Genomic DNA, 56148 nt, shown 5'->3' with positions numbered 1-56148 from the left:
GGGGGCGGATGGCTCGGGATGACGATCCCGGAAGAGTATGGCGGGCACGGCCTCGGCATCACGGAGGCGACTCTCCTCCTCGAGGAGGTCTCGCGATCGGGGGGCGGCATGAACGCCGCGACCGCGATCCACCTGTCGATCTTCGGGATGCATCCGGTTGTCGTGCACGGTACCGAGGAGCTCAAGCAACGCACGCTGCCCCGCATCGCCAACGGTGATCTGCATGTGTGCTTCGGTGTCACCGAACCCGGTGCAGGTCTGGACACGTCGCGGATCACCACGTTCGCCCGCCGGACGGGGGATGGGTACGTCGTCAACGGTCGCAAGGTGTGGATCTCCAAGGCGATGGAGTCGGAGAAGATCCTGCTGCTCACGCGGACGACACCCTACGACGAGGTCGAGAAGAAGACCGACGGCATGACCCTCTTCCTCACCGACCTCGACCGCGCGCACGTCGACATCCGGCCGATCAAGAAACTCGGCCGCAACGCGGTCACCTCGAACGAGGTGTTCATCGACGACCTCTACGTCCCTGCGGAAGACAGGGTGGGTGAGGAGGGGAAGGGGTTCACCTACCTCCTCGACGGGCTCAACCCGGAGCGCATGCTCATCGCGGCCGAGGCGCTCGGTCTCGGACGGGTGTCGCTCGACCGCGCGGTGACCTACGCCAAGCAGCGTGAGGTGTTCGGCCGGCCCATAGGGATGAATCAGGCGATCCAGTTCCCGCTCGCGGATTCGCTGGCCCACCTCGATGCCGCGGAGTTGGTCTTACGCAAGGCGACCTGGCTCTATGACAACGGCCGCCCGTGCGGTCGCGAGGCCAACACCGCCAAATTTCTCTGCGCCGAAGCAGGTTTCAACGCCGCTGACCGTGCCGTCCAAACGCACGGTGGGATGGGATACGCGGAGGAGTACAACGTCGGGCGCTACTTCCGCGAAGCGCGCGTGATGCGTATCGCGCCGATCAGCCAGGAGATGATCCTCAACTATCTGGGATCGCACACTTTGGGTATGCCGAGGAGTTACTGATGGCCGACAACACGATGTTCGACCTGACCGGCCGAGCGGCCGTCGTCACCGGTGCCGCCGGAGGTATCGGATCCGCGGTCGCCACCGCACTCGCGGCCGCCGGTGCCGTGGTCCTCGTGACCGATGTCGACGCGTCCGCCGCAGCGGAAGTGGCCGAACAGATCTCGCGGTCAGGCGGCAAGGCCGACAGCATGGCCCTCGACGTGAGCGACCGCGAGAGTGCCGACGCCGCGATGAGCCGCGCTGCCGCGTTGGGCGAGGGGGCCGTCCACATCGTCGTCAACAACGCCGGCGTCACCGCACCTGCGATGTTCGCCGACACCACCGCCGACAGCATGTACCGCTTGTTCGACATCCATCTCATGGGCGCGTTCAACTGCTCGCAGGCGGCCCTGCCGTACCTACCGACCGACGGCACCGGACGCATCATCAACGTGACGTCGGCCGCGGGTATCACCGGAACACTCGGGCAGGTGAACTATTCCGCCGCGAAGGCCGGCATCATCGGACTCACGAAATCACTCGCCCGTGAGTTGGCGCGCAAGAGCATTCTGGTCAACGCCCTCGCGCCGCTTGCCGCGACCCCGATGACGGAGACAATCCGCACCGATGAACGATTCGCCCCGACGATGATCAACCGAATTCCGTTGCGGCGCTGGGCAGAGCCCGCCGAGGTGGCCGGCGCATTCGTCTTCCTCGCCTCCGATGCGGCGTCGTTCATCACCGGGCAGGTGCTGCCGGTGGACGGCGGCATGGTGATGTGATGACTGCGTATCCCGACAGACCCGATGCATCCCCTGACGCGCCGGTGCCCGGCCCGCTGGCGGGAATCACCGTGGTCGCGCTCGAGCAGGCCGTGTCCGCGCCCATGTGCACCCGGACGCTCGGCGACCTCGGAGCCCGGGTCATCAAGGTGGAGAACCCGAAGGGCGGTGATTTCGCCCGCCATTACGACGACGCCGTCAAGGGTATGGCCGCCCACTTCGTCTGGGTCAACCGCGGCAAGGAATCGGTGACCCTTGATCTGAAATCTGTTGCGGGTCTCGAGATACTGCATCGGATACTCGAAAAGGCCGATGTCCTGGTTTCGAACCTAGCCCCCGGGTCGACGGCGAAGATGAGCATCACGCCCGCCGATCTGGCCGACCGTCACCCCGATCTGATCGTCGTGGAGATCGATGGCTACGGTCCCGGGGGACCCTTGTCCCACAAGCGTGCCTACGATCTGCTCGCACAGGCCGAATCGGGTGCGTGCGCCATCACCGGGTCGCCGGGCGCACCGGCCAAGCCCGGACCACCGGTGGCGGATGTCTGTTCGGGGTTGTACGCGGCCATCTCCATCCTGTCGCTCCTGGTCGCGCGCGGAGGCGGCGGAGCGCACGGCGGGCGGCGAGGTGGCGCGATCGCGATCAGTCTGTTCGACACCATGGCCGAACTGATGGGGTACGCGCTGAACTACACGCGGTACACGGGGATCGATCAGGAACCGCGCGGGATGGGCTCTCCGGCCGTGGCGCCCTACGGCGCGTACCTCACCGCAGACGGTCAGACCGTGGTCCTCGGCACCACCAACGACCGCGAGTGGCAACGGCTCTCGACCGACATCCTGGGACGCGCCGATCTGGCGGCGGACCCCCGATTCCGGACCAACGCCGGCCGCGTCGACCACCGTGAGCTCCTCGACGGCGCCATCGGCGACTGGTGTGCGCAGCACGATCTCGAGGAGATCCAGAAGTCCGCGGACGCCGCAGGGATCGGCAACGCCCGATTCAACCGGCCGAGTGATGTGATCGCGCATCCGCATCTGGCCGCCCGCGACCGGTGGCGTGAGGTCGACACACCCAACGGTCCGATCACCGCGGTTCTCCCGCCACCGGTGATCGAGGGGATCGAACCGGTCATGGGAGCCATCCCCGGGCTCGGCGAGCACACCGACACCGTCCTCGCCGGACTGGGCTACGACGCATCCGACATCGCCGGACTTCGTGCGCAGGGTGCCGTCGGCCCGGCGTTCGAACGATGACCACGCCGGTCGGCTCCGACGGCGTAGTCGTCGACGACAAGGCCGGCGTCCGCACCATCACGCTCAGTCGCCCGGACCGCAAGAACGCCCTCGACTGGCCGGCTTGGTGTGCGCTGCGTGATGTGCTCGAGGACACCTCCCGCAACTCCGAAGCGCGCGTGGTGATCCTGACCGGGGCCGGCGGATCGTTCTGCGCCGGTGCGGACATCTCGAAGCCGGATGCCCGCCATCCCGCCGCCAAGATGCGCATCCTCACCGACGTTGCGATGGCGCTGCACGATCTGCAGATCCCGACCATCGCGAAAGTTACCGGTGTCGCGGTCGGAGCGGGCTGGAACCTCGCGCTCGGCTGTGACCTCGTCGTGGCAACGCCGGACGCCCGGTTCTCGCAGATCTTCTCCCGCCGCGGTTTGTCGATGGATCTCGGTGGATCGTGGCTACTACCCAAGCTGGTCGGCCTGCAACAGGCAAAACGGTTGGCGCTCTTCGCGGAGATGATCGACGCCGCCGAGGCCCACACGCTGGGCCTGGTCACCTGGGTGGTCTCCGCGGACGAGATCGACGCATTCGTCGTCGAACGGGCACGGCACCTGGCCGACGGGCCGCCGATCGCCCTGGCCCAGATCAAGATGTTGCTGAACGAGGGTGCCTCCGCAACGTTGCGGGATGCGCTCGCCGCCGAATCACTCTCACAGGTGGTCAATTTCGGTACCTCGGACGTTGCCGCCGCGTATGCCGCGTTCGCCCAGAAGAAGGACCCGGTGTTCACCGGCCGGTGGGCGGTCCCACCCCCGGGAGCGGATCGGGAAGAAACGAGATCGGAGAGAAGTGACCATGCGTGATGTCGTGATCGCCGCAGCTGTCCGCACACCGGTGGGCAAGCGAAACGGCGGCCTGTCGCAGATGCACGCGGCCGACCTGTCCGCGATCGTGCTGACCGAACTCGCCCGGCGCACCAACCTCGACCCGAGGGTCGTCGACGACGTGATCTGGGGCTGCGTGTCCCAGGTCGGCGACCAGTCCAGCAACATCGGCCGCTACTCGGTGCTCGCGGCAGAATGGCCGGAGACGATTCCCGGCACGACGATCAATCGCGCCGTGCCCGCGAACTGCGCCTCACGCCGATGGCGCGATACGTCGCCGGCGCGGTGACCGGCGCGGATCCTGTGCTCATGTTGACAGGTCCCATCCCGGCGACCGAGAAGGTGCTCGCCAAGGCCGGAGTGGGTATCGGCGACGTGGGCGCCTTCGAGGTGAACGAAGCGTTCGCGTCGGTGCCGCTGGCATGGCTGGCCGAGACCGGAGCGGACTCCGACCGCCTCAACCCCGTCGGCGGCGCCATCGCGCTCGGGCATCCGCTCGGTGGCTCCGGCGCGATCCTGATGACCAGGATGCTGCACCACATGCGGGACAACGGGATTCACTATGGATTGCAGACGATGTGTGAGGGTGGCGGTACCGCCAACGCGACGCTTGTCGAGCTGATCGGCTGAGAGGGGTACACATGAGACGTTCGGTCTACAACGACGATCACGAGGCCTTCCGCCTGCTCGTCCGAGACTTCATCACCAAGGAGGTCGCCGACGACTACCCGAAGTGGGAAAAGGCCGGACAGATGCCGCGGGAGGTGTTCGCCCGTCTCGGCGAGATCGGTGTCACCGGGATGGCGGTCCCCGAGCAGTACGGCGGTGCCGGGCAGGAGGACTTCCGCTACAACGTGATCCTCCAGGAGGAGGCGGCGCGCGCACTTGTCACGCTGTCGACGGTGCGCACGCAGCTCGACGTGATCCTGCCGTATTTCCTGCGCTACGCCGACACCGAACAGCGGGACCGGTGGTTCCCGGGACTGGCGGAGGGCACCCGCCTGACCGCCATCGCCATGACCGAACCGGGCACCGGTTCCGACCTCGCGGGCGTGACCACCACCGCGGTCCGCGACGGGGACCACTACGTCCTCAACGGTGCGAAGACATTCATCACCGGTGGTCTCCTCGCCGATCTGGTCATCGTCGTCGCCCGGACGTCGACGGATCCGGACAACCGTCGTTCCGGGCTGAGCCTGCTCGTCGTCGAGGACGGGATGGACGGGTTCGAGCGGGGCCGGGTGCTCGACAAGATGGGCTGCAAGGTGCAGGACACGGTGGAACTGTCGTTCACCGATGTGCGGGTGCCGGTGGCAAATCTGTTGGGGGAGGAGGGAGCCGCATTCGGCTACCTCGGACACAATCTCCCGCAGGAACGGATGACCGTCGCGGCCGGCTCGGTCGCGCAGGCGCGGGCGGCGCTCACGACGACCATCGAGTATGTCAAGGAACGGAAGGCGTTCGGACGGCCGGTTTCCGGTTTCCAAAACACGAAGTTCGAGTTGGCATCGATTTCGGCGGAGGTCGAGGCGGCACAGGCGATGCTCGACCGTGCGGTGCTCGACCTGGTCGACGGAGAGCTGTCGGCGGCCGACGCCGCCCGGGTCAAGCTCTTCTGCACCGAGATGCAGGCGCGTGCCGTCGACCGCTGCCTGCAGCTGTTCGGCGGATACGGCTACATGATGGAGTACCCGATCGCGCGTCTCTACACCGATGCCCGGGTGGCGCGGATCTATGCGGGTACGAGCGAGGTGATGAAGTCGATCATCGCGAAGTCCCTCGGGCTCTGACCATGGGCCGGACCACCTGCACCTTGTGAACCATTGCGCACATCAGATTTCCTGAGACCCTTGTCACATTTGGCCAACCTACCTACTATGTGTTTACTAGGTTGGTTCGGGGCAGCCCCCGAAGAGCAGTGACACCATCTGTGGCGGCGAAAAAGTGGAAACTGGTGACTGAACCACGTCCGTACGAAGCGCTTCTCGCCAAGGGAGAGGAACGCAGGCAACGCATCCTTGAGGTGGCGCAGCGTTTGCTCGCCCGGAACGGATGGCGAGCGACGACTGTGGCGCAGATCGCGGCGGAGGCGGGCGTCACGCCCGCAGGTCTCCTGCATCATTTCGAGTCGAAGGCGCAGTTGCTCCACGCGGTACTCGCGCTCCGCGACGCCGACGACGACGAACACGCGGATCGTCAGGGGGACATCATCGAGCAACTCGAGAATGTCGCGGCGCGATTCGAACGGTCACCGGAGCGGGTTCGGATGTTCACCGTGCTGCAGGCGGAGAACCTGGAGCCGGAAGCCCCGCTGCACGACCGCTTGCTGTTCCGCTACCACGCATCCGTGGAGACCGTCGCCGAGGGTATTCGGCGTGGTCAACGTGATGGGCGCTTCCGTTCCGACCTGGACGCGGCCGAGAAGGCCGTGGAAGTCATCGCCTTCATCAATGGAATGGAAACCTCATGGCTGTTAGATCCGTCAATTCCACTGGTAACCGTGTTCCGGGAGTACGTGAGATCTCTCGAGCGCGATCTGACGCGCGACGTCGCCCCCTCCGTTATCGCCTCGCCGTGATCGCGTCGGATCCGCTGGAGGCCATCGAGTACACCGGAGGCTGGCTGTTTGATCAATCGTTGGCCGGTTGGGATGTGACTGTGCACGTGCTGGAGGGTGGGAACACTCGCCCGCTGGGTATTCTCGGTGCCACCGTTTTCGACCTCGGCTGCTCGCTCGAGAACCGGAAGGATGGGCCCTGGCCGCAGGCGCTGGCGATCTCGACGAGCCTTTTCACGGGCGACGAACGGGTCCACAAGCGGACTTTGGCCGCGATCGACAGCGGAAGGGCTGACATCAGGTTCTGGGGACCGGAGGTGACGGAACTGGATACGAGGTATGCCACTGTGCCGCACCGGTTGAGCGCCGCAGCGCAGGCTTTCAAGCGGCGGGCGTGCGCGGCCGCCCACCTGGGTGATGATCGAGTGACGCCGGTCGAGTCCTTCCGGATCGCGAGCACCGCCCGGTGCGAATCGCTGGTGCCGGCCGGCTGAACCCGGGCGGGTCGCGCACAGCGGGTGTCGCCGGCGAACACGCGCCGTCACGCAAATGCGCACGCGTTCACGGGCCGCACCCGCCGACCCGGATCAAGACTTTGCCGATGGCCCGGCCGTCCGCGACCATGCGCAGCGCGGCGGCTGTCTCATCGAGACCGAATTCCGCACCGATGTGTGGCACCACCTGTCCCGAGGTGATGAGGGTGCGGAGCTCTTCTTCGTTGCGGTCGAACTCATCCGGTGCGATGTCACCGAACTGGAAGCCCAGGATCTGAACTCCTTTGACCAGGACCAGATTGAGCGGGATTCGCGGGACCTCGCCGGATGCGAAACCGACCGTCACGAGACGGCCGCCTCGGCCCAGGGCGCGCAGTGCGGGTTCGGTGAGATCTCCACCGACGGGGTCGATCACCGCCGCTGCACCACGGGGCACGATCTCCTTGAGCGCGGAGCGCAGGTCGACCTCGCGGTGATTGACGAGGTGGCGTGCACCGTGTCGCCGGGCGGCCGCGAGCTTGTCCGGGGAGGAGGCCACCGCGATCACCTCTGCCCCGAGGGCGTGGCCGATCGCAACCGCGGCCAGACCGACTCCGCCGCCGGCGCCGAGGACAACCACTGGGTCACCCTTCCGGATCCGGGCGACCGAACGCAGCGAGTGGTGTGCGGTGCGGTAGGCGACCCCCGAGGCGGCCGCCAGCCGCGCGGGGAGACCGTCGGGAATCGGACTCAGCTTGTGCGAATCGGTGACCACTTCCTGTGCGAAGGCACCGAAAAGGCCTGTCCCAGTGACGCGGTCGCCCACAGCGTACTCCTCGACCCGGGCGCCGACCTCGGTCACGAACCCGGCGAACTCGCTTCCGGGGGTGAAGGGGGTCGGCACGCTGATCTGGTAATCGTCGGCGACCACCAGCACGTCGGGGAAATTGACCGCGGCGAACGCGACGGCGACCCGGACTGTGTCGTCGCCGATTTGCTGCCGCGCGGTATCCCGGACCGTCACGGTCTCCGGCGGTCCGTGGTGTTCGCACACCGCGGCGCGAATGCCCACCTCAGCGTCCCTTCCACCGCGGCTGCCGCTTCTGCATGAAGGCGGTCGCGCCTTCGATCGCGTCCTCGCTGGTGAACACCACCGACTGCCAGTGGGACAGGCGTTCAGTGACCTGACTCGGGTCCGTCACCGCGAGCCGGACCAGTTCCTTGCACGCGGCCAGACTCAGCGGAGCGCACGACCCGACCCGACCCGCATAGTCCAGTGCGGTGGCGACGAGATCATCGGCCGCAACGACCGCGTTGACCAGACCGAGATCGAAAGCTCTTTGCGCGCTGAGGAACTCGCCCGTAAGCGTCATCTCCAGCGCGGCGCTGAGCGGGATTCGGGTACCGATGCCGGTGCCCCCACCACCGGGGAAGAGACCCCGTTTCGCCTCGGGGAGACCGAACCGGGCCTCGGCGGTGGCGACGATGAGGTCGCAGCCGAGAAGCAGTTCGAGACCTCCGCCGATCGCGACCCCGTTCACCGCGCCGATGGCCGGCATCGCGGTCTCGCCGCGGGTGAGCCGATAGTAGGCCGTGGTGGCCGGATCGTCGCCGGTGCCGATGTCACCGCCCTCGGCGAAGCTGCGCAGATCCATTCCCGCACAGAACGCCCGATCCCCGCTGGCCGTCAAGACGATGGCACGGATCTCGGGGTCGTTCTCGGCCTCGATCACAGCGTCCCCGATCGCGCGGATCAGATGCCCGGTGAGGGCATTTCGCGCCTCCGGGCGGTTGAGGGTCAGGACCAGGCTGGAACCCTGCCGCCGGCTGAGCAGTTCGTTCGCCCGTGTCGTCATGAGCGGTAGTCCGTCGATTCGGCCAACTCGGCTGCCGACGCCATCAGGGTCGGCACGATCGGGCCGAAGGATAGGAGCTTGTGGTCGTCGCCGGCTCGCTGAAAGCCCTGTTCGAGGACGATGGCCAGTTTCCAATGGGCCAGCACGAGGTAGTAGTCGAGATCATCGACCTGCCGACCGGATACGTTCGCGTAATGCTCGACGACCTCCGGTCGGCTGGGCAGTCCCCGCAGGTCGACATAGCTGGCCTGCGAGGCGGCCTCCGATGAGGTGTCGTCGGGCCAGTTCAGCAGCATCCAGGCGAGGTCGAGCTTCGGATCTCCGACGGTGCCCATCTCCCAGTCGACGACGGCCGCGAGGCGAGCGGGCGCACCGTGACGGAACATGACGTTGGCGAACTGGTAGTCGCCGTGCATGAGTCCGGGGATGTAGTCGATCGGTCGATGGGTCTCCAGCCACCGTGTGGCGACATCCATGCCGTCGAGTTCGCGCCCCTTGATGCGTTCGAAGAATCCGGTCCACCGCTGCACCTGGCGTTCGTGGAATCCGTCCGGTCGACCGAGATCGCCCAGACCCTTCGCACGCCAATCCACCTTGGACAGCAACGCGATACCCTCGGCGAGTTGATAGCCGAGTTCGGGCCGCAGGGTGAGGTCGGTGTCGAAGGGGGCCGGCCACCGTTTGTGGTCCATCGGGGACCAGCCGTCGACGAACCCCATGAGGTAGAACGCCCGGCCGAGGATGGACGTGTCGTCACAGGCTGCGATCGCTTTCGTGTGCGGGACATCCGTACCGTCCAGCGCCTCGATGATGCGCCATTCCCGCAGAATGCCCCGGTCCCGGTCGGCCGGTGCGGTCGCGGGTGGGATGCGGATGACGCAGCGTTCCGCACCGCGAGCGATCTCGTAGATCTCGTTCTGTGTTCCGCCGGAGAGGAATCGCGCCTCGATGGGTTCGCCCTTGCCGGGTAGTCCGGTGCCATCCATCCAGTCGGCGAGTCGGTCGATGTCGATCATTGGATACCCACTTCGTGTTCGAGGAACCTCGCATACTTCTCGCGAGCGGCGGTTTCGAGTTTCGGAATCCAGCGCGTTGGCCACACGTCGTCGGAGGGTGCGTGGCCGCGTAGGACCTGACGGGCCACGGTCATCTTGTGCACCTCGGTGGGTCCGTCGGCGAGCCCCATCACCCCAGCGCCGTGGATCATCGTGAGGAACGGCATCTCATTGGTGACACCGAGTGCTCCGTGGACCTGCATTGCGCGCCACGCGATGTCGTGCAGAACGGTCGGCATGACCACCTTGACAGCGGCGATGTCTTTGCGGACCTTCCGGTAGTCCTGGTACTTGTCGATCTCCCAGGCGGTGTAGAGCACAAGGAGCCGGAACTGTGTGAGCTGCGCGTACGAGTCGGCGATGTAGCCCTGGACGAACTGTTTGTCGGACAGCTTGCTCCCGGCCGTCACCCGACTCAGCGCCCGCTCGCACATCATGTCCAGCGCCTTCTGGGCCAGCCCGATGGTGCGCATCGCGTGGTGGATCCGCCCGCCGCCGAGTCGTGTCTGGGCGATCGCGAACGCTTGTCCCTCACCGCCGAGCAGTGCTTCCGCGGGCACTCGTACTGCGTTGTAACGGATCAGTGCGTGCGAACCGCCGTTCATCGGTTCGCCATAGAGGCCGACGTTGCGGACGATCTCGATGCCCGGTGTGTCGGTCGGCACGAGGAACATCGACATGCCTTGGTAGGCGCTCACTTCGGGATCGGTGACCGCCATGACGATCAGGAAGGATGCGGTCGCGGCGTTGGAGGAGAAGTACTTCCAGCCGTTGATGATCCAGTCGTCGCCGTCGCGGACCGCCCGGGTCTCGAACATCGTCGGATCCGCGCCCGCATGCGGTTCGGTCATCGAGTACGACGAGAAGATCTCCCCGGCGAGCAGCGGCCGCAGATAGCGCTGCTTCTGTGCCTCGGTGCCGAAGTGGGCGATGATCTCCGCGTTCCCGGTGTCCGGTGCCTGACAGCCGAAGACGATGGGCGCCCAGGAAGACCGTCCGAGGATCTCGTTCAGCAGTGCCAGCTTGAGCTGACCATGTCCTTGCCCACCGAGTCCGGGGCCGAGATGAGTGGCCCAGAGCCCACGCTTGCGTACCTCGTCCTTGAGCGGATCGACCGCCTTGCGTCGTGCGCCGTCCAACGGCACGAACTGTTCGTGCGGCCAGATCTGGTCGAGCGGCTCGACCTCGCTGCTGACGAACTCCGCCGCCCAGTCCAGTTGCTCCTGATACTGCGGGTCGGTTTCGAAATCCCATGCCATTTGCGGCTCCTCTCTGCGTATGAGAATATAGTTCTCATGCGACAGAATGCAATTCTGAACTCTCGAAACCGAGTTCGATGGTGACCGTTACCGGGTCGTCGGCGGTGGAGGGATCCGGCGTCGCGCGGCGCATCGCTTCTCGTGCTGTGGCGAATCGCGAGGCCATGTACGCATCGGAGGTCGGCCGCCTGATCGACGCAGGGCGCGCGGTGATGGCAACGACCGGGACATCGGGCAAGCCGCGCGTCGCCGATATCGTCTCTGCCGCAGGGCTCTCGAACGATGCGTTCTACCGCCACTTCCGCTCCAAGGACGAACTCGTAGCGGCCATCCTGGAGGACGGCACCGACCGCCTCCACGATTACATCGCCCACCAAATGGGAAAGGAGGCGACGCCCCGCGACCGTGTCGTGCGCTGGGTCCACGGCGTCCTGTCACAAGCTGAAGCCGAATCGGCGCGGACGACGCGGGCGGTGCTCTGGAATGCCGGGGGTGCCGGCGCCGGGATCACTTCCTCGCCGCCTGCGGTCGGCGCCCGGCTCGCCGAACTCCTTCATCAGCCGTTTGCCGAGTTGGGCAGTGCGGAGCCGTTTCTGGAAGCGCAGCTGGCCGCACACTCGACTCTCGGTATTCTCACCGACCACTTGTGGCGCCAGGTGCAACCGACGTCGGAGGATGCCGAACGAATCGTCGCAGCACTGCTGCGGATGGTGACCGGGGCGGCGCCCAAGGCGTGACGAACCGCGAGGGCTCGGCGCGGATGCATATCGTTTGGCGGTAGGGCTTGTCGATCCACTGTTAGAATGTAATTCTTACAGTGAAAGAACATGATTCTTAGCGCGATAGGGGGTGCTGCTCATGGCCGTCGCGCCGATGACTCTCGCCCACCATGCGCTGAAGACACCGACGAAGACGGCGATCGTGATGGGCGCCGCTGGAGAAACCGCCACCTTCGAAGAGCTCGAGGTCCGATCGCGGACATTGGCCCGCGCCCTGCGGGACGTGATCATTTCCGGCGGGGTCAACATCTATCCGCAGGAGACCGAGAACGCCCTCGCCGCAGAACTGATGGCGCATGCCCGGGCTCGGATCGCCGGCTACAAGTGTCCTCGCGCAGTGGATTTCGTCGACGAGTTGCCACGAGAAACGAGCGGCACTCTCTTCAAACGCAGATTGCGTGAGTAGTACTGGTCGGAGCACGACTCCCTCGTGGGGTAAACCGCGAGACCAACCGAGACGAGTGAGGTAAGCAGGATGGTTGTACAGACGATCGTGGACGAACTCCGCAAGCGGCCGGGATATGGCGACGTCATCCCCGTCATCGATCCGGTCTCCGAGGAGCAGATCGCGGAGTTCACCGATGGTGGGGCCAAGGCGATCGACGAGGCCGTGGCACGGGCGAGGGAGGCCTTCGATGCGGGTGTCTGGCAGGGCAAGGCCCCCGGCGAACGCGCAAAGGTGTTGTGGCGGGTCGGCGACCTGATCGAGGCCCGCGCGGCGGACCTGGCCGCACTGGACTCGGCCAACACCGGAATGCCGCTCGATCAGGCAGAGGCCATCATGGGCACCGCGGCGGAACTGTTCCGCTATTACGCGGGGTGGTGCACGAAGCTCAACGGCATCGCCCACGATATTCAGATGACGGGCGGAATCGCCCAGATGTTCTCCAACATGCACGGGTACACGCTCAAGGAGCCGTATCCCGTGGTGGGCCTGATCTATCCGTGGAACGGCCCGGTGTTCAACTGGGCGGTGAAACTCGCGCCGGCACTCGCGGCTGGATGCAGCTGTGTGGTGAAGGCGCCCGAGGAGACGCCGATGTCCGCAGTTCTGCTGCACAAGATCCTCGACGAGGCGGGTGTGCCCGAGGGCGTTGCCAATCTCGTACAGGGCTATGGTCATACGGCCGGCAAGGCGCTCACCGAGCACCCCGGCGTGGACAAGATCGCGTTCACCGGCTCGACTGAGGTCGGCAAACAGATCGTCGCGGCGGCAGCGGGCAATCTGAAGCGGGTCTCGCTCGAACTCGGGGGCAAGTCCCCGGTGCTGATCTATGAGGACGCCGACATCGACACCGCGGTCTTGATGGCGGCCATGGGCATCTTCATCCACTCCGGGCAGGGCTGCATCTGTGGCTCGCGGATCTTTGTCCAGCGCAGCGTCTACGACCGTGTGGTGGAGGGTATCGCGGGAGTGGCGAACGGCCTGCAACTCGGTGGCCCCAAGGAGGAGGGAGTCCACGTCGGGCCACTGATCAGCGAGAAGCAACTCAAGAGGGTCATGGGCTTCGTCGAGGAAGGCAAGAAGGACGGTGTCGAGGTGGTCACCGGTGGGCACCGCCTGGACCGGCGCGGCTACTTCGTGCATCCCACGGTGGTCACCGACGTCGACCCGGCGATGAGTCTCTACCAGCGTGAGATCTTCGGACCGGTCGTCGCGATGATGCCCTTCGACGACGACGATGAAGTGATCGCGCTGGCCAACAACTCCGACTACGGCCTGGCTGCGACGGCATGGACGAGCAATGTCGAACGTGCGCACAACCTCGCCAAGCGCCTACAGGCCGGAACCGTGACCCTCAACTGCCAGATGGTCTTCGACCAGTCGATGCCCTTCGGCGGCTACAAACAGTCCGGCTGGGGTCACGAGTTCGGACGCGAGGGTATCGAAACCTACCTGCAGACCAAGTCCGTCTACACCAAGATCTGACAGTTCGAGGACTCTGATCGCATGCCCGACAATCATGTCTACCGCGTGGTGCAGTGGACAACCGGCAATGTGGGTCGCAGCTCCGTTGCGGCCGTCGCCGCGAATCCCAACTATGAGCTCGTCGGATGCTATGCCTGGTCGGCGGAGAAGGTGGGACGCGACGTCGGCGAGCTCGCCGGTGTGGGCCCGTTGGGTGTGACCGCTACCGACAGTGTGGCGGACCTGCTGGCGCTTAAACCCGATGTCGTCGTCTACAACCCCATGTGGATCGATGTCGACGAACTCGTGCGGATCCTCGAGGCGGGCATCAACGTCGTCGCAACGGCGTCGTTCATCACCGGGCACAATCTGGGTGACGGGCGCGACCGTATCGAAGATGCCTGTCTCCGCGGCGGATCGAGCATGTTCGGCTCGGGGATCAGCCCGGGGTACGTCAACCAATTGGCGATCGTCGCGGCCGGGATCTGCGACCGCGTCGACCGGATCACCGTGAACGAGGCTGCGGACACCACGTTCTACGACTCACCTGAGACCGAGAAGCCGGTCGGCTTCGGACAGCCGATCGATTCTCCTGACCTGCCGGCAATGACGGCACAGGGTACTGGTGTGTTCGGTGAGGCCGTCCGGATGGTCGCGGATGCTCTCGGGGTCGAACTCGACGACGTGCGTTGCGATGCCGAGTATGCGCAGACGACCGAGGATCTCGACCTCGGCTCGTGGACGATACCCGCGGGCTGTGTGGCCGGCGTGCATGCCTCCTGGAAGGGCATCGCGGGTGGGAAGACCATCGTCGAGATCAACGTGCGCTGGCGTAAAGGTCAGACGCTGCAACCTGATTGGCAGATCGATCAGGACGGCTGGGTCATCGAGGTCGCCGGCCGGCCCACGGTCACGATGAAGGTCGGTTTTCTGCCGCCACCGGATTTCGAGGCGACAACCATGGAAGAGTTCATGGTCATCGGGCACATCATGACGGCGATGCCGACGATCAACGCGATCCCGGCGGTGGTGGCGGCGCCGCCGGGCATCGTCACGTACAACGATCTACAGCTGATTCTGCCGCGCGGCGTCGCATCGGTGCCGGCGTAACACCTTGAGGAAGACCGAAGTCCGGTCGTTGACGGAAGGATGAGAGAGACATGACGGGTCGTTTGGAGGGAAAGGTTGCCTTCATCAGTGGGGCCGCGCGGGGTCAAGGACGCAGTCACGCGGTGCGTATGGCCGAAGAGGGAGCCGACATCATCGCCGTTGATGTCTGCGGGCCGGTCACCGGTGAGACGGCGGTGGCCCCGGCGACCTCCGCGGACCTCGCGGAGACCGTCGACCTCGTGAAGGCAACTAATCGTCGGATCGTCGCGGCCGAGGTGGATGTCCGGGATTTCGATGCGCTCTCCGCGGCCGTCCGAAACGGTGTCGAGCAGTTGGGTCGCCTCGATGTCATCGTGGCGAACGCCGGCATCGGGAACGGTGGCGAGACACTGGACAAGACCAGTGAGGCCGACTGGCAGGACATGATGGATGTGAATCTGTCCGGCGTCTGGAAGACGGTGAAGGCCGGTGTGCCGTATATGCTCTCAGGCGGGTCGGGTGGCTCCATCATCTTGACGAGCTCGGTCGGCGGTGCCAAGGCGTACCCGAACATCGGCCACTACGTCGCGGCCAAGCACGGTGTGATCGGGTTGATGAAGAGCTTCGCCGTCGAACTCGGACAGCATTCGATCCGGGTCAACTCGGTGCTGCCCACCAACGTGAACACGCCGCTGTTCATGAACGAGGGCACGATCAAGGTGTTCCGGCCCGACCTGGAGAACCCGGGACCCGATGACATGAAGGTCGTCGCCGAGATGATGCACGTGCTGCCGATCGGATGGGTGGAACCAGAGGACGTCAGCAATGCGGTGTTGTTCCTGGCCTCCGACGAGTCGCGCTACATCACCGGCGTCGCGTTGCCAGTCGACGGTGGCAGTCTATTGAAATAGGCGAGTAATTCGTCGACCGTGCACCAGATTTCGTCGACCGTGCACCAGAAGTTGACCGATGCGCACGGTCGACGTTCTGGCGTGCACGGTCGACGAATTTTCGTGCACGGTCGACGTTCTGGGGTGCACGGTGGACGGGGGTCGGGTCAGAGGGTCGGTCAGATGCCGATCTGGCTGATCAGATCATCGAGGAGGCCGAGGTCGGTGCCGAGTTCGGCGGTGACCTTGCGTACGACATCGACGTCCTTGCCGACGAACTCCCGCACGCGCTCGGTGAACCCGTCGACCGATCCGTACCTCGAGATGCTCTCCAGAGCACGGCTGTTCGAACTGCCGTTCGGCAGCGCCGACAGCAAGAGTCGCTCGTCGACACCGAGCCGGGCGGCGAGCTCGACTCCGGCGCGTGCCAGGCCGATTTGAGCGGCGAACATCGCGTTGTTGACCAGCTTCACCACCTGGCCGGAACCCGTGGCGCCGACGTAGAGGATGGGTTCGGCGTACGCGCCGAGTATCGGGCGCAGCGAGTCGACCACGCTCTCGTCGCCGCCGGCGAACACGGTGAGATGGCCCGCCGCGATGTCGTGCGGTCCGCCGCTGACGGCGGCGTCGACCACCGCGAGATCCCGTCGCGCAGCCTCTTCCGCGATCTCCAGGGCGGTGCGCGGACTCCCCGTGGTGTGGATGACGATGGTGGCACCCGAGGGCAACTGCTCCATCAGCGGACCCGCCAGGCACACCTCGCGAACCTGCTCGTCGGTGAGCACGGCGACGACGACGATCTCGGTGCCGGTCGTGGTCACGTCGGCGAGCTTGGCGCAGGCCCGCGCGCCCGATGCCGAGAGTGCTTTGCGCACTTCGGGTGTGCGACCCAGGGCCGACACGGCGTGACCGGCGGCGACCAGCCGTGACACCATCGGCATCCCCATGCGACCGACCCCGATCACAGCGACCTCGCTCATGGCCGCGTATCCATCCGGCGGAGAGTGGCGTGCGCGGCGTCGAGGACGACGTCGCCGGATGTGCGGTCGGTGCCCGCGATGTCCTCGACGAGGCCGACATCCTTGCGGAGCAGGTCTCCGGCGTGCGCGGCGATCCGGTCCAGGGTCCCGCCGGCGGACGCGATCCGACCGAGTGCGAAGCTGTCGGCCGTGCCGTGGGTGATCACCTCCGCGAGTCGGCCGGTGTCGACGCCGAGCGACGAGCCGAGTTCCAGTGTGTCGACGGCCGTCGCTAGGTTGGCGGTGAAGAGCAGGTTGTTGAGTAGTTTCGTGGTCTGGCCCGTGCCCAATTCGCCGAGATGGACCACCGGGTCGCCATAGGTGGAGAACACCGGCATGCATCGCGCCACCGCGTCGTCGTCGCCGCCCACCATGACCAGGAGCGATCCCGCCTGCGCCGCGCGACCGCCGCCGCTGACGGGTGCGTCGACGACGGCGACCCCTACCTTGCGTGCCGCGTCGGCCAGGCGTCGGCAGGTGTCGGGATGAACGGTGCTGTGCACCACGATGATTCCGCCCGCATCCATCCCGGACAAGACGCCGCCGGGCCCGGTCGTGACCTCGAGGACGTCGTCGTCGGAGACGACGCAGACGCACACGATGTCACAGGTGGCGCCCATCTCGGCGGGACTGCCGACGACCTTGGCGGCGGTCTCGGCAAACGGAAGCAACGATGCCTCGCGTCGCGCCCACAATGCGACGTCGCGGCCGGATTCGATGATCCGGTGGGCCATGGGGCCGCCCTGGCTTCCCAGTCCTATGAAGCCGGTGTGCATGGGTGCTCCTTGCGTGTCGAGACAATCAGAGAGCCGGCAGGTCGGGGTGGATTCGTGCCACCAGACACTGCTCGAGGAAGGAGAGGATGCGGAAGTGGTACGCCCGCGCCGAATGGCCGAGGCTCAGGTTGTGGCCGCTGCCCGGCATCACGTCGACCGCGACGCGCGGAGCGCCGGTGAAGAGTGCGGCGATGTCGCTCAGGGCCTGCGGATCCTGCCGCCAGACGCGTTCGTGGGCACCGGCCGTGAAGTGCACCGGAATTCGGACCTCGGGGGCGAGGGCGGGGAACACCTCTCCGGGCCACGTCCGCACGGCCCTACCCTCGAACGACGGTGTCGACGAGGCGATCGCGGTTCCGCCGATCACGTCCGACGGATACAGCGATGGCGGCTGCCACAGGAGTTTTCGGACACCAACCGGCGCCGCGTTTCGTTCACTCTCCCCGAGGATCTCGTGGGCGACCGGCTGATGCTGGAGCCCCGTGCCCGCGAGTTCGAGCCCCAGCAGCCGGTCTCCGCGATCGTCGGCCGCCAGGCGGACCGCCAGTTCGCAGCCGATCGAGTGTGACCACACGAAGACGCCGGCCCCGGTGGGCCGACCGCTGAGGTGGCCGGCGATGGCGCCGTACGCGAGGTCCACCCGGCGCTCCGGTCGATGCATCGTCTCCGCGTGATCGGCCGAGCTCCCGTAGCCGGGTCGGTCGAGGGCCAACACGGTGTATCCCGCTGCGCTCGCGCTGCGCAGCAGCGAGTTGGCAGGGTGACCCGGGTAGTCGAAGTAGCCGGCGCGCGTCGCACCGCCGTGGATCGCGACGATCACGCAGCGCGGGTCCGCGGCCTCGGCCAGCAGGCCCGACATCGGGACACCGTCGACGTCGATGACTTGTGGGATCACCGCATCGGCGACACCGTCACTCCATCGGTCCGCGGTCATGCGCCGCTCCGGAGTAGCAGGACACCGCTGGGGGTGAGTCCACCGCTGCTGACCACACCGACTCGGGCATCGGCGACCTGCCGGTCCCCGCCGTCACCGCGCAACTGGATGATCGCCTCATGGAGGAGACCCATCCCGTGGGTACGCCCGTGCGAGAGTTGGCCGCCGTGGGTGTTGATCGGGATCTGTCCCTCGAGCGCGATGTTCTTGCCGCCGTCGAGAAAGTCCTTCGCCTCGCCGATCCCGCAGAATCCGAGCGCCTCGATCCACGACAGACAGTTGACCGTGAACCCGTCGTACAACTCCGCGACGTCGACATCATCCGGAGTCAACGAGGTACGTGACCACAGATGCGCCGCCTGCCCGAGAACCTGCGGCTCATGGGTCAATGTGCTCTGATCCCAGTCCATTCGCTCGATGATCTGTGTTCCGACCGCCTCGACGAGGACGGGCGGATGGGCGAGATCCCCAACGGTGTCGACCGCGGAGACGATCACCGCGACCGCGCCGTCGCAGGGGACATCGCAGTCGTAGAGGCCCAGCGGCGTGGTGATGGGACGCGCCGAGAGATAGTCGTCCATGGTCATCGGGTCGCGGTACACGGCACTGGGATTCAACGCGGCATTCGCCCGCTGGTTCAGGGCGATCCAGCCGAGTGTCTCGCGGGTCGTGCCATAGCGATGGAAGTGTCGTTGGGCATTCTGCGCGAGCGTATGGGCGGCCGACGTGGCACCGAACGGCACCATCCAGCTCGCGGTACGACCCGACGGCGGCGTGATCCGGCCCGACTTCACGAGCTCGTTGTAGGTCGCCTCCCACACGGTGCGGTAGCAGAGCACGTGGCGCGCGAGGCCACTCGCGACCGCGGTCATCGCCGCGATGACCGAACCGCCGGGTCCGAAGGTCTCGATGCCGCCGTTGTGCCAGGTCGGACGGATGCCGAGGGCGGCCTCGACCGGGGTGACCCCGCCCTCGCCGAAGCCGCCGACGTTGCCCCCGCCGGGATAGGTGGCGATGCCGTCGATGTCGGCCATCGTCAGGCCCGCATCGGCGACCGCATCCTGGCAGGCCTCGATGGTGAGGCTCAGCGGGGGAGCCATCAGCCGCCGCCCGATACGCGACATCCCGACCCCGGTGAGCGCGACCTTCTCCTCGAACTTCTCCGACGTCACCATCGGGCGCACATGGCGGGCGAACTCCGTCGGCGGGATCTCGTCGTCGGGCAACCGAGCGGGTTCGGCCGGCTGCTCGGCGGCCGGACGGAATACCGGGAGCCACACGTCGGAGAGTTGTTCGAAGTCCACCTCCACCGACATACCCAGGTACAGGTCCTCCGGATCGCAGTCGATGATGTTGGTGGTCAGTCGGATTCGCGGATCCTCGACCAGTGCCACCTGGGCCACCACATACGGCGGGTTCAGTCCGGGCAGGGCGAAGCGGTGGTTGACGGTGAAGCCGGCCAGGGTACCGCGCCCGGACACCACGCGATGTCCGAGTTCGGTGCCGTGACAGTAGCGGCACACGGGCTGCGGTGGATGCAGGAGTGAGTCGCAGCTCGTGCACTCCTGGATGCGGAGCACTCCGTCGGCGCCGGATGTCCAGTAGAACTCGTTGGCCGCGGTCAGTTGGGGTAGCGGTCGTTGTGGCCCATCGGGCACGGCGTCAGCCCTTCTGCTTCGCTCGGGTCACCGCCAACGGCTCCGCCAGATTCTGCTCCTCGACCATCCGCTGCACCTCGACGAGGGTGTCGGCGAGACTCGCGTGGGTCCGCGGGCCCGGGGTGAAGGTGGCCGGCAGGTGCCGCATCCCCTGGATCACGCCTATCGAGTCGTAGTGCACGGTCGTCTCGGGGTCGCAGCGATAGTCGGGCATCCGATCCATCACCGCGGTGACCATGCGCTTGAACACCGTCCGCGCGACATTCGACCCGATACAGCGATGAACGCCGAGTCCGAAGCTGAAGTGGCGGTTGCCGGTTCGGTCGAGATGGAGCGCGTCGGGGTCGTCGAAGAGTTCCGGATCCCGATTGGCCATGGCCCAGGACAGCCAGAGACGCTCGCCCTCACGGAAGTCGGTGCCGTCGGAGGACTCGAAGTCCTTCGAGACGGTGCGTCCGTCCCCCGGGGCTGGGGTGAAGTAGCGCAGGAACTCCTCGGTCGCCGCGTCGAGCAGGGTGTCCCGGTCGTCACTGAGTCGCTGTCGTTCCTCGGGATGCTCGGACAACCATTCCAGGGCATGCGCGGTGAGTGCGGTGGTGGTGTCGAAGCCGCCGCCGATGACGAGACTGAGGATGCCCAGCAGTTCCATGTCGTCGGGAGCGTCACCCTCGAAGTGTGCGTTGGCCACCGCGTTGATGATCCCGGGTCGCGGGTTCTCTCGGATCTCGAAAAGGTTGGTGATCAGGTCGATGCCGAGCTGCTTGTGGAGTTCGGCCACGCGGGGTGCGTCGGGCGAGTCTGGCGGGGTGTAGACGGCGGCATGGACCGGCTCGTTGTAGATGGTCCATTTCTCGACCGGAATGCCCAACATCGCCAGTGTGAGAACTGCGGGAACGACGTTCGCCAACTCGTCGACGAAGTCGATGTGTCCGGACTCGATCTTCTCGTCGATACACGCATGGATGACCTTGTCGATCAACGGCACCCACCGTGTCACCGCGGCCGGCGACAGATACGGGTTCAGGATGGATCGGTAGTATTTGTGTTCCGGCCCGTCCATCTCCAGGATGCCACCTCGGACTCCCGAAGCGCGCTCGGCCGTCGGGATGGTGATGCCCTTGTAGCCGCGTCTCTGGTTCTTCACATCGTGGTCGTTCGAGATGTACGGGCACCGCGCGAGTTCGAACACGGCCGAACTGCTCGCCGCCACCCAATGGCCGCCGTAGGTGTCGCTCCAAGCGACCGGGCACTTCTCCTGCATCTCGTGGGTGATGTCGAGGAAGCTCTCTCGGTAGTCGGGGGAGTGCCGTTCGAACTGATAACGATGTCTCTTGCGTTGGTCGTCTGCGCTGTCAGTGGTCACCGGGTGTTCCTTCGTGCAGGGGTCGTCGTCGGATCGGGCGCCAGGTCACTCGATGATGGAGATGGCTTGCTCGGGGCAGGAGCGTACGGCCTCACGGACCTGCTTCTCGAGATCGGCCGGGACGTCCTCCGTCGTCGGCGTGGAATGGCCGTCGATCTCGTCGAGCTCGAACGACTCCGGCGCGACCATCGCGCAGATGGTGTGGCCCTGGCATCGGTCGCCGTCCACCTTCACCTTCACGGCTGTCCTCCTGGTTGGTACGGAAAAATGTTGTGTGTCAATCGGTCTGGTATGAGGATCAGATGTGCCAGTCGTACCACTTGAGGTATCCACCGGCGTCCACCCGCATCTGCATGCCGGTGACGTAGCGCGCCTCGTCCGAGGCCAGGAACAGCACGGCGTTGCTGATGTCGCCGGGCTCGACCCAGGGGGTGGGCATTGCCTGCATGACATAGAACGCGGGCGTGGCGTCCTCCTTGGTGGGATGCTCCAGGTCGGGGCGGAAGGACCGGTACATCGGTTCGCTTTGCAGCATGTCGGTGTTGCAATTGGTCGGGTGGATGGCATTGGCGCGGATGCCGCGCGGAGCGAGATGGCATGCCAGCGTGTGAATGTACTGGGACAGGGCTCGTTTGGAGAAGACGTAGGCGACGCCGCCGAGGTCCTTGCCGGGGACGTCGACCTTGCTGACATCCATCAATGCCGCCGTGGAGCCGGTCGCGACGATCGCGGCACCTTCGGCGAGGTGCGGCAGGGCGACCTGGACGGTGTTCATGGTGCCGATCAGATTGGTGTCGATGACATCGCACCAGGCCTGCACGGCCGGCTCGCCCTTCATACCCGCGACGCCGGCCTGGGCGACGACGATGTCGAGTTTGCCGAGCTCGCTGATGCCCTGTTCGACGGCGGCGCGTAACTGTGCGGCCTCCCGGACATCGGCCTGCACGGCGACAACCCGGCGGTCGGCTTTCTCGACCAGATTGGCGGTCTCCTCGAGGTCCTCCGGCGTGGCCATCGGGTAGCCGATGGCGTCGAGGTCCTTGCAGATGTCGACCGCGATGATGTCGGCGCCCTCCTCGGCCAGACGAACCGCGTGGCTGCGGCCCTGGCCTCGTGCGGCGCCGGTGACGAGCGCGACCTTGCCTTCTACGCGACCCATGTGTCTTCCTTTCTCGGATTCGTCGGACGTGATTGTCTGGGTGGTGGTGTTACGGATGACGCTCGTGGACTAGGTATTTCGTCCGCCGTTGACACCGAGGATCTGGCCGGTGATGTACCCGGCGTCCTCGGAGATGAGGAATGCGCAGGCGGCGGCGATGTCCTCGGGGCGTCCGACACGGCGGACCGGGGTGCGCAGGATGTGGTCCTCGACCGTTCCGCCGAGCAACTTCCGACCCTCGGCGGAACGGAGCATAGGTGTGTCGACGAAGCCCGGAGGGACCGCGTTGACGGTGATGCCGCTGGGGCCGAGTTCGAGTGCCAACGACTTGGTGAGTCCGTTGACCGCTGACTTCGCCGCCACGTAGTGCGCCATATAGGGCTGTCCGGAATGCGCGCTCGATGACGAGATGTTCACGATGCGGCCCCATTCGGCATCGATCATGTCGGGCAGTACGGCCTGGATCGTGTGGAACACACCGTTGAGATTGACGTCGATGACCTTTTGCCACTCCTCGAACGTCATCCTGGTGAACTTCTGGAAGCCGTCGATCCCGGCCGCGTTGACCAGAATCGTGATGGGGCCGAGGCTTTCCCGAATCGCGGCGAACGCCGCGTCCACCTGGGCGCGGTCGGTCACATCGGCCGTCTGCGCGAGGGGATCGTCCGGCGCCGGCGCCAGGTCGATCGTCCCGACGTGGTATCCCTCGCTACGCAGGCGCTCGGCGACCGCCAACCCGATCCCGGAACCACCCCCGGTGACGATCGCGTTCTTCACGCCCAGGCCTCATCTCCGGCGATCGTCGTCCGGTGCATGGTGCGTTCGGAGGACGGGTCGTAGGGCAGGGCACGATGCAGCATGCCGGTGTTGTCCCAGATGACCACGTCATCCGGTTCCCAGTCGTGGACGTAGCAGAACCGTTCCTGGGTCGACCATGCCAGCAGCTCATCGAGCAGTTCGCGGCTCTCCTCGGGACGCATGCCGATGATGTGGTCCGCCGTGGCGCCGATGACCAGGGACCGGCGACCGTCACGTCGTTGCCAGACAAGAGAACTCTCGTGCGTCGGCAGCTGGCGCCACATCGCCAGCTGTTCGTCGGTCGGGTCGGGGTGAACGAGCCGTTGTGAGGCCTCGAAGCTGTGGACCACGCGCAGACCGTCGTAATGCTTGCGATCCTGCTCGGGCAGGTTCTCGTAGGCCGCATACGTACTCGCGAACTCGGTACCGCCGCCGACCATCGCCACGTGCCGGGCCGTGAGCATCGTGGCCTTGGCGGGGATGTCATTGGTCGTGTCGTCGATGTGCCAGTTGAAGGTGCCCTTGAGGTACTCCGCCGACCGTGATTTCGCGGGGTCGAGCGAGACGACGAACACCTCTTTGCCCGCAGGTGCGAGTACCGGGCCCAACCTCCTGCTGAACGCCACCTGGGCCTCGTCATCGAGATGCAGTCCCCGGATGAGCAGCACGCCACGCCACTTGAGGGCCTCGAGGCAACGGCCGATCACGACCTCGTCGTCGAGGTTTTCGAGTCCGGTGACCTGCACGCCCATCGCGGGTGTGAGGGCTGTTGTCTCCATCACAAGAATCTCCCTTCCTTTGAATGAGAACCGTACTCTCCCATCTTGCCAATCAGCAAGCGGACTCCCGAATTGACCGTGGTCATCGGGGTGCTTCATCGCCCAGCTGTCTTGGAAATCGCGGGTGTGCGGGTGCCGGAATACTGCTACAGTGCGGATCAAGGGAATGTGTCATTAGTCATAATTGAGAACGTAATTTTCAGTTATCGAGTGTGAGGAGCGACGGTGAGTCAAGGAACAGTGACCCCGGCCGAGACCGACGACGGCTCCGGCCCGGGGGGCGGCGGTATCACCAAGCGCATGTTGATCGGCGGCGTACTTGTCGAGAAGGATCGGACCTTCGAGTCCGTCAATCCGGCGACGGGGGAGGTCCTCGGTCATGCGCCGGATGGGGACGTCGCCGACGTGGAGGCCGCGATCGCCGCGGCCCGCAAGGCATTCGACGAGTCGGGGTGGGCCACCGACAAGGCGTTGCGTGCGCGCTGCCTAGGCCAGCTGCACAGTGCCCTGACCGAACACGTGGAAGAACTGCGTGAGCTCACCATCGCCGATGTCGGCGCCACCCGGATGCTCACGCACGGAAACCAACTCGATGCCCCGATCGAGATCGTGCGGTACTACGCGGATCTTCTTCCCGAGGTGCCGCTGACCGAGGAACTCGATGACGTGGAGATACGGGGCGAGATGCACCGCCGTTGGGTCGAGAAAGAGGCGGCCGGCGTCGTCTCGGCGATCGTGGCGTACAACTACCCGAATCAGCTCGCGCTGGCCAAGCTGGCGCCGGCGTTGGCCGCCGGCTGCACCGTGGTCCTCAAGGCCGCTCCGGACACCCCGCTGGTCACGTTGGCCCTCGGGGAGTTGATCGCCGAGCACACCGACATCCCGGCGGGCGTGGTGAACGTCGTGTCGTCCTCGAGTGTCGAGGCCGGGAAGTTGATGACCACCCATCCCGACGTCGACGTGATCACCTTCACCGGGTCGACGCCGGTCGGTAAGCAGATCATGGCGGCCGCAAGCGATTCGCTCAAGCGTGTGTTCCTCGAGCTCGGTGGGAAGTCTGCGCTCATCGTTCTCGACGACGCCGACCTGGCGACCGCGGCGATGTTCGCCGCCTTCACCATTTGTTCGCACGCCGGCCAGGGTTGCGCTCTGACCACCCGGCTGGTCGTACCGCGTGCCGCGCACGATCAGGTCGTCGAGATGGTCGGCGGGATGCTCGATCGGGTGACGCTGGGCGATCCGAGCGACATGACGACCTACATGGGCCCACTCATCAGCGAACGTCAGCGCGACAAGGTGGACGGCATGGTCAAGCGCGCCGTCGAGGCGGGCGCGCGGCTGGTGCGGGGTGGCAAGCGTGTCGACCCGGGCTTCTTCTACACACCGACGTTGTTGGCGGATGTCGACCCCGACAGCGAGATCGCGCAGGAAGAGGTCTTCGGGCCGGTGCTCGCGGTGATCCCGCACGATGGGGACGATCATGCCGTCGAGATCGCGAACAACTCCCGCTACGGCCTGTCCGGCGGAGTGCTGACCGCCGACGAGGAGCGCGGGATCGCGATCGGGCGCCGCATTCGCACGGGTACCTTCAGCATCAACGGCGGCAACTACTTCACCCCGGACATGCCGTTCGGCGGTTACAAGGAATCCGGCATCGGCCGCGAGCTGGGTATGCCCGGACTGGAAGAGTTCCTGGAGCTCAAGGCCTTCGCGGTGAAGGTTTCGTCGTGAAACCGCTCGACGGTGTCCGCGTCCTCGAGGTGGCCATGTACGGCTTCGTCCCGTCGGCCGGGGCGGTGCTGGCCGAGTGGGGTGCCGAGGTCATCAAGGTCGAGCACGCGGTCACGGGTGATCCGCAGCGAGGGCTGCGGCAGACCGGGATGTTCCGGATCGACGGCGACGTCAATCCCAATGTCGAACACGCCAATCGGGGCAAGCGCAGCATCGGTCTGGACATGTCGACGGAGGGTGGACGAGAGGTCCTCTATGAACTGACCCGCCGAGCCGACGTCTTCCTGACCAGCTTCCTGCCCGCTCCCCGGGCGAAGTTCGGCATCGAGGTCGATGACATCCGTGCGGTCCACCCGCGGATCATTTATGCGCGTGGAAGCGCCCTCGGTCCGCGAGGAGTGGAAGCCGAGCGCGGTGGCTATGACATGACGGCGTTCTGGTCGCGCGGCGGCATCGCGGCGACGATCACCCCGCCCGGCAACGAGGGCATCATCAACCCTCCCGGGCCGGCGTTCGGCGACACCATCTCGGGAACGAACCTCGCCGGGGGCATCGCCGCGGCGCTCTTCCGGCGCGAGCGGACCGGGGAGGCGTCGGTGGTCGACGTCTCGCTGCTCGGCAGCGGGCTCTGGGCGATGGGACACACCGTGGCCCTGTCGCTGTTCCTGGACAAGCCGATGATCGCGCCGAAGCCCGGCGAACACGGGTCACCCCGGAATCCGTTATCAGGACTGTACAAGACCTCCGACGACCGGTATCTGTCGTTCGTCATGCTGCAGCCCGGCAAGTTCTGGCGCGACGTGTGCGAGCACATCGACCGTCCCGACCTCGCCGACGACCCCCGCTTCGCCACCGCGGAAGCGATCGCGGACCACACCGGGGACGCCGTGGCGATCCTGCGCGAGGTGATCAGCCAGCGCACGCTGGCCGAATGGACCAAGCAGTTCGCCACGCTCGCGGGGCCGTGGGCGCCGGTGCAGGATTCCCAGCAGGTCGGGCAGGACGCCCAGATCCGGGCCAACGACTACATCGTCGATGTCGGCGAACTCGAATTGGTCAGCAATCCGGTGCAATTCGACACGACCCGCTCCGAGGTCGGCCCGGCGCCGGAGTTCGCCGCGCAGACCGACGAGATCCTGGTCGAACTGGGACTGGACTGGGACCGCATCATCGAGCTGAAGACTGCCGGCGCGGTCACCTGAGTACGGAGGGTTTGATGCCCAACATCACGTCGATCGGTACCTATCTTCCGATCTGGGGGGACACCGCGCATCGCGAGCCGGGGCATGACGAGGACGCCATCACGATGGCCGTCGAGGCGGGCCGCGCCGCCCTCGGTTCGGGCGCCTCCGTCGAATCGGTGGTCTTGGTGACACGTGACCTTCCGCTGCTCGAGAGCAGCAACGCCGCGGTGCTGCTCGCCGGGCTCGACCTGGACCCGGAACTCGAGGTCACCGAGCGGCTCGGGGGCGCGCCCGCCACACTCGACGCACTCAGTTCGGCGAGATCCCGCACGCTCGTCATCGGCGTGGACCTGGAACCGGCCGGCGCCGCAGCGGTTCTCACCGCCGATCGCGGGCTCAACATTCACACGAGCGCCCGCGTGTCGCGGAGCCTGCCGGTCCGCACCCGCAACGCCGGCGGCACCGTGCACGACTACGGCGATCCCCGGCTGCTGTTCCAGCGCGGCCTGGTCGCGTCGCTCGCGGCATCGTGGTCGGACACGCCGACCGTGGTGGCGGGTGTCAACGGCAGGCATGTTGCCGGCTTGGCCGAGGTCGATGCCACCCTTCCGACCGTCGGGGCCAGCTCGGGCCTCTTCGCCCTCGCGTACATGGCGGAGCACGAACTGAGCGGTACGCTCGTGGCCGTCGAGCAGGCGAGTCTTTCGGGTGTCGCGGTTGCCGGTGGGCGCGTCGCGGTGGAACGCAGAGAACAGTCTGCGCGACCGAAATCCGACGAACCGGTCCCTCCCGGTGACCAACTGCGCATCTCACTGGCCGCCTACGAGCGCGCGTTCGAGGCCAAGGTGCGTTGGGAGGCAGGTAGATTCGCCGACAGTGACGACCTCGACTTCCCGCCCCGCTATCACGTCGCCGCTGATGGTGCATTGCGCACCGACTACGAACTGGTTCCGTTGCCGCGCACCGGGGTCGTCTACTCCGAGGCGACGGTTCATGTCCCGGTGCCCGGCCTGTCGTCGCCGTACTCGCTCGTGCTCGTCGAACTGGACGGTGTCGGCGTGCGCGCCCTGGTCAAGGTGACCGGTGCACACGTCGGATTGGTGGGTATCGGAGACCGCGGCCGCCTGGTACTCCGTCGATTGGCGGTGCGGTCCGGAGTTCCCGACTACGGCTACGCATTCGAACCCGAAGGAGCGGTGGCATGAGGAGGGTCGCGATCGCCGGCGCCGGGATGACGCCGTTCGCAGAGCATTTCGCGCTCGGCGTGAAGGACTTGGTGCCGATGGCGTTTGCCGAATGCGCTGCATCGGTGGACAAGGGCATCAACAAGAACGACATCGAGGCCGCCTGGTTCGGTGCCGTGGGCTCGACCGACGGGTTCGCATCGGGGATGGTGGCGGATTCGCTCGGCATCGCCGGTATGCCCGTGACCCGGGTGGAGAACTCGTGTGCCACCGGCAACGATGCTGTCCGAAATGCGTTGTACGCCATCGCCTCGGGAGCGGTCGACGTCGCCCTGGTGGTGGGTGCGGACAAGTTGCGGGAGATGGCGTCGAAGGATGTTCTGTGGGAGTGGGAGGCCGTATCGCGCGACATGGCCTGGGAGTACCCGCTGGGCCTGATCGCACCGGCCGGGGTGGCTCTGCACGTGAACCGGTATTTGCACGAATCACCCGCCACACGTGAGCATCTGGCGATGATCGCGGTGAAGAACCACCGACACGGCGCCGGAAATCCGAAGGCCCGGCTACGGTTCGAGATCACCGCGGATCAGGCGTTGTGTGCACCCACCGTGGTCGAGCCGTTCAGTGTCTATGACTGTGCGCCGCTCAGCGATGGTGCGGCCGCACTGGTCCTGGTGGCCGAAGACGTCGTCGACCGGTACACGGACCGGCCCGTGTGGGTTGCCGGAGTGGGCCTGGGGCTGGATTCGGTGATGCACCAGCACAAGGCAGACCTGACGACATTCCCTGCGACAGTGCGTGCCGCGCAGCGCGCGTTCGCCATGGCGGGTCTCTCGCCCACCGACGTCGATGTCGCCGAGCTCCACGACTTCTTCACCGGCATCGAACTCATCAGTTACGAGGATCTCGGATTCGCCAACCGGTTCGAGGGCTACAAACTGCTCGAGGCCGGCGAGACCACGATCGGAGGTTCGCTGCCGGTGAACACCAGTGGCGGGCTGAAGTCGAAAGGGCATCCACCCGGCGCGACGGGGATCGCCCAGTGCGTGGAACTGTTCGAGCAGCTGCGTGGCACTGCGCTCAATCAGGTCGATGGAGCGCGGGTCGGGCTGGCGCACAACGTCGGCGGTCCGACGTCGGTTGCCGCGGTCACGATCCTGACGGGTCCGGAGACGGCCTGAGCTGTACCAGCGGAAGGGTGGGAGATCCCGATTCGGCGCCGGCGATCTCGAGCAGTGCGTCCGTGACCGCGCCGGGCTCGGTGATCATGAGGTCATGGCCGGTGTCGATGTCCCAGAGGCGGCCTGCGGAACGCGCGGACGCGACGAGTTCGGGGTCGCGGGTGGCCAGGGTCGAGGTACACACGATGTGGAATTGCGGCAATGCCCAGAGCTCGGTCTCGTTGTGCAGCGCCAGCTTCTCCTCAAAACACCGCCAGGGGTGGGCGGTCAAGCGAGCCTGCATCCAGTCCGCATCGACGGGATCGGTCACCCCGTAGAAGGCAGCGTCCTGACCGGTGGGGACGAGCACGAGTTCCACGCCGTCGACCGTCTGGCCCAGGGGGCGGATGGCCTCGATGATCGGCCCCGCCACGTCGACGAGAGATTGTCCGTTCACCGGGTTGGCGGCGTCGAGGTAGACCAGCCCGGCCACGCGGTCGATGGCGCGGTCGGCCGCTCCGGTGATCACCATTCCGCCGTAGCTGTGGCCGACCAGGATGGCATCGTGCAGATCCTCGTAATACAGCAGGCCGGCGATATCGCGGATGTGCGTCTCGAGTCCGATCTCGGGCGTTCGGAGGTGTGCTCGTTCGGCGAGTCCGGTCAGGGTGGGGGCGTACACGAGATGACCCGCATCGCGCAGACGCCGGGCGACGCGCTGGTAGCACCAGCCGCCATGCCCACCGCCGTGTACCAGCACAAAGGTTGCCATGCCGTGCCTTTCGAGACTCGTCCGTGTGACCCGGGTCAGCGGAGACTGTCCTTCATCACCTTTCCGGTCGCGTTCACCGGGAGTTCGTCGAGGAACGCCACCGACCGAGGTGCCTTGAAGCCGGCCATCCGGGCCCGGCCGAAGTCGAGGATCTCGGTTGCGCTCACCGGGCGGTTGGCCACGACGAATGCCTTGCCGACCTGTCCGAGCCGCTCGTCGGGCACGCCGATGACGGCGACCTGGTCGACGGCAGGATGCTCGAGCAGGTAGCTTTCGATCTCGGCCGGATAGGCGTTGAAGCCACCCACGATGAACATGTCCTTCTTGCGTCCGATGATCCGCAGGCGGCCCGTGTCGTCGAGGCTGCCGAGGTCTCCGGTGTGCAGCCAGCCGTCGGCGTCGATCGCGGCCGCCGTTGCCTCCGGATCGTCGAGGTAGCCCTGCATGACGTTGTATCCGCGGATGAGCACCTCACCGTCGTCACCGATCGCGATTTCGATATCGGCACAAGGTAATCCGACGGTGGTGGCGATCTGCTCGAACGTGTCGCCGGATCTTGATGCGGTCACGGTTCCGGCCTCGCTGAGGCCGTAACCGGTCATGATCGTCTCGAAGGGCAACTCGGTCGTGATCCGCCGGATGAGATCGACCGGGATGTCGGCGGCGCCGGTCACCGCGGCCCGCAACGACGAGAGATCCCAGGTCGAGCGATCCGCCGAGAGCAGCGATTGATACAGCGTCGGAGGTCCGGGCAGCATGGTGATCCGCTCGGTGGCGACGAGACGCAGAATCTCGTCGATGTCGAACACCGGTACCGGGTAGATCGTGGCGCCCCGGATGAACGAGGCGATCACACCGGCCTTGTACCCGAACATGTGGAAGAACGGGTTGACGATGAGATAGCGATCGCCCTCACGGAGGTCGGCGAGGTCGCACCATTCGCTGAACAGGCGAAGCGTCTGGCCGTGATTCATCATGACGCCCTTGGGGCGTCCGGTGGTACCCGACGTGTACATGAGGTCGGCAATGTCGTCGGCGGTGCCCTGGTACTCGAACGGCTCTGCCCCGGAGAGGAAGTCGGAGCCGAGGTCGATGACGGGGACGTCACTCGACGGTTCGAAGTCGAGTCCGAGGAACCCGTGCTGGACCACGACGGCTCTGGCGCCGCTGCGCGCGATGATGTCGTCGGCCTCGTCGGGTTTGTAGCGGGTGTTCACCGGTACGAGCACACCACCGGCGGTGAGGATGCCGAAGGCCGCGACGATCCACTCCGCGGAGTTGGGTGCCCAGACCGCCACCCGGTCGCCCGGTTGGATGCCGAGTCCGCGGAAGCCGCCGGCCGCGCGGCGGATTCGGTCGGAGACTTGTCGAAAGGTCAACCGCAGTGAGCCGTCGACGACCGCTTCGGCATCACCGAAGCGGTCGCCGGCGGACAGGACCATCTGCGGGATGGTCTGCCAGCTCATACGTTCAGCAGGCGCGCCAGATTGCCGCCCATCACCAGCTTCTGGTCCTCGAAGGGCAGGTGCTGGATGTGATCGATGTAGCTCGTGGGCTGCGCGAGTCCCTCGGGATGCGGGTAGTCGGAGCCGAACAGCACGCGCTCCGCGCCGATGAGTGCGGTCAGCTTGCTGAAGTCCTCTTCCCAGAACGGGCTCACGTGAATGCTCTTCTTCACCGCGGCCACCGGGTCCTTCATGCCGAAGCCCTCCGGTGCCTTCTTGTAGACATCCTCGAGCGTCTGCAGCAGCGTGGGCAGCCACGCGGCGCCGTTCTCGATCACCGCGATCTTCAGTTCCGGGAACCGAAGGAGAGCACCGTGGCACACCCACGAGGCGACCGCGTCCTGGATCGGACGCCATTCGTTCACCATGCGGAAGGCGTTCGTGACGAACGGCAGCATCTCATCGCTGCTGCCCTCCCAGTCCTGGTTGTACCGTGCGTAGCCGCTGTCCGAGGAATGCTGTGTGACAAGGACATCCAGCTCGACGACGCGCTTCCAGAACGGATCGAACTCGGGAAGTGCGAACGACCGAGGGCCCCTGTAACCGGGGACCGGCGCCGGGCGGACCAGGATCGCCTTCGCGCCACGCTCGACGCACCATTCGAGCTCCTCGATCGCCTTGTCGACGATCGGCAGACTGATCACCGGCACCGTGAAGATCCGGTCGCGGTAATTGAACGACCAGGTCTCGAACAGCCACTGGTTCAGCGAATGAACCACCTCGTGGATGAGTTCGGGATTGTCACGCATCCGCTCCTCGATGAGGCTGGCGAGCGTCGGGAACATCAGGGTGCGGTCGATCTTGAGCTCGTCCATGAGTTCCAGGCGGGGACCCGGCTCGCGGAATGCGGGGATCGCCTTCATCGGCTTGCCGAAGATCTCGCGCTTGCTCTTGCCCTCGGGGTTGCCGTTCTTGAAGTAGTCCTCCATCGCGCCCGGACGGGCGACGACGTCGAAGGTCGGGTTCGGGATGTACTCGCTGATCTGACCACGCACCGCGATCTTGGTGCGCCCGTTCACCTCGACGTACTGGATGACGTTCTTGTACTTGTCGGGCAGGAACTTGGTGAGCGCCTCCTTGGTCTCGTACAGGTGGTTGTCCGCATCGAAGAGCGGATATGGCAGATCGCTGGGTGGCATGAGATTCTCCTTTTCCTGTTATGAGAATACTATTCTCGGTTGTGTTTGCTGGCAATGTCCGACCGGATGCGGAATTTCTGGATCTTGCCGCTCGCGGTGCGGGGGAAGTCCTCGACGACGTGGATCTCCTCGGGCCACTTCTGTTTGGCGAGCCCGATCTCGGCGAAATGTGCTCGGAGGTCGACGAGGGTGGGCTCGTCGTATCCGGGGTGCAGTCGCACCACCGCGGCGGCGTGCTCGCCGAAGCGCGCGTCGGGCACGGCGACGACGACCGCATCGGCAACCGCCGGCATGCCCAGGAGAACCTCCTCGACCTCCATGGCACTGATGTTCTCCCCGCCCCGGATGATGATGTCGGACTTGCGGTCGGTGATCTTGAGATAGCCGTCTGCGTCGAGGACTCCGATGTCGCCGGTGTGATACCAGCCGGCGTCGTCGAACATGCGGGCGGTGAGTTCGGGATCGGTGTATCCCATGCAGAGGTCCGGTCCGCGGCTGAGGATCTCACCGTCCTCGGCGAGGATGATCTCGACGCCGGGCAGTGGGCGGCCGTCGGTGTGCAGTCGTTTGGCCTCCGGCGCATCGTGGTTCGATCCGGTGATGGACGGGTGTTCGGTGCTGCCGTAGGAACGGAAGACGGTGATGCCGAGGTCGGCGAGCCGTGTGGTGATGGCGCTGGGAACCGACGAGCCGCCCAGTCCGGCGTACCTCATCGAGGGCAGGTGGGCGGCGGTGAAGTCCGGATGATCGAGCAGGCTGGTCATGTAGTAGGTCGCCCCGCCGCCGACGGTGAGGTCCTCCGAACGCATCAGACGCAGGACCTGGCCCGGATCCCATACGTCGGTGAGGTTGATGTCGGTACCGTCGAGGACGGGGATGAGGAAGGCGTTGACCATCCCGATGAAGTGGCCGACCGGGGCGGCGGTGAGCTGGTGACCGCGATCGGGTGGGTACCACCCGGCCAGTTGGCGCGTCTCGTGAACGAGTGAATAGTGACTGTGCAGAACACCTTTGGGGTTGCTGGTGGTTCCCGAGGTGAAGGCGATGAGCGCGGGTGCGCCGGGATCGACCGCCGATGTGTCCTGCATCGGCTCATCGGCGAGCAGATCGTCGAAATCGCGGTCGATCACCCCGACGACGGGGACGTCGGCAGACGCCGAGAGGTCGTACTCCAGGCGTCCGAAGCGCTCCGGGGTGATGAAGACCTTGGGTTTGACCTCCTCGAGGATGTAGGAGACCTCTTTTCGGCCATAGAAGTGGACGATCGGCACCACCGCGGCGCCGAGGAAGGCCGACGCCCAGAACGTCGCCGCGGCCTCCATCCAGTTCGGGAGCTGGAAGGCGACGACGTCGCCGGGTCCTACGCCCCGGGAGCGAAGGCCGCCGGCCAGGCGCCGGGCGACGGTCTCGACGTCGCGGAAGGTGCCCGACCACGGCCGCACCGACGAGTGCACGCGAAATGGGGTGTCCGGCGCAGCAGCGAGTCCGGCACTGAGGATGTCTCCGACCGTTTCGGTCGTCCACCATCCGTTGGCGAGATACTTCTCGCCGAGTTCGACCGGAACCTGTCTGACCATCGGGTGATCCCCCAAGCTCTCGAGCCCGAGGTGGGCCCTGGTGATACAGTTCTTCCCAAATGAGAATAGCAATCTCACCCACGGAGAGCGACAACTAATGGTGAAGCTGGAGATCGTCGACGGACTGGCGGTCATCACGATCGATCGGCCAGAGGCGCGCAACGCCATCGCACCGTCCACGATGGAGGAGCTCGACGAGGCCATCGACACCGCTGCCGGGGCGCGTGTGCTCGCCATCACCGGAAGTGGCGATCGGGTCTTCGTCTCGGGCGGCGACCTGAAGGAACTCGCGAAGTTGCGGACCCTGGAAGACGCCCGCGCCATGGCGTGGCGGATGCGCGGCATCTGTCAACGGCTGGTCGACTTCCCGGCCCCGGTGATCGCCGCGGTCAACGGGCACGCGCTCGGCGGCGGTGCCGAGTTCGCATCCGCCGCCGACATCCGGCTCGCCGCCGACGACATCAAGATCGGTTTCAACCAGTCGACTCTGGCGATCATGCCCGCCTGGGGCGGTCTGGAACGACTGGCGGGTATGGTCGGTCGATCCCGGGCGATGCTGCTGGCCGGCACCGGCCGGTTGCTCTCGGCACCCGAAGCGCTCGAGATCGGCCTCGTCGATCAGGTGTTCCCGCGCGGGTCCTTCGACGACGACTGGCGCGCCGTCGCGGAGTCGTTGGCCTCCGCGCCCGCAACCGGTATCAAGAAGGTGATCGCCGGCGCGACCCCGGACGAGGCCGTCGAAGAGTTCGCGAAACTGTGGGTGGCCGAGGAGCATTGGGCCGCAGCCCATCGGGTTCTCAACCGCACACGGTGACCGAGCTGCTCGGACCGCGTCCAGATACAACAGACCACGAGATACGGTGAGGAGAATCCCATGTCAGCCAAGTCCACGACCCGGCGCAGCGGGCGCGCGGTTGCGCAACTGCTGCTCCGCGGCGCCGTCGGCGGGACCATGATCGCCCACGGGATGAAGCATGGCCGCACGCTGGCCGGTACCGCGAATTGGTTCGGTGCCATCGGATTCGAGAAGCCGAGGCTGCAGGCTCAGGCGAGTGCCGTGGTCGAGGTCGGTGCCGGCACCGCGCTCGTGGCCGGCGCAGCGACGCCGCTCAGTGCCGCCGCCGTGGTGGGAACCATGGCGGTCGCGGCCCGCTCGGTCCACATCCCGAATGGCTTCTTCGTGAACGTCGAGGGGTGGGAATACGTGATGAATCTGGCGGTCGCCTCGGTGGCCCTCGCGTCGCTGGGCGCCGGCCCGCTCAGCGTGGATCGGGCCACCGGGCTCGACAAGCTGTTGTCGGGATCGCGCGGCGCTGCGCTGGCCGCTGGTGTCGGGCTGGGTGCGGCCGCCGCGCAGCTGGCCACGTTCTATCGTGCGCCGGCCCCCATCGCGACCTGATCGCCTTGGGTCGGGGCAGGTCGACCGTCGAGGCCGTCCCAGAACATATTGCCCACCAACTATTTCCAGTGCAGCACGCGGCCACGTCCGTCGGACGTGGCCGCGTGCTGCACTCGATGATCTCCGGATTCGCCGATCGCTCGACCGATGGTAGGCGGCTACTTCTTCGGGGTGAACTCCAGGTGCAGGTTGGTCAGCCCGCGGAGGATGAAGGTGGGATCGAACTGGTATCTGCGATTATCGGCGGGCCCGTGGTGGGTTTCGGACACTCTGATGTCGTCCATGCGGTCGAGGAATTTCTCGAGCGTCACCCGGCCCTCGACCCGGGCGAGTGGGCCGCCCGGGCACGAGTGGATACCCCGGCCGAAGGCCAGATGCTCCCTGACGTTCGTGCGGTCGAGATCGAATGTGTTGGGTTCCGGAAATTGTTCCGGATCGCGGTTGACGGCACCGGGGCAGATCATCAATATCGTCCCCGCGGGAACAGGGGTGTCGTCGAGCATGGTGGTTCGGCGGGCCACGCGGAAATCACTCTTCACCGGACTTTCGAGACGCAGGGTCTCTTCATTGAAGGTCGGGATGAGGCCACGATCCGCACGGAGGCGGGCCTGTAGATCCGGCCGCTCGCCCACCACCCGTAGCGCGGCGCTGATCAACTTGGTGGTGGTCTCCTGGCCGGCGGCGAACAGGAACGTCGCGGTACGAACCACATCGATGACCTCGGGGGTTCCGCCGTCCTTGTACTTGGCCTGCGCGAGTGAGGTCAGCACGTCGCCGCGCGGCTCGCGGCGACGATCCTCGATGTAGGCGGAAAACTTGTCGTCGAGCCACTGCAGCGGGTTGTCCGAGAGCGCCTCATTGTCGAGTGAGCCCACGCGCGCGCCCTTTGGCGGTGCGCCGAGAACGATGCGGAATTCCTCGTGGTCCTCCGGCGGGACACCGAGCAGATCAGCGATCACCAAGAGGGAGAACGGTTTCGCGTAGTCCGTCATCACCTCGCACTCGCCCCGGTCGATGAACTCGTCGATGAACTGGTCGGCGAGCCGCCACATGAACTGCTCGTTCTCCTCGATGCGCCGGGGTGTCAGGAGTCGGCTGAGCAGCCCGCGCGCCCGGGTGTGTTCCGGTGGGTCCATGGTGACCATGTGCTCGTGCATGGGGTACTCGGACCGGTGCGCTTCGATCTGTTCGGAGATGTCGTCGCCTTCGGGTTCGAAGGGGAGTCCGGGAAACGGCCCGGCCACCGACAGACAGGCCGAGAAGGTCTCCGGGTCCTTGAAGACCGTGACCGCCTCGGCGTGACCGGTGATCGTGAGAACCCCCATGTGCGGTTCGCGCGTGACCGGGCACCTGCTGCGCATCTCGTCGAAATACGGGTACGGATCCGTGACCAGTTCCTCGGCAGTGAAGAAATTGAGATCGCTCAACTCCCCCAGTGATTCCTTCAGCTCACTCAATGTTCCTCCTGCGATTCGACCTGACGACCCTCGGGATGGCGGTCGTGAGGTGCGGGTCTGGGCTGATGAGGCGAAATGCTGAGCACTCGCTCAGCACGATCTGATGTGATAAGAGTTACCACGCCCGAATGAGTGAGGTCAAGGTCACAGGCATGGGCACATGCCACTGTCCTCGACTGCTCCTGTTGGGGGGGTGAGACGAGAGGTGAGTCAGGTGACGGTACGGAGATTGGGCTCGCCGGAATCCGAAAATCGCACCCTTCTGGTGGACGCGGCGGAAGCGATCATGCTCGAAAAGGGCTATGCCGCAGTCACTTCACGTAAGGTGGCGGAATCCGCCGGACTCAAGCCGCAATTGGTGCACTACTACTTCCGCACGATGGATGAACTCTTCCTCGAGATGTTCCGGCGGCAGGCCCAGGCGGGCCTCGAACAACAACGTGAGTTGCTCCGCTCGCCGCAGCCGCTGTGGGCACTCTGGCAGTTCAGCATCGACCCGACGGTCGCGAAATTCACCACCGAGTTGCTTGCTCTGGCCAACCATCGCACGGCCCTCCGAGCCGAGATCGCCCGATATGCGGCGCAACTCCGGGTAGAGGCCCAGGCGGTGATCGAGGAGAAGTTGGCCGAATACGGCGTGGATGGCGACAGGCTGCCGGCCGCCGTGGCGATCGTCATCATGACCAGCGTGTCCAGGGTTGTGATGATGGAGGAGTCCCTGGGATTCTCGAACGGTCACCAGGAGACCTTCGATTTCGTCGAGCACCATCTGCGGAGGCTGGAAGGCGAACCGCGGCAACATGTTGCCGCACTGACCGTTACGCAACCCTGACCCGGTGGACGATCTTCACGCGGGTTCGTGGTGAGCGAACTCGGCCGTTTGGCGCAGCCTCGGCGAGAATGATATTTCCAATTGCGAAAATGTGGCCTAACATGGGTGAGAATCAATCGCTCCTGGATCGGAGGAACATCGACATGCCGAAGGCCCTCGCGCCGGAGATCTCAACCTGGCCGAACGAGAATCCCCAGCTCATCGGCAGTAAGTGTGGTCGATGTGAGTTCGTCACCTTCCCCGCGCAAGAGCACTGCCCGAAGTGCGGCGCGGGCGGCATGACCGAGTTGCTGCTACCCCGCACCGGGACTCTTGTCGCATGGACCGTCCAGGGCTTTCCGCCCGGCGCACCGTATATCGGCCCGGTGGGCGACGACTTCGTGCCGTTCGGGGTGGGCCTGGTGCAACTCGATGACGTCGTGCGAGTCGAGGGCCGACTGACCGAGAACGATCCGGCGAAACTCGATTTCGGTCAGTCCGTCGAGCTGACCATGATCCCGTTCGCGACCGATGCAAACGGGGACGAGATCTACACCTTCGCCTTCCAGCCGGCCTGACGGTACAGAGAGGAAACCCAATGACGAACGATGTCGCCATCATCGGTGTCGGGCTGCACCCCTTCGGACGCTTCGAGAAGACCGCCATGCAGATGGGCGCCGAGGCGATACAGCTCGCCCTGAAGGATGCCGGAATCGATTGGAAAGACATTCAATTCGGATTCGGTGGCAGCTACGAGGTCTCGAATCCGGACGCGGTCACGCGCCTCGTCGGGCTGACCGGGATCACCTTCACCAACGTGTTCAACGCCTGCGCCACCTCGGCCAGCGCCATCCAGCAGACAGCGGACACGATCCGGCTTGGCACGTACGACATCGGCATCGCCGTCGGTATGGACAAGCACCCGCGTGGCGCGTTCACCGACAATCCGGCGAAACTCGCACTCCCACAGTGGTATGCGGAGAACGGCCAGTTTCTGACAACCAAGTTCTTCGGCATGAAGGCCAACCGCTACATCCATGACCACGACATCTCGCCCGCGACCTTGGCCAAGGTGGCCGCGAAAAACTACCGCAACGGCGAGAAGAACCCGAATGCCTTCCGCCGCAAGCCCATTTCCGAGGAGGACATTCTCAACTCGCCGATGGTCAACTATCCGCTGACGCAGTTCATGTTCTGCTCGCCCGACGAGGGTGCGGCCGCGGTCATCATGTGCCGGGCGGACATCGCGCACCGGTACACCGACAAGCCGGTTTACCTGCGCGCCAGCGAGATCCGCACGCGCCGGTACGGAGCCTACGAGGTGCATGCCACCTCCGCGCCGATCGAAGAGGATGTGTCCCCGACCGTGTACGCGGCCAAGGCCGCCTACGAGCGGGCCGGTATCGGGCCGGAAGACGTCGACATCGCTCAGCTGCAGGACACCGATGCCGGAGCGGAGGTCATCCACATGGCCGAGACGGGTCTGTGCAAGGACGGCGAGCAGGAGCAGCTGCTGGCCGAGGGTGCCACCGAGATCAGCGGTTCGATCCCGGTGAACACCGACGGCGGGCTGATTGCCAACGGCGAGCCGATCGGCGCATCGGGTTTGCGGCAGATGCACGAACTGGTCCGCCAACTCCGCGGTGAGGCCGGTGATCGGCAGGTTCCGGGCAACCCGAAGGTCGGTCTCGCCCAGGTCTATGGCGCTCCCGGAACCGCCTCGGCGACCATCGTGTCGATCTGATCGCCGATCTGACAGTCGCCAGTTCTTCCCTCGGGTATGGTTTCGTCCTCCGGGAGCTGAGCCTGTTGCCGAATTGCGGCAGGCGGGGGCGGGATTTTGTGCGTGTTCGGGGAGGCGGTGTATGGCGCCGCCTCCCCGACCTGGTGTCAGGTGGTGACGGTCCCCATCGTGGTGGCGTAGCGCATGAGGTTGGTGGCTGCGGCGGCGAGTTTGAGTTCACCGTCGACTTTGGCCAGACCGCGCATCGCGAACCTGCGTAATCCGCGGAGGTCCTTGATGTGTGCGTTCATCGGTTCCACCGTCGCCCCGCGACGCTTGTAGAGTGCCTGGTTGGCGGGATCGCTGAGCTTGTCTTCCATCGCCAGAATCGCCGATCGATCTCGATACTGCTGACTGGTCTTCGATGCTGATGGGCGTGGGGTGGTGAGCTCTCGTGACTTGTGCAACGCGATCAGCCGCTCAGGGCCCGCACAGGTGAGGTTCTCGACGCTGAAATAGCCGACATCGGCCAACGCCTTGCCGATCGTGCGTGGAGCGCCTTGCGCATCCGGCGGTAACGCCGCCACGTTGGCTTGCGCCTTGGCCATCATCGGTTCGAACAAGGTGCGGTCGCTGACGGTGTTAGTGGCCTCGGCCATGACAATGAAATGGTCGTCACTGACCACCATTTGCGCGTTGTAGTCCTGACCAAACCCCTTACGCTCCTTCATGATCCTCGAATCCGGGTCCGTCAAATTGCCCCGTCGCTCGGATTCGTCGGCCAGCCGCTTCGCCAGTTCCTTCTGCCACTTCTCCAACCGTTCACGTCGTTGCCGCAGGCCGCGGTGTTTGTCGGGATGGGTCATCGGCTTACCGGGAAGTGGTTTTCCCTCGGCTCGAGCCTTCTGTTGACGCTCGTAGCTGGTGGTGACTTTGGTCTCCCACTCATCGACCGTGTCCTGGGCGCGCTTGACCGCCCGCTCGGCGGCGGCGACCTCGGGGTCCGGGCGTCGCTCCCGGTCGGCGGCGATCTGCGCCAACGCCTCACGCGCGGCCATCGCCCGCGCGGTCGGCGTCCCCATCTGCGGGCCGGTCTGATCCGAGGGACCCTCATCGACGTCCTCGAGGGTCGACTCATCAGCAGCGGCCGCCTCGGTCACCACCTGTTCGGCGATCTCCCTCAACCGAGATTCCTTGCGCGACTGGTCCAATGCGGCGTTGGCGGCGATCTTGGTGCCATCCAGAGCCACGGTGCCCACCCGCACCATGCCAGCCTGCGCGCACACCGCCAGCACCTCGCAGAACAGGCTGGTGAACGCGCCGACGAACTCGCTGCGGAACCGGGAGATCACCGTGTGATCGGGCACGTCACCACCGCACGCCACTCGAAACGTGATGTCGTAGCGGCAACGCCGTTCAATCTGCCGCGAGGACCGCTCACCCATGCAATAGGCGAACACCAACAACCCCAGCAGCATGTCCGGGTCATAGCCTCGTTGCCCAGCGACCGATTTCGCCGATGTGCGCCGCGACCGCTGCTGATGGAATGCCGAGGTATCGATCCGCTCGATCACCTCGAGCACCCACCACACCAGATGATCCTTCGGCAACCACTCCCGCATGTCCTGATCCATCAAAAACAGCTGGTCACGCTGCACCGGCCGATACGACTTCGCCACCACACCAGGATCCCAGACACAGAAAGCACAGGTCAGCAGACACGCCGCAATTCGGCAACAGGCTCAGCTCCCGGAGGACGAAACCATACCCGAGGGAAGAACTTTCGGGGGGGCTGGGGGGCTGGGGGCGGGGGCGGGTCAGGTCTCCCAGACGTGGACGGGTTCGCCTTCGTGCATGTGTGCCACGTAGTCGCGCAGCATTCCGCGCAGGGCCTGGTCGCGCGACTCACCGGCGGCCTCGCGCGCCAGCACGGCCTTGCGCTGCCACGCCGAGCCGGTCTGCCGGTTGATGCAGCGCCCCTCGATGACCGAGAGATAGCGTGACCGGGCCTTCTCGGAAACCCCGAAGGACTGCAGGCCGGCGTCGGCGAGGGGGAGGAGACGACGCAGGGTCAGCTCATCCGGTCGCACCCATCCGACATTCGGCCAGTACAGCTGCGCCTCGAGTCCGGCCCGCGCCCCAGACTGCAGGTTCTCGGCGGCCGCGTTGAACGACATCTGCGACCAGAGCGGCCAGTCGGCCTCGACCAGGCCGCGCACCACGCCGTAGTAGAACGCGGCGTTGGCCATGATGTCCACGACGGTCGGCCCGGCGGGGAGGACACGGTTCTCCACCCGCAGGTGCGCCTGTCCGTCGATCACCTCGTAGACGGGGCGGTTCCACCGGTAAATGGTGCCGTTGTGCAGACGTAGTTCGTCGAGGGTCGGAATCCGTCCGGCGTCGAGTTCGTCGATCGGGTCGATGTCGGTCGACACGGGCAACAGCGCCGGAAAGTACCGGGTGTTCTCCTCGAACAGGTCGAAGATCGTGTTGATCCACCGTTCGCCGAACCACACCCGCGGTCGCACCCCTTGATTCTTCAACTCGAGCGGTCGGGTGTCGGTCGCCTGCTCGAACACCGGGATGCGGCTCTCGTGCCACAGTGCGGCACCGGCCAGGAACGGGGAGTTGCCGGCCAGCGCGACCTGGACCCCGGCGATGGATTGGGCGGCGTTCCAGTGCGCCGCGAAATCCTCCGGCGCCACGCGCAGGTGCAGTTGCAGCGACGTACACGCCGCCTCGGGAAGAATCGAGTCGGTCGACGTGTGCAGGCGCTCGGTGCTGTGTGAGTCGCCGAGGGGGATACCACTGATGTCGATCTCGATGTCCTCGCCGCGGGCGGCGAAGATCTGCTCGTTCAGCAGATCGTAGCGGGGGTTGGATGAAATCCATTGGTGGGCAAAGTGTTCGGCACGAAGGGTGGGGAGCATTCCGATCATCACCAGGTGGTTGGCCGTCTGGGCGGCGCGTTCCTCGGCCTGGTTGAGCGAGGTGCGCAACCTCTGCTCGAGGGAGATGGTGTCGTCGCTGACGAACGGGCGCGGCGAGACGTTGATCTCGATGTTGAACTGGCCGAGTTCGGTCTGGTAGTCGGGATCGGCGATGGCGTCGAGAACGCGCGCGTTGGCCATGGCCGGGTTCATGTCCTCGTCGACCAGGTTGAGTTCGACCTCCATTCCCAGCAGCGGCTCCGGAGGTCGGCCGTGATCGGTGAACAGTCCGTCGGCCAGCATCCGGGCGATCGCCTCGGTACCCCTGCTGACCTGCCTGCGGAACCGCACCCGGTCCTCGCCGGTGAACTCGCGTTCGGACACCTCGGCTCCCATGGGTCAATGGTGCATGATGGTCGCCGTGGCAGCGCGTAAACCGACCGATCCGGCGCAGGTCCGCGACGCGGTCCTCGCCGTCGAGGCGTGGTTGCGCGACGAGACGATGCCCCAGCCGAGCCGTGCGGAGCTCGCCGCGGCGGTGCGGATGACGGCCCGCAGCCTGGAGCAGCTGGCCCCCGGAAACTCGGTCGAGGTGCGGGTCCCGCCATTCGTGGCGGTGCAGTGCATCGAGGGCCCGCGGCACACCCGGGGAACCCCGCCGAACGTGGTGGAGGCCTCGCCGCGGGAGTGGCTGCTCTTGGCCGCCGGCCTCGAGGATTTCGACGACGCGCTCGCGGCGGGGCGCCTGAATGCGTCGGGGCATCGGGCGCCGGCGATCGCCGATCTGCTGCCGATCGTCCCCGTCGGTCGCGGCTCCCGCGCGTGACGCACGGCGGTGTTGCGGCTCACAGTAGGAATAACTGTTCGCCGCTCCGCTACATGATTCGCTATCGGCGACTACCGACCGGTAAACTGCGGGTATCTCCCCAGCCCGTTGATGCGCGGTGAATCGACGTGGTGACCAGTTTCTCAGCCCCAGGGAGCGCACACGCATGACGGACTTGTCGATCGACAGCAAGAACCTGCTCGCTCCCGGGCGTGCCTGCGGGGCAGCATGTGCCCCCGACGAGCCGGAAAACGAGCCCCGCGAAGAGTGCGGTGTGTTCGGGGTCTGGGCACCCGGCGAGGATGTCGCCAAGCTCTCCTACTACGGCCTCTATGCGTTGCAGCATCGCGGTCAGGAGGCCGCGGGAATCGCCGTCGGCGACGGCTCGCAGGTCATCGTGTTCAAGGATCTGGGCCTGGTCAGCCAGGTGTTCGACGAGCAGACCCTCGGCGCGATGGTCGGCCACGTCGCCGTCGGTCACTGCCGCTACTCGACCACCGGTTCGACGACCTGGGAGAACTCGCAGCCCATCTTCCGCCACACCACGGCCGGTACCGGCGTCGCGCTCGGGCACAACGGCAATCTGGTCAACACCGCGGATCTGGCGAGCCGGGCGCGGTCGCTGGGCGTGATGAGCAGTGCCGCCACCTCCGACTCGGATGTCGTGGGTGCCTTGCTCGCCCACGGGGCCGCGGACAGCACCCTCGAGCAGGCGGCGATGGAGCTGCTGCCGACGCTGCGCGGCGCGTTCTGCCTGACCTTCATGGACGAGCACACGCTCTACGCTGCGCGGGATCCGCATGGGGTGCGTCCGCTGTGCCTGGGTCGCCTGGACCGGGGCTGGGTCGTCGCCTCGGAGACCGCGGCCCTCGACATCGTCGGCGCGTCCTTCGTGCGCGACATCGAACCGGGCGAACTGCTCGCGATCGACGCCGACGGTGTGCGCAGCTCACGGTTCGCCGAGCCGACGCCCCGCGGCTGTGTCTTCGAATACGTCTACCTCGCCCGCCCGGACAGCGTCATCCACGGGCGCTCGGTGCATTCCGCGCGCGTCGAGATCGGTCGGCGACTGGCGCGCGAACATCCTGCCGAGGGAGACCTTGTGATCCCGGTGCCGGAATCGGGGACCCCGGCCGCGGTCGGCTTCGCGCAGGAATCGGGCATTCCCTACGGTCAGGGTCTGATGAAGAACGCCTACGTGGGGCGGACCTTCATTCAGCCGTCGCAGACCATCCGTCAGCTCGGCATCCGGCTGAAGCTCAACCCACTCAAGGAAGTGATTCGCGGCAAACGCCTTGTGGTCGTGGATGATTCGATCGTCCGGGGCAATACGCAGCGCGCGCTGATCCGGATGTTGCGCGAGGCGGGCGCCGCCGAGGTGCACGTGCGAATCGCGTCGAGCCCGGTGCGGTGGCCCTGCTTCTACGGCATCGATTTCGCGTCGCCGGCCGAACTCATCGCCAACGGCATGGAATCCGAGGAGCACATGGTCGACGGCGTCCGGCAGGCGATCGGCGCCGACTCGCTCGGCTACATCAGCATCGACGAGATGATCGCCGCCACCGATCAGCCGGCCGATCACCTCTGTTCGGCGTGCTTCGACGGTGACTACCCGATCGAACTCCCGAAGGAGACCTCGATGGGCAAGGCGGTGCTCGAGCAGATGCTCGCCAACGCCGCCAACGACGGGCGTGTCGATCCGTTGACCGCGGCGAACGACAACGTCAGCGCCGTGATGCGGCCCTGACCTGGTTGCGACGCCCGCGACGGTGGACATGTCGATCCGCCCTCGGTGAGGTCGGGTAGCGTGTGTGCCGTCGGGTGACCGAGGGCCGCCCCGACGTCAGAATCGGCTTCGACAAGGGGTGCTCGCCTGATGACCGACCGGGATCCGGCTGCGGACAGTACGACCGACGTTCCACACAGTGCCGACGGTGCGTCGTATGCCGCGGCGGGTGTCGACATCGATGCCGGTGAACGCGCGGTCGAACTCTTTGCACCGCACGCCAAGCGGGCGTCACGCCCCGAGGTCATGGGTTCTCTGGGTGGTTTCTCCGGTCTGTTCGCGCTGAAGGGCAACTACCGGGAACCGGTGCTCGCCGCGGCCAGCGACGGTGTCGGGACCAAACTGGCCATCGCGCAGGCGATCGGCAAACACGACACCGTGGGGCGTGATCTGGTCGCGATGTGCGTCGACGACCTCGTCGTGTGCGGGGCCGAACCACTGTTCCTGCAGGACTACATCGCGATCGGGAAGGTGGTGCCGGAGACGGTCGCCCAGATCGTCGCCGGGATCGCCGATGGCTGCGTCGAGGCCGGATGCGCGCTGCTCGGTGGCGAGACCGCCGAACATCCCGGACTGATGGGTGAGGACCATTACGACCTGTCGGCCACCGCGGTGGGGGTCGTCGAGGCCGATCAGGTGCTGTCGCCGGAGAAGGTACGTCCCGGAGACGTGGTGATCGCCATGGGGTCCTCGGGACTGCACTCCAACGGTTACTCACTCGCGCGCAAGGTGCTCCTCGAGTGGGGGCATATGGACCTGAACGGATACGTCGAGGAGTTCGGCCGAACCCTCGGCGAGGAACTGCTCGAACCCACCCGGATCTACGCCCGCGACTGCCTCGCCCTGGCCGCGGAGACCGAGGTGCGGACCTTCGCCCACGTCACCGGCGGAGGCCTGGTCGAGAACCTGGCACGCGTGGTCCCCGCCGGTCTGGTGGCCGAACTCGAACGGGAGACGTGGACGCCCGCCCCGGTATTCGCGATGATCGCCCATCGCGGACGCGTGGCACGCGAAGAGATGGAACGGACCTTCAACATGGGTGTCGGGATGGTGGCCGTGGTCGCACCAGAGGACACCGAGCGCGCACAAGCCGTGCTGACGGCCCGGCACGTCGACAACTGGGTGATCGGTGCGATCAAGCGGTCGGCGGAGCCCAAGAACGCCGAGGCTCCGCGGGCCGTCCTCGCCGGTGAGCATCCCCGCTTCTGAACCGCGATCCTCCGACAGCAACCGCACCGGAATGGCGGGCAGGCGCGACGACAACGCGCATGCCCGCCATTTCCGTGTGGGTCACACTGCTGTACACCACCATTGGTGTACGGAGAGTTGAGGGTTCGACGTGGAGTGAGCGTCAGGCTCGACGCCACTCGTCCTCGTCGGTCCACTCGTCCACCGAGTTCTGGTGGTCCACCGACTCGTCTTGCCCGGACAATTCCCGCTGCAAGCTCTCGAAATCGGTGTGGGGAGTGGAGTACTTCAGCTGACGAGCAACCTTCGTCTGCTTTGCTTTCGCCCGGCCGCGGCCCATATGGGACCCCCTCGCACAATGACGGGGCGGCCAAACACTTGGCGGCCCCGTTCTCTAGGTAGTGAATCTGTCGTGGGGACCAGTTTAGCGCGCTCCTCGCGATAATGCGGATTGCCCTACCGCGAAGAGCCGGAGATTTGTGCCGAACGGGCGAAGTTCAGCGGCGCGCGAGCTTGCGGGAGGCGTCGCGACGAACCTTCGGCGGAAGATGATCACCCGCGAGCAGCGCGGTGAGCGCGTCCACCGGAGCCTCGGTGCCGGCGACCAAGTGCCGGACGGTCACGCCGTGGTCGGGTCGGTGGAGCACGGTCACCCGATCGCCGGCACCGACGGTGCCAGGGGACAGAACCCGCAGGTAGGCGCCGGTATCGGCACGATCCAGGAACCGTTTCACCCACTTCGGCTCGCCGCTCCACGCAGCGAAGGTGCGGCACGGGATGCGCGGGATCGTGGTCTCGACCACGAGCCCGTCGTCGCCGATCGCCCAGCGCTCACCAACCGCCGCGTCGGTGACCGGCATCCCGTCGATGCGGAGGTTCTCGCCGAACCAGCCGTAAGGCAGCTCACGCCCGAGTTCGTCGGCCCAGCGTTGGGCCTCGTGTTCGCCGTAGGCGTAGACGGCCTGCTCGGTGCCACCGTGGTGTTTGGCGTCGCAGACGTGGTCGCTGACCAGACCGAGCTCACCGACCGCCACCCGATCGGTGTGGGGGCGCTTGTCGATGGCGCTGGTCCCGACACCGTCGAGGACGACGTTCTCGTTCGCCGCGCAGACCGCCAGCACGACGCCGGTCGTGGCCTGGTCTGCCGTCACGGGCTCGGCACCTCGCCGTGGCGGAGCCGGTCGACGGCCGCCCGCCCGGCCTGGACGTGGTCGTCGCCCCGGATGGAGTCGCGGTCGATCCTCGCCCCGGTGGGGTGCGCACCGTCGACGACGAGGTCGACGTCGGGGCCGACATTCCGTTTGACCAGACCCAGCGCGATCGGCCCGAGCTCGAAGTGGTCGACGACGGTGCCCACCCGGCCGACGGTGCGGCCCCCGGCGGTCACCGGGTCGCCGGGGGTGGGGCGCTCCTCGGAGCTGCCGTCGAGGTGCAGCAGCACGAGCCGACGCGGCGCCTTGCCGAGGTTGTGCACACGGGCGACGGTCTCCTGACCGCGGTAGCAGCCCTTGTCGAGGTGAACGGCGCCGAGCTCGTCGGGACCGCCGATCCAGTTCACCTCGTGCGGGATGGTGCGGTCGTCGGTGTCGACGCCGAGGCGCGGACGCAGCGCGGCCACCCGCAGCGCGTCGAACGCCCAGGTGCCGGCCATCCGGGCGCCGGCCTCGGTCAGCTGGGTCCACCAGGTGTCGAGCGTGCACTCGGGGATGACGATGTCGACCACCGGTGTTCGGCCGCCCTCGCCGATCGGCGGCATCACCCGCCAGAAGCCCAGCGGCTCCTCCTCGTGGTGCAGCTCGGGCAGGTCGCCGGCGGCGTAGACCGGCGCGTCCTCGGGCATTTCCAACAGTTCGGCGATCCGGCCGCGGACCACGTCGGGTCCGACCAGGGTCAGCACCTTCATGTCGGGTCGGGCGCCGGGCTCGACCTTGGCCCAGAAGACCATCTTGGTGAGGAAGTCCAGCAGTGGGGCGCCTCGGGCGCCCTCGCAGTCGATCCAGGTCAGGCCATCGATGTCGGTCAGCACGAAGTGCTCCTCGACGCGTCCGTTGACGTCGAGGGAGAGGTTCTCAGCGCTGGTGCGGTCGGGCAGATCGCTGACGTGCTGGCTGGAGATGGTGTGTAGCCAGGTCAGCCGTTCGGGGCCGGGGAGCTCGATGACCGCGCGATCGGATCGGTCCACGATGGCCGCCGAGCGCACCGCGGCGCGCTGTTCGCCGAATGGGTCGCCATAGTGCCAGGCGACGCCGGGAGGGGTCTGGTCGTCGGTCGGGGCGGGGACCGCACCGTGGCTGGAATACCTGGTCAGGATCGGTGAGGCGGTCACAGGTCAGATTCTACGCAGGCTCGCACCCACGCCTCGGGGTGTGAGTTCCGCGGTGCCCGATCCGCCGCTCCACTCCGCGAGCGCATCGATGACCGGACGCAAGGCCTGCCCCTTCGGGGTGAGGTCGTATTCCACACGGGGCGGGATCTCGGCGTACATCGTCCTGGTGACGACCCCGCGGCCCTCGAGCTGCCGCAGACGATCGGTCAGCGTCTTGGGACTGATCCTCCGCAGAAACCCTAGCCTCGTAAGCATGACAACGCTTCGCATCACTCTCTGGGTCATCGGCGGCTTCCAGTTCGTGCTGCAGCCTCCGGCACCTGTGTGGGTATCGCTGGCCACGTCGGGTTCGGCATCCTGATGCGACGCACGTACCGGGCGCTGTACCGGATCGGATTCACCCCCTGGGACTCCGACGCGATTCCCGCTCCGGTTCGCGAGGTCGCGGAGCGGTCGACCCCGGGGATCGGCGTCGACCTGGGCTGCGGTACCGGCGGCCAGGCCCTGTTCCTGGCCTCCCGCGGTTGGCAGATGACGGCGGTCGACTATGTCGAGGCGGCCATCGAGCGTGCCCGCGAACGCGACCACGCGAACAGCGTTCGCTGGGTGACGGCCGACGTGACCGACCCGGCCGCGGTCGATCCCGACGGGGAACTCGGGCATTCGGTCACGCTGATCCTCGACAACGGCTGCTTGCATGGAATACCCGCGCAGGCGCGTCGCGGCTGGGCGAGCACGGTCGAGAGGCTGGCGGCACCCGGCTGTGTCCTCCTGGTTCGGGCCGTGTCGCCCGGAGGCCCCCTCCGCGTCGGGCCGGCCGGTATCGATGAGCCCGAACTCGACGGGTTGATCGGCTCCGGCTGGCGCCGTCGCTCGTCGGGCGCCGCGGGGTGGCACCGGTTCGAACATGCCTGATGGGCGCTCGGTTCCGCGAGGCGCGGTGATCGGATCGGACACACCTGGCCGGAGCGTGACAGGGGTGTCGTGGCCGTGGCAACCTCATGCACATGGCGACGATCCTGGTGTCCCTCGACGGAACGGTGCACGATCCCGACCAGCCGTTCCTCTATGCCGACGACCTTGCCGCGCTGCGCGGGGACGGGATCTTCGAGACCCTCCTGGTGCGGTCGGGGCAAGCGCGTCGGGTGGACGCGCATCTGGACCGCATGGACCGCAGCGCGGCCATGATGGACCTGCCGCGCCCGGACCGCGACGCGTGGCAGGAGGCCATCGCGATCGCGCAGCGGCAGTGGTCTGAGCTGGCCGGGGAGGCCGAGGCGTGGATGCGGCTGATCCTGTCGCGCGGTCGGGAGAGTGACCTCGATGCCGGTCCGACCGGGTACGTCATGGTCGGTGCGGTGGCCGACCGGGTGGCGAAGGCGCGCGCCGAGGGGATCTCGGTGGTGACGCTGGACCGCGGGTACTCGACCGAGCTGGCCGGGCACGCACCGTGGCAACTGCTGGGGGCCAAGACGCTCAGCTACGCCACCAACATGGCCGCGCTGCGGTATGCGGCAGACCAGGGCTACGACGACGTCATCTACCTCAGTGCCGAGGGCGCTGTCCTCGAGGGACCCCGGTCGACGGTCATCACGGTCACGGGGACGACGATGGTCACCCCGCCTGCGGAGATCGGCATCCTGCCGGGCACCACGCACGGCGCGATCTACGAACTCGCGGTGAAAGAGGGCTGGACCACGCGCGCTCAGGCCCTCACCCGTGCCGACCTGATCGCGGCCGATTCGGTGTGGCTGGTCAGCAGTGTGGCGCTGGCCGCTCGGGTGAGGTCGATCAACGGCTTCGCGTTGCCTCCGTCACCGAACGACACCGAATTCGCTGATCTGGTGGACCGCGCGATTTGTGGTGATTGAGAATGTGTGCGACGTCGGTGTCGCGGATGATGAAGATTCCGTGACCGCGCCGACGAGGTCCAGCCCACAATTTCATCCGATTGCGAGGTGCGACGGCAGGACCTCTGTCGCTTGAACCGAGTGATAACCGCAGCGTAGCGTGAGGTCCAATCGCTACTACTTCCGGTAGTAGAGATGTTTTGCAGAGAAGGTCCCCGAACCGGTCCGACCCGTGTATCGAGCCCGATACACCGACTCTGATTGAGGCCACATGGACGCCCTTGATGTCTCCCGATGGCAATTCGGGATCACGACGGTCTACCACTTCATCCTGGTCCCGCTGACGATCGGGCTCGCCCCGATGATCGCGGTGATGCAAACCGTCTGGCATGTCACCGGCAACGAACAGTGGCTGCGGGCCACCAAGTTCTTCGGGAAGCTCTTCCTGATCAACTTCGCGCTCGGCGTCGCGACCGGCATCGTGCAGGAGTTCCAGTTCGGCATGAACTGGAGCGAGTACTCCCGGTTCGTCGCGGACGTCTTCGGGGCGCCACTGGCGTTCGAGGCCCTGGTGGCGTTCTTCCTCGAATCGACGTTCATCGGGCTGTGGATCTTCGGGTGGGACCGGCTGCCCAAACGCATCCATCTGGCCTCGGTCTGGCTGGTCGCGATCGGCGTCAACGCCTCGGCCTACTTCATCATCGCCGCCAACTCGTGGATGCAGCATCCGGTCGGCGTGGAATGGGACGACACCCGAAACCGCCCCGCGATGACCGACTTCTGGGCGGTACTCACCAACAACACCACCTTGGCGGCGTTCCCACACGTCATCGCCGGTGCGTTCCTCACCGCCAGTACCTTCGTCGCGGCCATCGGCTGCTGGTGGATGGCGCGCAACATGTGGCGCGCGAAGAAGCTGACCGAGGCCGCCGAGACCGGCGATACCTCCGAGGTGCCCGAGAGCACCGCGCCGAGCCATCTCGACGCGACGCCCGAGAAACTCGAGAACGATGCCCGCACGATGTGGCGGCCGGTGACGCGCTTCGCCCTCTGGGTCGTGATGATCTCCGGTGTCGCCCTGTTCATCACCGGTGACATCCAGGGCGAGATCATGTTCGAGCAGCAGCCGATGAAGATGGCGTCGGCGGAATCGTTGTGCGAGACCGAGACCAGCGCCCCCTTCTCGGTGCTGAGTATCGGGCGGCAGAACAACTGCGACAACATCAACAACATCATCGAGATCCCCGGCATGCTGTCGTTCCTGTCCAACCGTGATTTCAACTCGACGGTCCAGGGCGTCAACGAGCTGCAGGCCCAGTACCAGGCGGCGTTCGACATGCCGGGCCAGAACTTCGCCCCCAACCTGTTCGTCACCTACTGGGCCTTCCGCGCGATGATCACCTGGGCGCTCGGGTCGGTGGTCGTGGCCCTCGGCGGGCTGTGGTTGACCCGCAACAAGCGCGTCGTCGAGTCCCGCAGGTTCGGGCTCATCGCGCTGTGGATGATGCCGACCCCGTTCCTGGCCAACGCCTCGGGCTGGATCTTCACCGAGATGGGCCGGCAGCCCTGGGTCGTCGCGCCGAACTGGGCCGACGATCTCGACCCGCTGCGGATCAGCATGTTCGTCCAGGACGGTGTCTCCAACCACGTCGCCGCGACGGTGTGGACCTCGCTGATCGTGTTCACGGTGCTCTACGGCGCGCTGGGTGTGGTGTGGTTCCTGCTGCAGCGCCGCTACATCATCGAGGGTCCGAGTGCCTCCGACTCCCGCCCGCCGGGCGAGGGCGATGACACCGACACCGATGAACCCCGTCAGCTTTCGTTCGCGTACTGAGGAGTTGGACAATGGGTCTGCCTGAATTCTGGTTCCTGCTCATCGCCGTCCTGTTCGTCTGCTACTTCGTGCTCGAAGGGTTCGACTTCGGCGTCGGAATGCTGATGCCGTTCCTCGGCGCGAGCCACTCCGATGTCGCCGTCGCCGGACAGCAGACGGCCACCGACGCCGGGACGAACGACGCGCGCCGGCGGGTGGTGCTGAACACCATCGGACCGGTGTGGGATGGCAACGAGGTCTGGGTGCTGACCGCGGGCGGTGCGACGTTCGCCGCGTTCGGTGGCTGGTACGCCACCATGTTCACCGCGTTCTACCTGCCGCTGCTGCTGATCCTGGTCGGCCTGATCACCCGCGTGGTCGCGATCGAGTGGCGCGGCAAGATCGACAACCCGCGCTGGCGTATGTGGTGCGACGTGGGCATCGGCCTGGGATCGTGGATCCCGGCCATCCTGTGGGGTGTCGCCTTCGCCAACGTGATCCGCGGTCTGCCCATCGACGCCGACGCCCAGTACACCGGCGGCTTCTTCAACCTCCTCAACCCGTTCGGACTGCTCGGCGGGCTGACCACTCTGCTGGTGTTCCTGACGCACGGCGCGGTGTTCCTGGCGCTCAAGACCGACGGGGTGATGCGTGAGGACGCGATGAAGTACGCCTCGCGCCTGTCGATCCCGGCCGCCGTCGTGGCGGCGGTGTTCCTGCTGTGGACCCAGTTCGCCTATGGCAACGGCTGGACCTGGATTCCGGTGCTCATCGCGGCGGTCGCCGCGGTGGTGATGGTCCTGGCCACCCAGATGAAACGGGAGGGCATCGCGTTCGCCGCGACCTCCATCGCGATCGCCGCGACGGTCTCCTCCCTGTTCGCCGTGCTGTACCCGAACGTGCTCCCGTCCACGACCGACGAGGCCTTCAACCTCACCATCGACAACACGTCGTCGAGCCACTACACGCTGACGGTGATGACCTGGGTCGCGCTCATCGTCGCACCGGTGGTGATCGGCTACCAGGCGTGGAGCTACTGGGTGTTCAGCAAGCGCATCCGGGTCGAACACATCCCGGCGTCGGTGGGTCTGTCGTCATTGCGTGCGCCGAGCAAGTGACTTCCGCCCAGCGCCCAGCCCGAATGACGCCAGCCCGAATGACCCCTGCTCGATGACGACCGCCTCGACGCCGACGGCCCCCGGTGCCGACCGGGCCGCGGGCCGTCGACGGCTCTCCCGGGCCCGCAACGGACCGGTCGATCCGCGGCTCCTGCGCTACTCGGCGGCCGGGCGGATCTATGTGATCGTCACCGCCGCGTTCGCCTCTGCGACGGCCGCGACGGTCATCGTCACCGCCGCGATGGTGGCGTCGATCCTCTCCGACCTCATCGTGGACCCCGCACAACGCTCCCTCGCGGCGCAGCAGGCCCACCTGTGGGTGCTCGCAGCGGCGGTCACCGCCCGGGTGGTGCTGACCTTCGCCCACGACCGTTACGCCCAGCGTGCGTCGGCGCGGGTCATCGCCCAACTGCGCGCCCGCGCCACCGATGTCCTGACCGACCCGGCCCGCACCCCGCCGCGCGAACTGCTGCAACGTCGTGAGCACGCCGGGACGGTCCTGCTGCGGGGCCTCGACAGTCTCGGTCCCTACCTGTCGGGATATCTGCCGGCCCTGATCGTCGCGCTCACGGTCACCCCCGCGGTGGTCATCGTGATCGCGGCGACCGACTGGCCCTCGGCGGTGGTCATCCTGATCACGATGCCGCTCATCCCGCTGTTCATGGTGCTCATCGGGCTGATGACGCGCGACCGGACCGCGCGCAAGCTGCAGACGATGAGCAGGCTGAATGCGCAGCTGCTCGACCTCATCGCGGGACTGCCGACGCTGCGCGCGCTCAACCGGTCCCGGGCGCCGGCCGCGCGGGTCGCCGAACTCGGGCACGCCCACCATCGCAGCACGATGTCGGCGCTGCGCGTCGCGTTCCTGTCCGGCGCGGTCCTCGAACTGCTGGCGACCCTGTGTGTCGCCGTGGTGGCGGTGGGTATCGGTTTACGTCTGGTCTACGGCGAGATGAGTCTGTACGCCGGTGTGCTGGCACTCATCCTCGCGCCGGAGGCCTACCTGCCGCTGCGTCAGGTGGGGGCGCAGTTCCACACCGCCGCCGACGGAGTCCAGGCCGCGGGGGAGGCCATCGACCTGATCGATGCGGCCGGTGCCGGTGCCCCGCACCAGGTGGGTTCGCGGACGTGTGCGGTCGCCGGAGCGCCGATCGTCCTGCTCGACGTGGGCGTTCACGGCCGGGACGGATGGGCACCGTATCGGCTGTCGGCGAGCATTGCGGCCGGTTCGCTGACCGTGATCACCGGACCCAACGGCGCCGGCAAGTCGACGACGCTGGCCGCCATCATGGGCTTGATCCGGCCCGACGAGGGGTCGGTGCTGATCGGTTCGACGCCAGTGGCCGAACTCGACCCGGACGCCTTCCACGAACAGATCGCCTGGCTGCCCCAGCAGCCGGTGGTTGTGCCGGGCACGGTCACCGAGAACCTGGCGCTGTTCGGCGAGCTCGAGCCGACCGCCCTCCGGACTGCTTCGGCGGCAACGGGATTCGACGAGGTGCTGGCCGATCTGCCGCACGGCACCCACACCGTGCTGGGAGCGGGCGGGGTGGGCCTGTCCGCCGGGCAGCGGCAGCGCCTGGCGCTGACGAGGGTGCTCGCCGCGCCGTCGCCGCTGGTGCTGCTCGACGAACCGACCGCCCATCTCGACGACCGCTCGGCCGCCGCCGTACTGGCCGTGCTCGCCCGCCGCGCCGCTGCCGGGGACACCGTGGTGGTCGTCGCCCACCACCCGATCGCGCGGTCGTTCGCCGACCTGGTCATCGACCTCGAGGAAGGACGGGGCCATGGCTGACCCGTTGCGGCGGGCCTTCGGTCTGCTCGGTCTGCGGCCTCGCCCGATCGCGACCGCCGCGCTGCTCGGAGTCGGCGGGGCGCTGTCGGCGCTGGGACTGGCCGCCCTGTCGGCCTGGTTGATCACCCGGGCCTGGCAGATGCCACCGGTGCTCTACCTGTCGGTGGCGATCACCGCGGTGCGGGCGCTGGGCATCTCGCGCGGGGTGTTCCGGTATCTGGAGCGGTTGGCCACCCACGATCTCGCACTCGGCGCGATGGCGACCGCGCGGGAACGGATCTACCAGGCGCTGGCGGCCGGCTCGCCGGCCTACTCGGTGACGTTGCGGCGCGGCGACCTGCTCGCCCGCACCGGCGACGACATCGACGAGATCGGCAACGCCCTCATCCGTGGGGTCATCCCCATCGCCGTCGGCGCGGTGACCGGCGTGGCCGCCGTGGTGATCATGGCCTTCGTGTCCTGGTGGGCGGCGGTGGTACTGGCCGTCGCGCTGATCGTGAGCGGTGTCGTCGCGCCGTGGCTGGCGGCGCGGGGTTCGGCCCGCACCATCGCCGACGGTGCGCAGGCCGCCACGCGGGCATCCGAGGCCACCCTGGCGGCGTTGTG

Annotated in this window: 53 protein-coding genes and 2 pseudogenes (1 of these 55 only partly in view); 31 read left to right on the top strand and 24 right to left on the bottom strand. The window is 66.4% G+C overall.

The features are described 5' to 3' along the window. From GORHZ_RS08005 to GORHZ_RS07970, 8 genes and pseudogenes are all read left to right on the top strand, one after another. Positions 1 to 1029 carry the 3' portion of an acyl-CoA dehydrogenase family protein gene (locus tag GORHZ_RS08005; RefSeq protein ID WP_006331849.1) on the top strand. Its footprint begins 150 nt before the window's first position, so 1029 of the gene's 1179 nt are visible here — the last part of the coding sequence; its start codon lies beyond the left edge, outside the window; the stop codon is at positions 1027 to 1029. Next, entirely contained in the window at positions 1029 to 1793 is a 765-nt protein-coding gene (locus tag GORHZ_RS08000) for an SDR family NAD(P)-dependent oxidoreductase (RefSeq protein WP_006331848.1), read from the top strand. The genes GORHZ_RS08005 and GORHZ_RS08000 overlap by 1 nt, the downstream gene beginning before the upstream one ends. After that, positions 1793 to 3052, top strand: a complete 1260-nt coding sequence (locus GORHZ_RS07995; RefSeq protein WP_006331846.1) for a CaiB/BaiF CoA transferase family protein — start codon at positions 1793 to 1795, stop codon at positions 3050 to 3052. Before GORHZ_RS08000 ends, GORHZ_RS07995 begins: the two co-directional genes overlap by 1 nt. Further along, positions 3049 to 3894 carry an enoyl-CoA hydratase/isomerase family protein gene (locus tag GORHZ_RS07990; RefSeq protein WP_006331839.1) on the top strand — a complete coding sequence of 282 codons (846 nt, stop codon included), beginning with the start codon at positions 3049 to 3051 and terminating at the stop codon, positions 3892 to 3894. The genes GORHZ_RS07995 and GORHZ_RS07990 overlap by 4 nt, the downstream gene beginning before the upstream one ends. Then, positions 3887 to 4545, top strand: a pseudogene (locus GORHZ_RS29920) (thiolase family protein). The gene GORHZ_RS07990 and the pseudogene GORHZ_RS29920 overlap by 8 nt, the downstream one beginning before the upstream one ends. A gap of 11 nt (positions 4546 to 4556) precedes the next feature. After that, positions 4557 to 5705 (top strand): acyl-CoA dehydrogenase family protein, encoded by a 1149-nt coding sequence (locus GORHZ_RS07980; RefSeq protein WP_006331836.1) that lies wholly within the window; start codon positions 4557 to 4559, stop codon positions 5703 to 5705. Positions 5706 to 5869: 164 nt separating this feature from the next. Next, the gene (locus GORHZ_RS07975; RefSeq protein WP_040530769.1) at positions 5870 to 6493 is read left to right on the top strand and encodes a TetR/AcrR family transcriptional regulator; all 624 of its coding nucleotides are present in this window, start codon (positions 5870 to 5872) and stop codon (positions 6491 to 6493) included. Continuing rightward, positions 6490 to 6966, top strand: coding sequence for a hypothetical protein (locus GORHZ_RS07970; protein WP_006331833.1), 477 nt, complete (start codon positions 6490 to 6492; stop codon positions 6964 to 6966). The genes GORHZ_RS07975 and GORHZ_RS07970 overlap by 4 nt, the downstream gene beginning before the upstream one ends. Positions 6967 to 7033: 67 nt before the next feature. Here GORHZ_RS07970 and GORHZ_RS07965 read toward each other — a convergent pair whose 3' ends face one another. The 4 genes from GORHZ_RS07965 to GORHZ_RS07950 are packed head-to-tail and all read right to left on the bottom strand — an operon-like array spanning position 7034 to position 11115. Beyond that, positions 7034 to 8011: an NADPH:quinone oxidoreductase family protein gene (locus GORHZ_RS07965; RefSeq protein ID WP_040530766.1), complete on the bottom strand. Its 978-nt coding sequence runs from the start codon at positions 8009 to 8011 to the stop codon at positions 7034 to 7036. A gap of 7 nt (positions 8012 to 8018) precedes the next feature. After that, entirely contained in the window at positions 8019 to 8801 is a 783-nt protein-coding gene (locus tag GORHZ_RS07960) for an enoyl-CoA hydratase/isomerase family protein (protein WP_006331830.1), read from the bottom strand. After that, positions 8798 to 9817 carry a phosphotransferase family protein gene (locus GORHZ_RS07955; protein ID WP_006331829.1) on the bottom strand — a complete coding sequence of 340 codons (1020 nt, stop codon included), beginning with the start codon at positions 9815 to 9817 and terminating at the stop codon, positions 8798 to 8800. The genes GORHZ_RS07960 and GORHZ_RS07955 overlap by 4 nt, the downstream gene beginning before the upstream one ends. After that, positions 9814 to 11115, bottom strand: a complete 1302-nt coding sequence (locus tag GORHZ_RS07950) for an acyl-CoA dehydrogenase family protein (protein WP_006331824.1) — start codon at positions 11113 to 11115, stop codon at positions 9814 to 9816. The genes GORHZ_RS07955 and GORHZ_RS07950 overlap by 4 nt, the downstream gene beginning before the upstream one ends. 104 nt (positions 11116 to 11219) lie before the next feature. Here GORHZ_RS07950 and GORHZ_RS07945 point away from each other — a divergent pair, with 104 nt between their 5' ends. The 5 genes and pseudogenes from GORHZ_RS07945 to GORHZ_RS07925 all read left to right on the top strand — a co-directional run bounded on the left by GORHZ_RS07945 (position 11220) and on the right by GORHZ_RS07925 (position 15803). After that, complete coding sequence (locus GORHZ_RS07945) at positions 11220 to 11852, top strand: TetR/AcrR family transcriptional regulator (protein WP_245551374.1); 633 nt, start codon at positions 11220 to 11222, stop codon at positions 11850 to 11852. Between the two features lie 268 nt (positions 11853 to 12120). After that, a pseudogene (locus GORHZ_RS31545) lies at positions 12121 to 12300 on the top strand (AMP-binding enzyme); the annotation flags it as partial. A gap of 69 nt (positions 12301 to 12369) precedes the next feature. Continuing rightward, a complete protein-coding gene (locus tag GORHZ_RS07935) occupies positions 12370 to 13824 on the top strand; it encodes an aldehyde dehydrogenase family protein (protein WP_006331818.1) in 1455 nt (484 codons plus the stop codon). A gap of 21 nt (positions 13825 to 13845) precedes the next feature. Continuing rightward, a complete protein-coding gene (locus tag GORHZ_RS07930) occupies positions 13846 to 14913 on the top strand; it encodes an NAD(P)H-dependent amine dehydrogenase family protein (RefSeq protein WP_006331816.1) in 1068 nt (355 codons plus the stop codon). A 50-nt stretch (positions 14914 to 14963) separates the two neighbouring features. Further along, positions 14964 to 15803: a mycofactocin-coupled SDR family oxidoreductase gene (locus GORHZ_RS07925; RefSeq protein WP_006331814.1), complete on the top strand. Its 840-nt coding sequence runs from the start codon at positions 14964 to 14966 to the stop codon at positions 15801 to 15803. Between the two features lie 158 nt (positions 15804 to 15961). Here GORHZ_RS07925 and GORHZ_RS07920 read toward each other — a convergent pair whose 3' ends face one another. The 9 genes from GORHZ_RS07920 to GORHZ_RS07880 form a co-directional block, all read right to left on the bottom strand. Beyond that, positions 15962 to 16762: an NAD(P)-dependent oxidoreductase gene (locus GORHZ_RS07920; protein WP_006331813.1), complete on the bottom strand. Its 801-nt coding sequence runs from the start codon at positions 16760 to 16762 to the stop codon at positions 15962 to 15964. After that, positions 16759 to 17577: an NAD(P)-dependent oxidoreductase gene (locus GORHZ_RS07915; protein ID WP_006331811.1), complete on the bottom strand. Its 819-nt coding sequence runs from the start codon at positions 17575 to 17577 to the stop codon at positions 16759 to 16761. The genes GORHZ_RS07920 and GORHZ_RS07915 overlap by 4 nt, the downstream gene beginning before the upstream one ends. 25 nt (positions 17578 to 17602) lie before the next feature. Next, entirely contained in the window at positions 17603 to 18511 is a 909-nt protein-coding gene (locus GORHZ_RS07910) for an alpha/beta hydrolase (RefSeq protein ID WP_006331810.1), read from the bottom strand. After that, positions 18508 to 20169, bottom strand: coding sequence for a thiolase C-terminal domain-containing protein (locus GORHZ_RS07905; RefSeq protein ID WP_006331809.1), 1662 nt, complete (start codon positions 20167 to 20169; stop codon positions 18508 to 18510). The genes GORHZ_RS07910 and GORHZ_RS07905 overlap by 4 nt, the downstream gene beginning before the upstream one ends. 4 nt (positions 20170 to 20173) lie before the next feature. Continuing rightward, positions 20174 to 21532, bottom strand: a complete 1359-nt coding sequence (locus GORHZ_RS07900; RefSeq protein WP_006331808.1) for a cytochrome P450 — start codon at positions 21530 to 21532, stop codon at positions 20174 to 20176. 45 nt (positions 21533 to 21577) lie between these two features. Then, positions 21578 to 21772 (bottom strand): ferredoxin, encoded by a 195-nt coding sequence (locus tag GORHZ_RS07895; protein ID WP_006331807.1) that lies wholly within the window; start codon positions 21770 to 21772, stop codon positions 21578 to 21580. Positions 21773 to 21830: 58 nt separating this feature from the next. Beyond that, on the bottom strand, positions 21831 to 22691 hold the full coding sequence (locus tag GORHZ_RS07890; RefSeq protein WP_006331806.1) for a mycofactocin-coupled SDR family oxidoreductase: 861 nt from the start codon (positions 22689 to 22691) through the stop codon (positions 21831 to 21833). 69 nt (positions 22692 to 22760) lie between these two features. Further along, positions 22761 to 23468, bottom strand: a complete 708-nt coding sequence (locus GORHZ_RS07885; protein WP_006331805.1) for an SDR family NAD(P)-dependent oxidoreductase — start codon at positions 23466 to 23468, stop codon at positions 22761 to 22763. Further along, positions 23465 to 24271 (bottom strand): TauD/TfdA dioxygenase family protein, encoded by an 807-nt coding sequence (locus GORHZ_RS07880; RefSeq protein WP_006331803.1) that lies wholly within the window; start codon positions 24269 to 24271, stop codon positions 23465 to 23467. The genes GORHZ_RS07885 and GORHZ_RS07880 overlap by 4 nt, the downstream gene beginning before the upstream one ends. Positions 24272 to 24568: 297 nt before the next feature. Between GORHZ_RS07880 and GORHZ_RS07875 the strand changes: the two genes are divergently transcribed. The 4 genes from GORHZ_RS07875 to GORHZ_RS07860 are packed head-to-tail and all read left to right on the top strand — an operon-like array spanning position 24569 to position 29548. Beyond that, positions 24569 to 25999 carry an aldehyde dehydrogenase family protein gene (locus tag GORHZ_RS07875; protein ID WP_083877227.1) on the top strand — a complete coding sequence of 477 codons (1431 nt, stop codon included), beginning with the start codon at positions 24569 to 24571 and terminating at the stop codon, positions 25997 to 25999. Continuing rightward, positions 25996 to 27201: a CaiB/BaiF CoA transferase family protein gene (locus tag GORHZ_RS07870; protein ID WP_006331798.1), complete on the top strand. Its 1206-nt coding sequence runs from the start codon at positions 25996 to 25998 to the stop codon at positions 27199 to 27201. Before GORHZ_RS07875 ends, GORHZ_RS07870 begins: the two co-directional genes overlap by 4 nt. A 14-nt stretch (positions 27202 to 27215) precedes the next feature. Beyond that, positions 27216 to 28388 (top strand): OB-fold domain-containing protein, encoded by a 1173-nt coding sequence (locus GORHZ_RS07865; protein WP_006331797.1) that lies wholly within the window; start codon positions 27216 to 27218, stop codon positions 28386 to 28388. Then, complete coding sequence (locus GORHZ_RS07860) at positions 28385 to 29548, top strand: thiolase C-terminal domain-containing protein (protein ID WP_006331796.1); 1164 nt, start codon at positions 28385 to 28387, stop codon at positions 29546 to 29548. Before GORHZ_RS07865 ends, GORHZ_RS07860 begins: the two co-directional genes overlap by 4 nt. Here GORHZ_RS07860 and GORHZ_RS07855 read toward each other — a convergent pair. Genes GORHZ_RS07855 through GORHZ_RS07840 form a run of 4 tightly spaced genes read right to left on the bottom strand, consistent with a single transcriptional unit; the run spans position 29517 to position 34520 of the window. Continuing rightward, positions 29517 to 30299, bottom strand: coding sequence for an alpha/beta hydrolase (locus tag GORHZ_RS07855; RefSeq protein WP_006331794.1), 783 nt, complete (start codon positions 30297 to 30299; stop codon positions 29517 to 29519). The two genes, GORHZ_RS07860 and GORHZ_RS07855, sit on opposite strands and share 32 nt — an antisense overlap. A gap of 35 nt (positions 30300 to 30334) precedes the next feature. Further along, positions 30335 to 31765: a FadD3 family acyl-CoA ligase gene (locus GORHZ_RS07850; protein WP_006331793.1), complete on the bottom strand. Its 1431-nt coding sequence runs from the start codon at positions 31763 to 31765 to the stop codon at positions 30335 to 30337. Then, positions 31762 to 32943, bottom strand: a complete 1182-nt coding sequence (locus GORHZ_RS07845; protein WP_006331792.1) for an amidohydrolase family protein — start codon at positions 32941 to 32943, stop codon at positions 31762 to 31764. The genes GORHZ_RS07850 and GORHZ_RS07845 overlap by 4 nt, the downstream gene beginning before the upstream one ends. A 29-nt stretch (positions 32944 to 32972) precedes the next feature. Continuing rightward, positions 32973 to 34520 carry an AMP-binding protein gene (locus tag GORHZ_RS07840; protein WP_040530721.1) on the bottom strand — a complete coding sequence of 516 codons (1548 nt, stop codon included), beginning with the start codon at positions 34518 to 34520 and terminating at the stop codon, positions 32973 to 32975. Positions 34521 to 34617: 97 nt separating this feature from the next. Between GORHZ_RS07840 and GORHZ_RS07835 the strand changes: the two genes are divergently transcribed. After that, on the top strand, positions 34618 to 35334 hold the full coding sequence (locus tag GORHZ_RS07835; RefSeq protein WP_006331790.1) for an enoyl-CoA hydratase/isomerase family protein: 717 nt from the start codon (positions 34618 to 34620) through the stop codon (positions 35332 to 35334). A 60-nt stretch (positions 35335 to 35394) separates the two neighbouring features. Next, the gene (locus GORHZ_RS07830; protein WP_006331789.1) at positions 35395 to 35919 is read left to right on the top strand and encodes a DoxX family protein; all 525 of its coding nucleotides are present in this window, start codon (positions 35395 to 35397) and stop codon (positions 35917 to 35919) included. 158 nt (positions 35920 to 36077) lie between these two features. On the opposite strand, the gene GORHZ_RS07825 is transcribed toward GORHZ_RS07830, so the two are convergent. Beyond that, positions 36078 to 37376, bottom strand: coding sequence for a cytochrome P450 (locus GORHZ_RS07825; protein WP_006331788.1), 1299 nt, complete (start codon positions 37374 to 37376; stop codon positions 36078 to 36080). A 205-nt stretch (positions 37377 to 37581) separates the two neighbouring features. Between GORHZ_RS07825 and GORHZ_RS07820 the strand changes: the two genes are divergently transcribed. The 3 genes from GORHZ_RS07820 (at position 37582) to GORHZ_RS07810 (ending at position 39931) form a co-directional block, all read left to right on the top strand. Continuing rightward, on the top strand, positions 37582 to 38208 hold the full coding sequence (locus tag GORHZ_RS07820; protein ID WP_245551373.1) for a TetR/AcrR family transcriptional regulator: 627 nt from the start codon (positions 37582 to 37584) through the stop codon (positions 38206 to 38208). A gap of 143 nt (positions 38209 to 38351) precedes the next feature. Next, positions 38352 to 38765, top strand: a complete 414-nt coding sequence (locus tag GORHZ_RS07815; RefSeq protein ID WP_040530753.1) for a Zn-ribbon domain-containing OB-fold protein — start codon at positions 38352 to 38354, stop codon at positions 38763 to 38765. A gap of 20 nt (positions 38766 to 38785) precedes the next feature. Further along, positions 38786 to 39931, top strand: coding sequence for a thiolase family protein (locus GORHZ_RS07810; protein WP_006331784.1), 1146 nt, complete (start codon positions 38786 to 38788; stop codon positions 39929 to 39931). Between the two features lie 146 nt (positions 39932 to 40077). Here the strand turns inward: GORHZ_RS07810 and GORHZ_RS07805 are convergent, their stop codons facing one another. Then, positions 40078 to 41589, bottom strand: a complete 1512-nt coding sequence (locus GORHZ_RS07805; protein WP_157205108.1) for a transposase — start codon at positions 41587 to 41589, stop codon at positions 40078 to 40080. Between the two features lie 138 nt (positions 41590 to 41727). Beyond that, positions 41728 to 43236, bottom strand: coding sequence for a glutamate-cysteine ligase family protein (locus GORHZ_RS07800; RefSeq protein WP_040530718.1), 1509 nt, complete (start codon positions 43234 to 43236; stop codon positions 41728 to 41730). Positions 43237 to 43252: 16 nt separating this feature from the next. Between GORHZ_RS07800 and GORHZ_RS07795 the strand changes: the two genes are divergently transcribed. The 3 genes from GORHZ_RS07795 to purM all read left to right on the top strand — a co-directional run bounded on the left by GORHZ_RS07795 (position 43253) and on the right by purM (position 46661). Further along, on the top strand, positions 43253 to 43666 hold the full coding sequence (locus tag GORHZ_RS07795; protein ID WP_006331779.1) for a sterol carrier family protein: 414 nt from the start codon (positions 43253 to 43255) through the stop codon (positions 43664 to 43666). 166 nt (positions 43667 to 43832) lie between these two features. After that, entirely contained in the window at positions 43833 to 45413 is a 1581-nt protein-coding gene (gene purF, locus GORHZ_RS07790) for an amidophosphoribosyltransferase (RefSeq protein ID WP_006331777.1), read from the top strand. A 129-nt stretch (positions 45414 to 45542) separates the two neighbouring features. Next, positions 45543 to 46661 carry a phosphoribosylformylglycinamidine cyclo-ligase gene (gene purM, locus GORHZ_RS07785; RefSeq protein WP_006331775.1) on the top strand — a complete coding sequence of 373 codons (1119 nt, stop codon included), beginning with the start codon at positions 45543 to 45545 and terminating at the stop codon, positions 46659 to 46661. A 142-nt stretch (positions 46662 to 46803) separates the two neighbouring features. On the opposite strand, the gene GORHZ_RS29915 is transcribed toward purM, so the two are convergent. The 4 genes from GORHZ_RS29915 to GORHZ_RS07770 all read right to left on the bottom strand — a co-directional run bounded on the left by GORHZ_RS29915 (position 46804) and on the right by GORHZ_RS07770 (position 49221). Beyond that, on the bottom strand, positions 46804 to 46980 hold the full coding sequence (locus GORHZ_RS29915) for a DUF3073 domain-containing protein (RefSeq protein WP_006331773.1): 177 nt from the start codon (positions 46978 to 46980) through the stop codon (positions 46804 to 46806). A gap of 157 nt (positions 46981 to 47137) precedes the next feature. Then, positions 47138 to 47791, bottom strand: a complete 654-nt coding sequence (locus tag GORHZ_RS07780; protein ID WP_006331772.1) for an MOSC domain-containing protein — start codon at positions 47789 to 47791, stop codon at positions 47138 to 47140. Further along, entirely contained in the window at positions 47788 to 48966 is a 1179-nt protein-coding gene (gene ygfZ, locus GORHZ_RS07775) for a CAF17-like 4Fe-4S cluster assembly/insertion protein YgfZ (RefSeq protein WP_006331771.1), read from the bottom strand. The genes GORHZ_RS07780 and ygfZ overlap by 4 nt, the downstream gene beginning before the upstream one ends. A gap of 3 nt (positions 48967 to 48969) precedes the next feature. Further along, positions 48970 to 49221: a winged helix-turn-helix transcriptional regulator gene (locus GORHZ_RS07770; protein WP_245551371.1), complete on the bottom strand. Its 252-nt coding sequence runs from the start codon at positions 49219 to 49221 to the stop codon at positions 48970 to 48972. Positions 49222 to 49326: 105 nt separating this feature from the next. Between GORHZ_RS07770 and GORHZ_RS07765 the strand changes: the two genes are divergently transcribed. From GORHZ_RS07765 to GORHZ_RS07740, 6 genes are all read left to right on the top strand, one after another. After that, positions 49327 to 49881: a class I SAM-dependent methyltransferase gene (locus GORHZ_RS07765; protein ID WP_245551370.1), complete on the top strand. Its 555-nt coding sequence runs from the start codon at positions 49327 to 49329 to the stop codon at positions 49879 to 49881. Positions 49882 to 49967: 86 nt separating this feature from the next. Next, entirely contained in the window at positions 49968 to 50837 is an 870-nt protein-coding gene (locus GORHZ_RS07760) for an aminodeoxychorismate lyase (protein ID WP_006331768.1), read from the top strand. A 250-nt stretch (positions 50838 to 51087) separates the two neighbouring features. After that, on the top strand, positions 51088 to 52650 hold the full coding sequence (locus GORHZ_RS07755) for a cytochrome ubiquinol oxidase subunit I (RefSeq protein ID WP_006331767.1): 1563 nt from the start codon (positions 51088 to 51090) through the stop codon (positions 52648 to 52650). An 11-nt stretch (positions 52651 to 52661) separates the two neighbouring features. Next, complete coding sequence (gene cydB / locus GORHZ_RS07750) at positions 52662 to 53747, top strand: cytochrome d ubiquinol oxidase subunit II (RefSeq protein WP_006331766.1); 1086 nt, start codon at positions 52662 to 52664, stop codon at positions 53745 to 53747. A 52-nt stretch (positions 53748 to 53799) separates the two neighbouring features. Further along, positions 53800 to 55542 (top strand): thiol reductant ABC exporter subunit CydD, encoded by a 1743-nt coding sequence (gene cydD / locus GORHZ_RS07745; protein WP_006331750.1) that lies wholly within the window; start codon positions 53800 to 53802, stop codon positions 55540 to 55542. Further along, positions 55535 to 56148 (top strand): ABC transporter transmembrane domain-containing protein (locus GORHZ_RS07740; RefSeq protein WP_006331749.1); only part of this gene is annotated, 614 nt, incomplete at its 3' end. The genes cydD and GORHZ_RS07740, both read left to right, overlap by 8 nt.

The organism is Gordonia rhizosphera NBRC 16068 (genome assembly GCF_000298195.1).
Lineage (GTDB): Bacteria > Actinomycetota > Actinomycetes > Mycobacteriales > Mycobacteriaceae > Gordonia > Gordonia rhizosphera.
This window is presented reverse-complemented; position numbering and strand designations above follow the sequence as displayed.

Excerpts from the sequence above, each read along its gene's own strand:
- GORHZ_RS07835 (WP_006331790.1), top strand. The coding sequence starts at position 34,618 with ATGGTGAAGCTGGAGATCGTCGACGGACTGGCGGTCATCACGATCGAT.
- GORHZ_RS07920 (WP_006331813.1), bottom strand. The coding sequence starts at position 16,762 with ATGAGCGAGGTCGCTGTGATCGGGGTCGGTCGCATGGGGATGCCGATG.
- GORHZ_RS07770 (WP_245551371.1), bottom strand. The coding sequence starts at position 49,221 with ATGCTTACGAGGCTAGGGTTTCTGCGGAGGATCAGTCCCAAGACGCTG.
- GORHZ_RS07915 (WP_006331811.1), bottom strand. The coding sequence starts at position 17,577 with ATGCACACCGGCTTCATAGGACTGGGAAGCCAGGGCGGCCCCATGGCC.
- purM (WP_006331775.1), top strand. The coding sequence starts at position 45,543 with ATGACCGACCGGGATCCGGCTGCGGACAGTACGACCGACGTTCCACAC.
- GORHZ_RS07845 (WP_006331792.1), bottom strand. The coding sequence starts at position 32,943 with ATGCCACCCAGCGATCTGCCATATCCGCTCTTCGATGCGGACAACCAC.
- GORHZ_RS08000 (WP_006331848.1), top strand. The coding sequence starts at position 1,029 with ATGGCCGACAACACGATGTTCGACCTGACCGGCCGAGCGGCCGTCGTC.
- GORHZ_RS07960 (WP_006331830.1), bottom strand. The coding sequence starts at position 8,801 with ATGACGACACGGGCGAACGAACTGCTCAGCCGGCGGCAGGGTTCCAGC.
- GORHZ_RS07855 (WP_006331794.1), bottom strand. The coding sequence starts at position 30,299 with ATGGCAACCTTTGTGCTGGTACACGGCGGTGGGCATGGCGGCTGGTGC.
- GORHZ_RS07980 (WP_006331836.1), top strand. The coding sequence starts at position 4,557 with ATGAGACGTTCGGTCTACAACGACGATCACGAGGCCTTCCGCCTGCTC.
- GORHZ_RS07875 (WP_083877227.1), top strand. The coding sequence starts at position 24,569 with ATGTTGATCGGCGGCGTACTTGTCGAGAAGGATCGGACCTTCGAGTCC.
- GORHZ_RS07815 (WP_040530753.1), top strand. The coding sequence starts at position 38,352 with ATGCCGAAGGCCCTCGCGCCGGAGATCTCAACCTGGCCGAACGAGAAT.
- GORHZ_RS07760 (WP_006331768.1), top strand. The coding sequence starts at position 49,968 with ATGCACATGGCGACGATCCTGGTGTCCCTCGACGGAACGGTGCACGAT.
- GORHZ_RS07890 (WP_006331806.1), bottom strand. The coding sequence starts at position 22,691 with ATGGGTCGCGTAGAAGGCAAGGTCGCGCTCGTCACCGGCGCCGCACGA.
- GORHZ_RS07925 (WP_006331814.1), top strand. The coding sequence starts at position 14,964 with ATGACGGGTCGTTTGGAGGGAAAGGTTGCCTTCATCAGTGGGGCCGCG.
- GORHZ_RS07830 (WP_006331789.1), top strand. The coding sequence starts at position 35,395 with ATGTCAGCCAAGTCCACGACCCGGCGCAGCGGGCGCGCGGTTGCGCAA.
- cydD (WP_006331750.1), top strand. The coding sequence starts at position 53,800 with ATGACGACCGCCTCGACGCCGACGGCCCCCGGTGCCGACCGGGCCGCG.
- GORHZ_RS07935 (WP_006331818.1), top strand. The coding sequence starts at position 12,370 with ATGGTTGTACAGACGATCGTGGACGAACTCCGCAAGCGGCCGGGATAT.
- GORHZ_RS07865 (WP_006331797.1), top strand. The coding sequence starts at position 27,216 with ATGCCCAACATCACGTCGATCGGTACCTATCTTCCGATCTGGGGGGAC.
- cydB (WP_006331766.1), top strand. The coding sequence starts at position 52,662 with ATGGGTCTGCCTGAATTCTGGTTCCTGCTCATCGCCGTCCTGTTCGTC.
- GORHZ_RS07850 (WP_006331793.1), bottom strand. The coding sequence starts at position 31,765 with ATGAGCTGGCAGACCATCCCGCAGATGGTCCTGTCCGCCGGCGACCGC.
- GORHZ_RS07755 (WP_006331767.1), top strand. The coding sequence starts at position 51,088 with ATGGACGCCCTTGATGTCTCCCGATGGCAATTCGGGATCACGACGGTC.
- GORHZ_RS07950 (WP_006331824.1), bottom strand. The coding sequence starts at position 11,115 with ATGGCATGGGATTTCGAAACCGACCCGCAGTATCAGGAGCAACTGGAC.
- GORHZ_RS29915 (WP_006331773.1), bottom strand. The coding sequence starts at position 46,980 with ATGGGCCGCGGCCGGGCGAAAGCAAAGCAGACGAAGGTTGCTCGTCAG.
- GORHZ_RS07860 (WP_006331796.1), top strand. The coding sequence starts at position 28,385 with ATGAGGAGGGTCGCGATCGCCGGCGCCGGGATGACGCCGTTCGCAGAG.
- GORHZ_RS07840 (WP_040530721.1), bottom strand. The coding sequence starts at position 34,520 with ATGGTCAGACAGGTTCCGGTCGAACTCGGCGAGAAGTATCTCGCCAAC.
- GORHZ_RS07990 (WP_006331839.1), top strand. The coding sequence starts at position 3,049 with ATGACCACGCCGGTCGGCTCCGACGGCGTAGTCGTCGACGACAAGGCC.
- GORHZ_RS07955 (WP_006331829.1), bottom strand. The coding sequence starts at position 9,817 with ATGATCGACATCGACCGACTCGCCGACTGGATGGATGGCACCGGACTA.
- GORHZ_RS07800 (WP_040530718.1), bottom strand. The coding sequence starts at position 43,236 with ATGGGAGCCGAGGTGTCCGAACGCGAGTTCACCGGCGAGGACCGGGTG.
- GORHZ_RS07910 (WP_006331810.1), bottom strand. The coding sequence starts at position 18,511 with ATGACCGCGGACCGATGGAGTGACGGTGTCGCCGATGCGGTGATCCCA.
- GORHZ_RS07795 (WP_006331779.1), top strand. The coding sequence starts at position 43,253 with ATGGTCGCCGTGGCAGCGCGTAAACCGACCGATCCGGCGCAGGTCCGC.
- GORHZ_RS07810 (WP_006331784.1), top strand. The coding sequence starts at position 38,786 with ATGACGAACGATGTCGCCATCATCGGTGTCGGGCTGCACCCCTTCGGA.
- GORHZ_RS07765 (WP_245551370.1), top strand. The coding sequence starts at position 49,327 with ATGCGACGCACGTACCGGGCGCTGTACCGGATCGGATTCACCCCCTGG.
- purF (WP_006331777.1), top strand. The coding sequence starts at position 43,833 with ATGACGGACTTGTCGATCGACAGCAAGAACCTGCTCGCTCCCGGGCGT.
- GORHZ_RS07930 (WP_006331816.1), top strand. The coding sequence starts at position 13,846 with ATGCCCGACAATCATGTCTACCGCGTGGTGCAGTGGACAACCGGCAAT.
- GORHZ_RS07995 (WP_006331846.1), top strand. The coding sequence starts at position 1,793 with ATGACTGCGTATCCCGACAGACCCGATGCATCCCCTGACGCGCCGGTG.